Raw genomic sequence first — 54,264 nt, forward strand, 5'->3', positions numbered from 1 at the left:
ATCATGTTCTTGACGTAGTCGGCGTGGCCGGGGCAGTCGACATGCGCATAGTGGCGCGCGTCGGTCTCGTATTCCACATGCGCGGTCGAGATGGTGATGCCGCGGGCTTTCTCTTCCGGCGCGCCGTCAATCTGGTCATACGCCTTGAAGTCACCAAAATACTTGGTGATCGCTGCGGTCAGCGTCGTCTTGCCGTGGTCAACATGCCCAATCGTGCCGATGTTGACGTGCGGTTTTGTACGCTCAAACTTTTCCTTTGCCATTCCTCAGGCGCCCTTTTGCGATTTGGGGGACCCTTGGTCCCGGGTTACTATCTGCGCGCGCGAGATATTTGGTTCAAAGGGGAAAATCAAGCACATCCTGAGGGAAATGCGGTTATCCCGCCGGATTTTGCGTAACCTCGGTGGAATCGAGGGGCTGGATCAGGTCTGGCCGTTTTTCGAACCAGCCATTCTCTTCATGTTCTTCAGCCAGCCACTCTTCGACCCGGTCGGCTACTTTCAGTGACAGACCGGCCATCTGTTCGTTTTTGGTACGCTCGTGCCCCGACCCTTTCAGCGCACTGCCTCCGGTCGTGTCTTCCAGCACCTGGAACTGCTTTCCCTTTGCCAGAAACTTTTCTTTCTTCACGTCATAAACGTTGACCAGCACAATCGCAGTGCTTTTGGGATTGTAGATGATCGGGATTCCCGGGGGCGCCAGCATGTAGCCTTCCAGGCTGATTCCGATGTCATATTCCTGCGTACCTTCATAACGGCCCAGACGAATATCGACTGCATTCTGGATGGCCTTCGTCCATTCGTCGGGTGTTGCATCGCGGGATACTGGCCCTTGCACGGCCTTGTCAGCGAACGCGTAGTTGACCCGCAGCTTGAATTCACCCAGCGATTCAGGCGGTTCATAAACCTGCGTCTGCGTGCATGCGGCCATCAGGGCCAATCCGGTGATTAGGGTCAGAATGCGCAACATGTCTCTCTGTCTCGATAGGCCTGTTTTTATTGGGTGTAGCGCACCGATACGGGTTGTGCCAAGCCGTATCGGTGGATTTCTACCGCAACCGGGGTCGGATCACGAAAACTTATAGTCCCGCGGGAAGCCGTAAGGCGCTTTTTTCCCTACGCTGGCGCGCTTGGACAGCCATTGGGACATATCTGCCTCATGCCGGGTCTTGTCGCCTCCCATGGACCATTTCAGGCCCTCCTCCCAGTTGAAGGTGGTGATGTCAGACAGACCGCCGTCCAGCTCAAGCGTTCCCTGCCGCCCGCGTGCCATATTGTATTTTTGCAGGCGCACGCCCTTGCCGCGAGTCATTTCGGGCAATTCTTCTGTCGGGAAGACAAGGAACTTGCCGTTCTGGGACACGATTGCAACGTGGTCGCCCTCGACCGGTTTGCAGATCACTGCTGTTTCGTCGACCTTGACGTTCAGCACCTGCTTGCCGTTTCGCGTCTGGGCCAGCACGTCATCTTCGGGCACCATGAACCCGTTGCCCGCATCCGAGGCCACCAGCAGCTTGCGCCCCGGTTTGTGGATCAGGATATCGATGATCCGTGCCTCGTTCGGCAAATCGACCATGAGGCGCAGGGGTTCGCCCATGCCCCGCCCGCCGGGCAGGTTGGCCGCGCTGACTGTATAGAACCGCCCGTTCGAAGCGAAGACCAGCAACCGATCGGTCGTTTCCGCATGGAAGATAAAGCGCGGCCCATCGCCATCCTTGAACTTCAATTCACGGGTCAGGTCGATATGACCGGTCATGGCGCGAATCCAACCCATCTGAGAGCAGACGACCGTGATCGGTTCGCGGTCGATCATCGCCTCAAGCGGCACCTCTTCGACCTCACCCGCTTCGGCGAACCGCGTGCGGCGCGCGCCGCCTTCGTAATCTTTGCCGAAGGTCTTTTTCGTCTCTTTCAACTGCTCGGAAATCTTGGCCCATTGCAGGCCTTCGTCGGCCAACAGGTCTTCGAGGTTGGCACGTTCCAGCATCAACTCATCGCGTTCTCGAACCAGCTCCATCTCTTCCAGACGGCGCAGGCTGCGCAGGCGCATGTTGAGGATCGCGTCAACCTGAACCTCGGACAACTCGCCCTCGCCCGGTTTGGGTGAGACATAGTCGGCCTCGCTGGTGGCGCGGATGTGGTCGATCCCCCAATCCTCGCGCATCAGCGCGGCTTTGGGGTCTTCGTCGTAGCGGATGATGTCTATCACACGGTCGAGGTTCAGGAAGGCAACGATAAAGCCCTCCAACACTTCCAGCCGGTGGTCGATCTTGGCCATGCGGTGGCGCGAGCGGCGGATCAGCACCTCTTGCCGGTGATCAAGGAAAGCGCGCAGCACTTCCTTCATCGAGCAGACTTTGGGCGTCACCCCGTCGATCAGCACGTTCATGTTCAGGCTGAACCGCACCTCGAGGTCCGAGTTGCGATAAAGCATGCCCATCAGCACCTCAGGGTCCACATTCTTGGAGCGCGGCTCGAGGATCAGGCGGATGTCATCGGCGGATTCGTCCCGCACATCGGCAAGGATCGGGATTTTCTTGGTCTGGATCAGTTCCGCGATCTTTTCGATCAGCTTGGACTTTTGAACCTGATAAGGAATCTCGGTGACGATGATCTGCCACTGTCCGCGCCCCAAGTCCTCGACCTCGTACTTGCAGCGCAAACGGAACGAACCGCGCCCGGTGCGATAGGCTTGCGCGATATTCTCGGGTGGCTCGACAATCACGCCACCGGTCGGGAAGTCAGGGCCGGGCACGTAGTTCAGCAACGTGTCGTCGCGCGCGTCCGGTGTCTTGATCAGATGCAGACAGGCGTCGCAGAGTTCCGAGATGTTGTGCGGCGGGATATTCGTCGCCATCCCCACCGCGATACCACTTGCGCCATTGGCCAGCAGGTTCGGGAACTGTGCGGGCAGGACGACCGGTTCGGTCAGGGTGCCGTCGTAATTGTCGCGGAAATCAACGGCGTCTTCGTTCAACCCTTCCAGCAGCGCCTCGGCCACGATGGTCATCCGCGCTTCGGTATAGCGCGAGGCCGCCGGGTTATCGCCGTCGATATTGCCGAAATTGCCCTGCCCGTCGACCAGCGGATAGCGGACGTTGAAATCCTGTGCCAGACGCGCCATCGCGTCATAGATCGCGGCGTCGCCATGCGGGTGATAGTTGCCCATCACGTCGCCGGAAATCTTGGCAGACTTCCGGAAACCTCCGGTTGCACTGAGTCGCAACTCTCTCATCGCATAGAGGATTCGGCGGTGAACCGGCTTCAACCCGTCCCGCGCATCGGGCAGCGCCCGGTGCATGATAGTGGACAGTGCATAGGTCAGATACCGCTCACCAATCGCGCGGCGCAGCGGTTCAGCTACCTCGCCCCCACCTGCAGGGGCCTCCATGTTGGGGTCATCGATCGTATCGTTCATATATGATGTGATACGACGCAAGTGCGCCCTGGTAAAGCGAGCAGCACATAAATTGCTGGGGAAAAGTCGTGCTTTTTGCAACAGGGGGAGACACCGTGTTGTTTTCCCCCATTTTTCGACTCGTCACCCAAAATATGCTAAGATCTCATCAATTGATTTGCTGCCATTTGTTGATGTTACGATTGCTTTGGGGGATGCGCCATGACGCGCCTGATACTTGTTACCTTTGCCGCGCTCGGCTGGACCTTTTACGTGATGAGCGGCGGCCCCGATTTTGAACCGCGCGGCGTACGCCCTGCCAAACCGGAACGCGTGGTTGTCGTGGCCGAACCGGCTGCCCCGGTCGTTGAACCTGCACCTGTCGAAGATTTGGTCACCCGGGCCGCCGTCAAACCCGCTCTGGCGGATCCACCTGTTGCCGAGGCGGTAACCCAGTTGGGCGAGACCGAAACAAAGGCCCTCCTCTCGCAGGTCGCGGCTGGCTTGAAGGCCAATCCTTCGTTGTTCCAGGACGAAAGCGTGACACTGACCCTGGCGTCACTGGAACAGGGTGTGACCGCACTGGAGCAGGTGATCACCGACGCTGAGTTGCCCGTCGTCGAACTGCCCACGCCTGCCGAGGCCCAGACCGACATCCGCGAAATTTCGGGCACCCGGGTTAATCTGCGCGATGGCCCCGGCACGATCTATCCCATCATCGGCAAGGCCGCGCTTGGCCAACGGGTCGAGGTCCTGAGTGACTCCGGCACCGGCTGGCTGCGCCTGCGCGTGTTGCCCGCGCAACAGGTTGGGTGGATTTCAGCATCACTTGTCCGGAAAACATCAAACTGACGCCCGGACGTCATTGCCCTGCCGCAAACCCCACCCTAGCTTTTGGCGGGGTTCAACTTCGGAAGGCACATGCAGAAATCGATTCTTATTACGGGATGCTCGTCGGGCATTGGGCTGGACGCAGCACACGGAATGCGTGCACGAGGCTGGCGTGTGTTTGCATCCTGCCGACAGCAGCGCGACTGTGATCGCCTGCGCGCGCAAGGGTTTGAAAGCCCAAGAATCGACTATACTGACCAAGACACCATTTCCTCGGGATTGTCATACGTACTTGAAGCAACGGGCGGTACGCTGGACGCGCTGTTCAACAACGGCGCGCATGGACTGCCTGGTGCGGTTGAAGACGTCCCGACAGACGCTCTGCGCCATATCTTTGAAACAAATGTCTTTGGATGGCACGAGCTGACCCGACAGGTTATTCCCGTCATGCGCGAGCAGGGCCACGGCCGGATCGTGCAATGTTCCTCGGTACTGGGCCTTGTCGCCTTCCCCTGGCGCGGCGCATATGTCGCCACCAAATACGCCATCGAAGGACTGACCGACACCTTGCGGCTGGAGCTGCGGGATACCGGCATTCAGGTCGTTTTGATCGAGCCCGGCCCGATCACCTCGAAGCTCAGGGAAAAGGCAATCCCGGTGTTCGAAAAGTACATCGACTGGGAGAACTCGGCCCTGCGGGAAAAATACGAAGGTTCGCTGCTGAAGCGGTTATACGAAAACAGTGCACCGGACCGGTTCGAACTGCCCGCCTCCGCCGTCACCGACAAGCTGGCCCATGCGGTCGAGGCGCGCCGCCCCAAACCACGCTACTATGTAACCACCCCGACATATGTCGCAGGGGTTCTGCGCCGGATTCTGCCAACAAAAGCCACGGACCGCATCCTTTCGGATATCTGAGACGTTATTTCCCGTTCGCTTTTCGGTGCCTTGACGCTAGATGGGTGATAATCGAAAAAACCGGACGGTGACTTTAAATGGACCCTTTAATGGTCATTCTGCTTCTGGCCATGGCGGCGGTTGTCGTTGTGTTAGCCCTGGGCATCGCGAATTTCGGCAAAGGCGGCATGGAAGCAGCTAAGAAAAGCAACAAGATGATGCGCCTGCGCATCCTCTTTCAGTTCATCGCCGTTATTTTAATCGTGATTTACGTCTATCTACGCGGGCAAGGAGTACAGTAATGGTTGTACTGAACAAAATCTACACACGCACCGGCGACGATGGCAAAACCGCACTGGGAAATGGCGAGCGTGTGGCAAAGTATTCGGGACGCGTTGCCGCCTACGGAACAGTGGACGAGTTGAATTCTTTTGTTGGCGTGGCCCGCACCGAGGCTGAAGGCGAAGTCGATGCCGCCCTGTCGCGGATTCAGAACGACCTGTTTGATCTTGGTGCAGATTTTTGCCGCCCTGAAATGGAGAAGGATGCCGAAGCGGACTATCCACCGCTGCGAATCGTATCCGCTCAGATCGACCGGCTGGAAGCCGAAATTGACATCATGAACGAAACATTGGAACCGCTGCGCAGCTTTATCCTGCCGGGGGGGGCGCGGCTGGCCGCGCATTTGCACGTGTGCCGCACCGTATCGCGTCGCGCCGAGCGATTGGCAGTCGAGTTGACAAATATGGAACCGGTTAACGATGTGGCCGTCAAATACCTCAACCGGCTAAGTGACTGGTTTTTCGTCGCGGCCCGTTGCGCAAACAACGATGGCAAGGACGACGTGCTGTGGGTTCCTGGCGCGAACCGCTGAATATTTCCCAGAAAATAGGCACAATGCGGGCAACAATCTTGCGTGCCTCAAGGTAAAAAACTGCAAAACGCGACGTCCCGACGCGACGACGTGACGATTTTGCTCTGTTTTGCGGGTGCAGCAGACGTTATCAAGTCCGACGAGAGCATTGGTGGAGTCGCCTTCGCGGCTTGCCGTTTTTTTGAGGAGAAAGCGCTACAATGAAGGTACTGGTACCTGTCAAACGCGTGATTGACTACAATGTGAAGGTCCGCGTGAAAGCGGACGGTAGCGGTGTTGATCTCGCCAATGTCAAAATGTCGATGAACCCGTTCGACGAGATTGCGGTTGAAGAGGCCATTCGCCTGAAAGAGGCTGGCAAGGCAGACGAAGTTGTTGCCGTTTCGATTGGTGTGAAGCAGGCGCAGGAGACGCTGCGGACCGCGCTGGCCATGGGGGCTGATCGCGCGATTCTGGTTGTTGCGACGGATGATGTGCACACCGATATCGAGCCGCTGGCGGTTGCCAAGATCCTGGCCAAAGTGGTCGAGGAAGAGCAGCCCGGCATCGTTCTGGCGGGCAAGCAGGCGATCGACAACGACATGAACGCCACCGGCCAGATGCTGTCGGCCCTGTTGGGCTGGTCGCAGGGCACCTTTGCCTCGGAACTGGATATCGAAGGCGACAGCGCCAAGATCACCCGCGAGGTGGATGGCGGGTTGCAGACCATCAGCGTTAAGATGCCGACCATCGTGACCGTTGACCTGCGCCTGAACGAGCCGCGTTATGCGTCGCTGCCCAACATCATGAAGGCGAAGAAAAAGCCGCTGGACGAGAAAACTGCCGCCGATTACGGCGTCGACGTCACGCCGCGCCTGGAAATCGTCAAGACCGAAGAACCGCCGGCACGGGCCGCAGGTATCATCGTTGGCTCGGTGGATGAGCTGGTTTCGAAACTCAAAGAAGCGGGGGCTGTGTAATGGCTGTACTTCTGCTTGCCGAAGTCAACAATGGCGAACTGGCGCTGGACGCCACCGCCAAGGCCGTCAACGCCGCCAGGGCGCTGGGTGACGTGACCGTTCTGGCCGCAGGTGGCTCGGCCGCCGCTGCCGGCGAGGCTGCCGCCAAGATCGACGGCGTGTCCAAGGTGCTGGTGGCCGAAGACGCGTCGCTGGGTCATCGCCTGGCGGAATCGACCGCCGCGCTGATCGTGGGTCTGGCCGATGGGTACGAGCATATCGTGGCCCCCGCGACCACCGACGCCAAGAACGTGATGCCGCGCGTCGCAGCCCTGCTGGACGTGATGGTGATCTCGGATGCCTCGGGCGTGGTTGACGGCTCGACGTTTGAGCGCCCGATCTATGCGGGCAATGCGATCCAGACCGTGAAGTCGAACGACGCCAAGAAGGTCGTCACCATCCGCACCGCGTCCTTCGATGCGGCGGGGACCGGCGGCTCGGCTGCGGTCGAGACCATCTCGGTCGGCGACAATCCCGGCCTGTCGTCGTGGGTCGAAGACAAGGTGGCTGCAAGCGACCGGCCAGAACTGACCTCGGCAGGCGTTGTTGTCTCGGGCGGCCGTGGTGTCGGCTCGCAAGACGACTTCAAGCTGATCGAAGCTCTGGCTGACAAGCTGGGTGCAGCGGTTGGCGCATCGCGCGCCGCTGTGGACTCGGGCTATGCCCCGAACGACTGGCAGGTGGGTCAGACCGGCAAGGTTGTTGCGCCTGATCTGTATGTCGCGGTCGGAATCTCGGGCGCAATCCAGCACCTTGCGGGCATGAAGGATTCAAAGGTCATCGTTGCGATCAACAAGGACGAAGAAGCACCGATCTTCCAGGTCGCCGACTTCGGACTGGTCGCCGACCTGTTCCAGGCGGTCCCGGAACTGACCGAAAAACTCGGCTGAACACAGCCCGGGATCTTAGCCCCACAATCACCAAAGGCCCGCCACCAAGCGGGCCTTTTTCAATTCAATCCCCTCAAAGCCGCCTCAAGCTTCAAGGCAATCACTCTATGCGCAGAGGGGCCGAGCATATGCTCGGCCACAGGCTGTTGCAGCGTCCCGAACAACACGTCCTCGATCTCGTCTGACAAGGAGGACACACTGACCGAGCATTCCACGACATCGGCACATAGCGGTCGAACCTGTTCGATCATGTCAGCGTCGGGCAGGACAAGGTCGCGATGCCGGTCTTCCTGTCGCTGTATATGCAGCCAGAGAAGAACAACCCCCGGCTTGATCCGGCGTATCAGCTCGGATGTGTTGCGCAACCAAGTCTCTCGCAACTCCTGTGCCACAACCTCAAAGCGCGCGTCCTTTATGACACGCAACCGTTCCAGCAAATGCCTGACAAAGTGGATTTCCGTGAAATCGACCTCGGGATAAAAGTCCAGCAGGTCGCACGAGGGTTCAAGAAACCGATCATTCCGACGCGGATGCACGCGATAAAACCTGTTCGACTGGTAAGGCACGTCCAGCACTTGCAGCACACAAAGGTCCGATCCGTTGACAAGATTTAAGACCCCCGGATCAGCAAGCAGTGCCTCAGCCCCGCAAAAAAGACTGCCAAAATTGATACAAGGCTGCGGCAATCTTTTTGCAAGCAATGCCGGGTATGGATATTCCACGAACCGGCCAAACGTCTCTTCTCCCCCCAGACAGGCCACATAGGGCGTCTCAAGATTTCCGGGCGGTGCCCGAAACCAAAGGTTTGATCCTGCATATTGGCACGCGGCCTCTGTGCTGTCGCTGACCCGATGAAAGCTCATACCAAGCCCCCCACATTTTCACCCAAATGCCAATTTGCGGCCTTAGGTATTGAGAATCTCCTAATGCGCGCATTTGAAGCAAAATTGACCGGTTCGATCCCCTTGCCGCCTGCCCCGGTCTGCCGATACTGTCCCGGTATCCTCCAGGGCAAAGGCAGCTGAACATGGAAGTTAAATCGGTCGGGGTGATTGGCGCGGGTCAGATGGGCAACGGCATTGCTCATGTTCTGGCTTTGGCGGAATACGATGTCTTGCTGAATGATGTCAGTCAGGATGCGTTAAACAGCGCAATGGCCACGATCGAAGGCAACATGGCGCGTCAGGCATCACGCGGCAAGATCACTGACGATGCGATGCAGGCGGCCCTGAAGCGTATTACAACCACCCTTGAATTGCCGCAGCTGGGACAGACCGATCTGGTGATCGAAGCTGCGACCGAGCGGGAAACGGTCAAACAGGCCATTTTCGAAGATCTGCAGCCACACCTCCTGCCGCATACGATCCTGACGTCGAATACGTCGTCCATTTCCATCACGCGTCTGGCCAGCCGTACCGACCGACCCGAACGTTTCATGGGTTTTCACTTCATGAACCCGGTTCCGATCATGCAATTGGTGGAACTGATCCGCGGTATCGCAACGGATGAGGAAACCTTCAAAGCCTGCAAAGCGGTGGTGGACCGGTTGGGCAAAACGGCTGCCAGCGCCGAAGATTTCCCGGCTTTCATTGTCAACCGCATTCTGATGCCGATGATCAACGAAGCCGTTTATACGCTGTATGAAGGTGTCGGAAGCGTCCAGTCCATCGACCAATCGATGAAGCTGGGCGCGAATCACCCTATGGGGCCTTTGGAATTGGCGGATTTCATCGGGCTGGACACCTGTCTGGCCATCATGAACGTCTTGCATGATGGTCTGGCTGATACCAAGTATCGCCCCTGCCCACTTTTAACGAAATACGTCGAGGCCGGATGGCTGGGGCGCAAGACGCAGCGCGGTTTCTATGATTATCGCGGCGAGGTGCCGGTTCCGACACGTTAACAAAACCGCCCTTGCCAAGCACGGTGTCGGTCAGATGAAGACACGGATCAGGATTGGCCTGACTTGCCCAGCGACATTGTATGGTTTCTGAGCCAGGTCATGAAACCACGCGGGTCACGCTCCAACTGTTCCATGTCCTGATCCGAGATCGGATCGCCGATGACTGGCGATTGCGGTTTTTTGCACGAGCGGACGATTTCATGCAGCAGCAAGCCTTGCCGCAGGATCGGCGACAGTTTGTTGGCGATCTGGTACCATCGCGAGTTGCTGCCGGGAAAGAAAATAGGCACCACGCGCGCGCCTGAACGGCGGATCATTTTTGCGGTGAACACATTCCACTCGCGCTCGACTGCGGGGCCAAACCAGTCATCCGATGACATGACGACACCGGACGGGAACAGCGCCACGACGCCGCCGTCCTTCAGATGGTCCATCGCCTTGCCACGCATTTCCAGCATCTTGGCCTGCGCCTCGGGGTCATGCGGAAATGGAACCGGGATCATGAAAGATGTCGCGGCCTCATCCAGACCCGTCAGGACCGAGCGGGTCAGAATGCGATAATCACTGCGGACCCGCCCGATCAACTCGGCCAGAATCATACCATCCACCATTCCGTGGGGGTGGTTGGCAACGACAACCACAGGGCCGGTTTTTGGAATACGGGCGATCTGCTCTAGCGGCGTGGTCAGGTCGATCCCCATCACCTCAAGCGCGCCACCCCAGAACCGCTGCCCACGATAAAATTCGTTCTTTTTCTCGAATTTGTTGACCATCCGCAGAATGGTCAGCTTGCCCGTGCACCATTCGATGGCGCGAATGGCCGTTGAAGTCCAGGCGTCATCGAACGAGTTTGCATAGGTCAGAGTTCTACGGTCGTAGATCTCGCCCTGATCTGCGGTCCCATCCACCACCGGGCTTGTCTTGGTCTCGTGCGTCGTTTCCGCCAATTCCTGGTCTTCCCGTTCTTCCTGTCCCGGCAAGGGCAGCTTAGAACCCCTCTCCGAACTTGTCGTTCACAAGCGCTTCCAGAGCTTCTGCCAATGCTTCAGCATCCGGCCCGGAGGTCTCGACGTCAATAGTTGTTCCGCGAGAGGCTGCCAACATCAAAAGGCCCATAATACTGTCACCTGACGCAGAAATTCCGTCCTTCGACACCTCGGCATGCGCGTCGAAACCTTCCACAACCTCGACCAGTTTTGCCGAGGCGCGGGCATGCAGACCTTTTTCATTGATAATTTTCAGGCTTCGGGTGGTCATATTCATCAATCCGGTTTTAGTCCAAAGTCACATTTTGCGCATTGATGTATTTCCGTCCAGCTTCCATTGCCTGGCGGACAGCATCACCAACGGGTAAGTGGCGGCTTTTGGCCAATTTAATGAGCATTGGCAGGTTTGCCCCATACAATATCCGCCGATCCTGAGGCGCACAGGCCCGCAGGCTGAGATTTGAAGGGCTGCCACCGAACAGGTCGGTTACAACGACAACACCGTCGCCCATATCCACTTCGTCAGCCGCACGACAGATTTCCGCCTGTTTTTCATCCCTATCGTGGTCGGGTTCGATCGCAATGGCCACAAGGCCGGGCTGCGGTCCGACCACATGCTGTGTGGCGGCCAGGTATTCCTGGGCCAAACCGCCATGCGCAACGATCACTATTCCGATCAATCCGACCTCACACTCAACGACCGACGTTCCATCTCGCGATGTCTAATTGCCACCTGCTGCCCGTCCTCTGCAAGGGCCTTTGCAACAGCTTCTGCCATTGCGACGGATCTGTGTTGCCCACCCGTGCATCCAAAAGCCACCGACAGATGTGCTTTTCCTTCGGCCCGAAAGGCCGGCAGCAACAAAGTAAGCAAATCCATAACACGTTCAAGAAAGGGTGCGTAATTCATATCCGATTGAACAAAGCGCGCAACGTCCGAGTGCCGCCCGTCCGCCGCCCGCAACTCGGGGCGCCAATACGGGTTTGCCAGAAACCGGCAATCAAAGACCATGTCCAGCCCGCGCGGAAGGCCCCGCTTGTACGAAAACGACTCGATTGAAACTGCCAGATGTCGCCCCCCTTGGGGCGCAAACCAGTTTTCAACTTCTTCCCGCAGCTGATGCACGTTCAGATGGCTTGTATCGATCAGGGTATCTGCAATCTCGCGTATGGGGGCCAGCAGCTCTTTTTCACGCTGAACGCCGGTCTCAGGGCTGGCATTCTTGGCAACGGGGTGCCGCCTGCGGGTTTCCGAAAACCGGCGCACCAACACGTCGTCGCTGCAATCCAGATACAGAACGGTCAAATCCACCCGCGCCATGCGACCCAGGCTTTCGGCCAGTTCGATAAACCCGATTGTCGAGAAATCGCGATTGCGGGCGTCAATGCCCAGCGCCATTGGGCGGTCGCTGTCCGCACTGTCCAGCAGGCGCAGCAACAGGCCCATCGGCAAGTTGTCGATAGCCTCAAAGCCCAGGTCTTCCAGGACATGAATGGCTGTGGATCTTCCGGCCCCTGATGGGCCTGTAACCAACACGATCCGCCGTTGCTCTGTCATTTGTTCGGCCATTCCGGGTGTACACGCCCATATTTCAGAAGCTGCATCAACGCTGCGGCCAAGTTGGGCACGCCTGCCCCGCGAAGCAAGGGAACAGTTTGCCCCAGCAGCACGATTGTCGCCTCGGCAGGCAACCTCTGCGGCTCGTTTTGATCCAGGTCCATAACATAGTCCAAGGGGACCGGTCCGAATGCATCCGCTTTGATCAAACCAATGTGACGGGCCTCGATCAAACCCTGTATCTGCGGCACGGCGGCGGCAATGACCTGATGGCCCCGCCTTGACAGTTCGACCCGATCATCCGCAACCAGCCCTGCCCCATAGGTCATCATCTGCAATGCCAATGCCGATTTTCCCGCGCCCGAGGCACCGACAATCAACAGCCCGCGCCCGGCCACTGTTATACATGAGGCATGAACACAAGCGCTGTCCCGGTCTTTGGCGTCTGACAGAGAACTTGCTTGCATGGTTTATACGGGCAACCCCACCACAAAACGCGCGCCCAGCGGGTCTGACGTGATATCAGCCTCTGTCGGGCGGATATTCTCAGCCCAGATTACGCCGCCATGGGCTTCGACAATCTGTTTCGAGATGGCCAAACCGAGCCCCGAATTGTTGCCGAAATGCTCGGGTGGGCGTTGCGAATAGAATCGCTTGAACACTTTGGTCAAGGCCTGTTCCGGAATACCCGGCCCGGTGTCTTCGACCACGACAAGAACACGGTTGTCGCGCTGACGCACCCAGACCCTGATCGCGTCATTTTCTTCACAGAAGGAAATGGCATTGGTGATCAGATTGACGAAAACCTGCGCCAGCCGGGCCTCAAGCCCGTTGATGACAATCGGATCGGATGGCAGATCGGTGATATAGTCGATCCCCTTCGATCGCGCATCCTCACCCAGATATTGACCTAAATTGCCAATCAGTTTGAGCAGATCAAAGGGTTGCTCTTCTTCCTTGACCAGTTCCGCGTCAAGACGCGATGCATTCGAGATGTCGCTGACCAGCCGGTCCAGACGCCGAACGTCATGCTCGATCACAGCCAGCAGCTTGTCGCGCTGATCTTCGCGCTTGACCATGCGAAATGTACCGACAGCGGATTGCAAGCTGGCCAGGGGGTTCTTGATTTCATGGGCGACATCAGCTGCGAACTGTTCGTTTGCGTCAATCCGATTATACAGAGCATTTACCATGCCCCGCAAAGCGCGGCTAAGGCGGCCGATTTCATCCGGACGGGCGCTAAGATCAGGGATGCGAATGCGCCCCGGATTTACCCCTGTGCCCCGGTCCTTACCCATTTCCGCCGCTGCGGCCAGATCTGCCAGCGGGTTGGCGATGGTCGAAGCCAGCACAAGGCTCAGACCCACCGAAACCAGCAAAGCCACCACGAACATTTGCAGGATGCGTTCCTGCTCGCGACGGGCCAATGCGTCAATCTCGCCTGCTGGGCCGGTGATGGCGACCGCTCCGGCCGGGGTATCTTCGTAGAGGATCGGCGCAGCGGCCACGATCACGGTCTCACCTGCGGCGTCCTGAACAGCCTGCACCTGACTTTGGCCTGCCAGCGCCTGCGGGATTATTCCCTGCACCCGTTGTGCCAGCGTCGGTGCCTCGACCTCGGTCGACCAGTTGAGAAGGTTCGACACACCGATCCACACCGCGTTCAGCGTGTCGCTGATTACTGTGCTGCCGGTTTGCAGCTCGGAATTGGTTTGCAGAAGAACCGGCATGGTCGACGCTTGCGGGGCGCCGCGTGTCCAGCCAATCAGGGTGCCACTGGCGTCATAGACAAAGACTTCGCCGCCTTCGGGAAGTGTCAATCCAGACAGCGTATCTCTTACGTCGAGTTTCCCAGCATCCTGTGCGGTGCGTTGCGCACCCTGTCGCAGCTGGGTTTCAAAGACGTTGCTGACCAGCTGCGCATCGCCAAGCAGATTGCGCGCTGTTTGCTGAACCGTCTCTTTCCGCGAATCGTCCAGATACAGCAGCCCCGTAACCAGGATCACCAGCGCGATCAGGTTAAAGGTGATGATCTTGCGCGCCAAAGGCGAGCCTCGCAGAGAAAACAGGTTTCTCTGAGAACGTTTTTCCCTCAGTTCCGCTGACTCGGAATCGTCGGGAATGACCCAGTCATCCCCGAGTACGACGTCACCGTCACGTAGTTCGCTTGCTGCTTCGGTGTCGCGCACGAGAGCCCATTACCCCTTGCTGGCGTGGCGCCTATTCTTCGTTGTACCGGTAACCGATACCATAAAGGGTTTCGATCGCCGAAAACTCGGGATCAGCCGCGCGCATCTTCTTGCGCAGACGCTTGATGTGGCTGTCGATCGTCCGGTCATCCACATAAACCTGATCATCATAGGCCACATCCATCAGCTGGTCGCGGCTTTTGACGAAACCCGGACGCTGGGCAAGTGCCTGAAGAAGCAGGAATTCGGTCACGGTCAGGGATACATCATTCCCTTTCCAGCTGACTGCATGGCGCAGCGGGTCCATCCGCAAGTCGCCGCGTTCCATAACCTTTGTGTCATTGCTATTGGCAGCGATCGCGTCGCCGCTTGTTGCTTCTTGCCGGCGCAGCAGCGCGCGGATGCGCTCAACCAGCAACCGTTGCGAGAAGGGCTTTTTTACATAGTCATCCGCGCCCATGCGCAGACCCAGAACCTCGTCGATTTCATCATCTTTCGAGGTCAGAAAGATCACCGGCATCTGCGTTTTCTGACGCAGCCGCTGTAGCAGATCCATGCCATCCATACGCGGCATCTTTATATCGAGCACGGCCATGTCCGGCAACTTCTTGTTGAACGCATCCAACGCGGCCTGGCCATCATTATAAGTTTCAACCTCGAAACCTTCGGCTTCGAGTGTCATGGATACAGACGTCAGAATGTTTCTATCGTCATCCACAAGTGCAATCTTTGACATCGGGCTCACCCCTATTCCTGCTCACTCGCGCAATAATTCGCTTATTTGTAAGGCATTGTTGGCGGTTTTAAGACGCCGAATCAATCCGTAACTGCGAATCGTGCCTTTGTTGCGGCAGGTCTGCGGCAAATTTGCCTTTATGCCCGCAAAAATATGCCAGGTTCTCGGTCATCGAATTTTTGATGGCGCTAAACCCGAGCTTGGTTGCGCTAACTGCGTCAAACCCGCCTGTTCATGTCCTGAACGACCATGATAAGACGCGCTCAGCCGCCGGTTTTCCCGGTACACTGCCCCAAAGGCGCCTCAGGGCCCAAAGCCCCGGCGCCGCCACAGGAGAAGACACACATGACATCTGGACGGGTTAACCCGCAATTCCGCCTCGAGGATCAGGGCATCGAGGGTCTGGGCAATGTCTATTATAACTTCATGGAACCGGCGCTGATCGAAGAAGCGTTGAAGCGCGGCGAAGGTACACTTGGAAATGGCGGTGCCTTTCTGGTCACCACTGGCAAGTTCACCGGTCGCTCGCCCAAGGACAAGCATGTCGTCAAAACCAGCAGCGTGGCCGACACCATCTGGTGGGAAAACAATGCCGAGATGACGCCGGAGGGATTTGACGCCCTCTACCAAGACATGCTGGCGCATATGAAAGGCCGTGACTATTTCGTGCAGGACCTCGTCGGGGGCGCCGATCCAACCTACGCAATCAACGTGCGCATGGTGACCGAGCTTGCCTGGCACAACCTGTTCATCCGCCACCTGTTGCGCCGTCCCGACCGCGAGGATCTGGACGAGTTCACCGCAGACTTCACCATCATCAACTGCCCTAGCTTCAAGGCTGACCCGGCCAAGCATAACTGCAGCAGCGAAACGGTGATCGCGCTGAACTTCGACCGCAAGCTGATCCTGATCGGCGGCACCGAATATGCAGGTGAAAACAAGAAATCCGTATTCACCCTGCTGAACTACATGCTGCCAGAAAAAGGCGTGATGCCGATGCACTGCTCGGCCAACCATGCTGTCGGCAACGCGGTCGACACCGCCGTGTTCTTTGGCCTGTCCGGCACTGGCAAGACAACCCTGTCCGCCGATCCGTCGCGCACGCTGATCGGGGATGACGAGCACGGCTGGTCGGATCGGGGCACCTTCAACTTCGAGGGCGGCTGCTATGCCAAGACCATCAACCTGAACGCCGAAGCCGAGCCGGAGATTTACGCGACCACCTCGAAATTCGGCACCGTGATCGAAAACATGGTCTTTGACCCTGAGACCAAGGAACTGGATTTCGACGACGACTCCCTGACCGCGAACATGCGTTGCGCCTATCCGCTTGAGTATATTTCGAACGCATCCAAAAGCGCGCTGGGTGGGCATCCGAAAAACATCATTATGCTGACCTGCGATGCCTTTGGTGTACTGCCTCCGATCGCGCGGCTGACGCCTGCGCAGGCAATGTATCACTTCCTGTCGGGTTTCACGTCAAAGGTGGCCGGGACCGAGCGAGGCGTTACCGAACCGCAACCCACTTTCTCGACCTGCTTTGGTGCTCCGTTCATGCCGCGCCGCCCGGAAGTCTACGGAAACCTGCTGCGCGACAAGATCGCCCAACACGGCGCGACCTGTTGGCTGGTCAACACAGGCTGGACCGGTGGCGCCTATGGTATCGGCAGCCGGATGCCGATCAAGGCCACCCGTGCCCTGCTGACCGCAGCGCTGGATGGTTCGCTGCGCGACGCCGAGTTCCGCAAGGACGCCAATTTCGGCTTTGACGTTCCCGTCTCTGTCCCGGGTGTCCCCGAAGTTCTGCTTGACCCACGTCGGACCTGGGATGATCAGGCCGCATTCGACAAACAGGCCGAGAAACTGGTGCAGATGTTTGCCGAGAACTTCGAGCAGTATCTGCCTTTCATTGATGACGACATCAAAGCCGTCGCAATCGGATAAACGAAAAAAAGGGGCCGCTGGGCCCCTTTCTTTTTACCGATCCGCAGCTTCTTTAGCCGTCCGCTAAATACTCATCTTATAGTTGTATGTCATTAAATGCACATACAAGTGCGTTGTTTCAAAGTGCGATCTGCGCTAGGCCTATTTACTGTTGAAACGAAAAAGCCCGGCACATTCGCGCCGGGCACTGACTGAAAGGACTTTGTGGAAGCTCATATGCGCGCACTCACAACGCTGGATTGAGCAACCTAATCAGGCTTCTAGTCTAAGTAAACGGGGATGAGTGTCAACATGGGACTGGCTGGTTGGTATTGCGATCAGTGTGGTTCAAATGGTCGCGGACAGGCGGCGGTTGGCACAGAAAACTACAGGTAACACCATGACGGAAATCTCGAAACTCACCGAACTACGCAAATTGATGCAAAGCATGGAGCGGACGCTTGGGCTGGAAAAACTATCTCCGGTTGAGCGCGACATCTATTACGCCGCGGAAGAGCTTTCAAAATCCACTCAAGAAGTGCGTACGTTCGGGTTGATCGAGCATACGCTGGTCCAAAGCATTTCGCGCCCAACGTTTTTTCGCGCGCTGAAATCGCTGGTCGAAAAAGGCTATCTTTCACAAAGTGGCAGCGCCAATCGCGGGCGGTACATCGTTCATGCCCCCAGATGACGCGCCCCGTGCGTGCACGGTGATGTGATCGCGATGCGCGGCTGGGCGACTGACACCCTTGCGGCTTCACTGGCTTATGTTCTGGCGTCGATACTGACCTTCGCTGTGCTGATGCCAATGCAGAACGTGTTTTTTCCGGAATACCCAAGCCGGGCGAGCCTGCTGTTTTTGCCGCATGGCGTACGGGTTCTGTCGGCCTGGCTGTTGGGGTGGCGCGCAATATTTGCATTGCTGCCGGGTGTGTTCATCGTCTTTGCCTATCTGGCGGGAACGGATGTTTTCCTGCCCACCCGCCTGCTGGCAATTGCTGTCGCCGTCCTGACGGTTCCTGCGGTTTTCTATCTGCTGAAGGCTGTCGGATGGGACCTGTTCCCCAACCCGAACCGCAAACCCTGCTGGGTTTGCGTTATGGGCGTGGGCATAGCCACATCTTTTCTGGTCTCTGGCCTGACCAATCTGGTCTTTGGCAGTGCAACGGTTGAGTACATCGCGTTCCTGATCGGCGACATTTCGGGCCTGTTCTTTCTGATGCTTGGTCTGTATTTCGCGTTCCGGTTTGCAGACAGGCGACCGGACTAGAGCTTCAGCCCATCAGGCCACGCCGCAGTAGGTTCAAGCCCGCCAACAGCAAAACGAACAGCGTGGCCTTGCGAAAGCTGGCCTGATCGATACGATCCTGCAGTTTCAATCCGACCCACATCCCTAGCATGGCAGGAACGATCAGGATTACTGAAAACGGAACCGTTTGCACGCGCAGAAAACCGGACCAGACATGCGCGGCCAGCAGCATGACCGCCCCCAATCCATAGATGACACCCTGAATTCGGATCTGCTCTTTCTTCGGGGTATTCAAGGCCGTCAGATATGCAACTGTGGGGGGACCCCAAATGCCCGACATGCCACCCACGAACCCGGCGACACCGCCAACAACGGCCTCAACACCGGTTGATGGATGATTTAGCACCAGCCTGACGCCCAGAACCTGCACAAGGGCGAAGAAGGACACAAACGCGCCGATCAGCAGCAGGAAGACCGAGCCGGGCACCAGCGTGACCAGCTGTGCGCTCAGCACCAGAAAAATACCGCCAACCACCAGGAACACCCGAAACCGGCGAATAGAGCTGAGTGCGGCGCTGGCGCCCCCGCGAAAAGCCTGAACGCCATTGGTGACAAGGGTCGGCAGGATCAGCCCCGCCAAGGTCAGATCCGGCGGCAGAAACGAATTCAGGCCAGATACAAACACCATGGGCATGGCAAATCCAACCATGCCCTTGACCCACCCGGCGGCAAAGGCAACGGCGATGGCAAGTAACAGCTCTCGCGGCGACAGAAGGGAAAACAGGTCCATGCCCTCTAGATATCATCTGGATTTTCTTCTGCATTGCAAAAATGTTCAGGTAATTTTTGAACTTTTTAACGGCATAATTAGTATTTTTGTTGCGCTGCACGTGCAGCATGATATGACCAGACGACCGAGGAAAGGACGCGATTCATGGCCCATGACGGACAGGATATGACCCAAATGACAACTGATGCAGTATTGCCCGATCTTCTGGATTTGACGCGAGCCGCCGTGCCTGCTGTGGACGCCGTTTTTGAAAAAGCCCGCGCATCCGTGCGTGGCATGGTGACCGCTGAAGGCCGGGTCTCTGGCGCATTGATCGAAGCAAATCAGACCGCTGCGCATGGTCTGGCCTGGCTGGCGACATATTCGCAGTCGCTGCAACAGATGCAGCGCTGGGCAGAAGCGCTGCAAGCCGATGGCAAATTTGGTGAGATCGAGCAGTTGCTGCACCAGATCGCGTTTGGCGAATATCTGCACCAGGTGGCGGGCGGTATTCCGATGAACCAGGGCGAGGTGGTGCGTCTTCAGGATATGGGCCTTGGCTGGGACGCGCTGTCGGGCTTTCAGTCAACCGAAGTGCAGACCCTGATGGCAAGGGCCAATTCTCAGGCCGCACGTAGCCGTCTGGTTGCGCTGATGCAGGATCAGGCCGGAGCTACGATGTTCGGCGCGTCTGGTCTGGATGAAGAGCTTGAGATGATCCGGGACCAGTTCCGCCGCTACGCGCAGGAAAAGGTCGAACCAAACGCGCATGACTGGCACCTGAAGGATGAACTGATTCCGCTGGAAATCATTGAAGAACTGGCGGAAATGGGTGTTTTCGGCCTGACCATCCCCGAGGAATTCGGTGGGTTCGGTCTGTCCAAAGCATCAATGTGCGTGGTGTCCGAGGAACTGTCGCGCGGCTATATCGGCGTTGGTTCGCTGGGTACCCGATCCGAGATTGCGGCCGAGTTGATCATCGCAGGCGGCACCGACGCGCAAAAGGCACAGTGGCTGCCAAAGATTGCCAGCGCCGAGATCCTGCCGACTGCCGTTTTCACGGAACCCAACACCGGTTCAGACCTTGGCAGCCTGCGTACGCGCGCGGTCAAGGACGCGAATGGCGATTACAAGATAACCGGCAACAAGACCTGGATCACCCACGCCGCGCGGACCCATGTGATGACCCTGCTGGCTCGGACCAACCCCGACAGCACCGACCACCGCGGCCTGTCCATGTTCCTGGCGGAAAAGACACCGGGCACTGACGAGAATCCCTTTCCCACCCCCGGCATGACCGGTGGCGAGATCGAGGTTCTGGGCTATCGCGGCATGAAGGAATACGAGCTGGGTTTTGACGGCTTCCATGTCAAGGGTGAGAACCTGCTGGGCGGAGAAGAAGGTAAAGGTTTCAAGCAGTTGATGGAAACCTTCGAAAGTGCGCGCATCCAGACCGCCGCCCGCGCCATCGGCGTGGCACAGTGTGCGCTGGACATCGCCATGCAATATGCGATCGACCGCAAGCAGTTCGGAAAATCCCTGATCAATTTCCCGCGCGTGGCCGGCAAGCTGGCGATGATGGCGGTCGAGATCATGATCGCGCGTCAGCTGACCTATTTCAGCGCATGGGAAAAAGATCACGGCCAGCGCTGTGACCTTGAGGCCGGTATGGCCAAGCTGCTTGGTGCGCGTGTGGCCTGGGCTGCGGCGGACAACGGGTTGCAGATTCATGGCGGCAACGGCTTTGCGCTGGAATACAAGATCAGCCGCGTTCTGTGTGACGCGCGTATCCTTAACATTTTCGAAGGGGCTGCTGAAATTCAGGCACAGGTCATCGCACGACGTCTGCTCGGGTGACCCATTCCGGCAGTCCTGTTTCCCCGACTGGCCCGGCGCTTGCGCCGGGTCTTTTTCCTGTTTTGTACAATCTGTACGCGGTCCGAACCATGCAGAGTACGTTTTGTACAAAGCAAACCATCGCCCCTCGTGGCCCGCGTGACGGTCACAAATGACCCACGTGTTTCAAAACTTCCCCCTTTGATCCCGCCCCTTTCACCGGTAGAGCATCAACCGGACACGAGACGTCGCAATTAACTATTGGGAAACCGCATGACCCGACCTTTCCTTGCCATGTGTGCTGTTCTTGCGGCTCTTGCTCTGGCGGCTTGCACCACCTCGCAGCCGACGGTGAGCCGGAGTGATGTGGACGCGCTGGCGCAATCGATCCGGGGGCTTGGGGCGGAGGTCGATCCGGCCGAGGCACAGCAAGCGGCCACGATTGCCTATGCCTATTCGCAGCAGCTGAAGCAGGACTGGAATGTCACCGACCCGGCGATCATCCACAACGCCAAGATCATCAACGGGTTCCGCGAAAAGGGCCTGTGCAATGACTGGGCCGAAGCGATGACCAAACGCCTGCGGCAGGAGAATTTCCGGACGCTGGATCTGCACTGGGCCACGTCACCGCCGACCCCGTTTCGCATCATCCACCATTCGGCATCGATCAGCGCCAAGGGGGACACGATGTATGATGGCATTATCCTGGACCCCTGGCGCAACAGCGGTGCCTTGTTCTGGGCGCCGGTGCGCGAGGATACGCGATACAACTGGGCACCCCGGCTGGAAGTGCGCGAGCGGCTTCTGAACGGGTCTTTGCCCTACTGACCCGGTTCCGCAGATACGGCTGATACGCTAGAACCCTGCCATGACACGCCTGATCCTGACCCTGCCTTTGATGGCCCTGTTTCAATGCGACAGGGATGAATCCGTTGCCGCCTATGGCGCAGCAGACCGGACATGGGCGCTGCAGGAAATCGACGGACAGCCCTTTGCCGCCAGCGCCCTGCTGCGGTTCCCAGAAGAGGGCAGGATAACCGGAAATGCCCCCTGCAACAGCTATGACGGCACGCTGAACGCGCCCTACCCGTGGTTCGAAATTCAGGACCTGAGAGCAACGCGGGCCGCCTGCGCCGGGCTTGAGGCCGAAGGGGTCTATTTCGCCGCCCTTTTGGCCATGACCCAATCCGAAGTGTCGGGTGATGTGCTGATCTTGCGCAATGAGGACGGGCACGAGATGGTGTTCACAGCCGCCGAGTGACCTGATCCACGAACCGCGCGCGCGCCTCGGGCAGTGGGTTATGCCCCAGCGCGGGGGCGACGCGGTGGTTCAGGAAATATCCGGTTGTGCGCAAAGCTTCGGCAATCTCGGCATCCGGCGCGGTGCCTTCACCCCGCAGACAGGGCGGCAGCGGCAACATCTTGTCTGCCCATTCCCCGACCCCTTTGGCACTGACGGCGCGCCCGGTCTTGGGCGACACATAGACCAGCCCCTCGGTCGTGCCGGTCGCGGCGCAGGCGGTCAGGTCAAGGCCAAAGCCAAGTTCGTCCAGCAACGCCAGTTCCCATCGCAGGTAGGCCAGCGGCCAGATCTCATCCTGTCCCAACAGGTCCATCAACCGCTCGGTTCGGGTATAGAGCGCCGGGTGCGCTTCCCGCTCGGGCAGGCAGAAGGACAAAAGCGACACGACGGCGTTCAGCCCGGACAGGGCCAGCCGCCCGGAAAACGCCGCCGCCGCGCGCGAGCGCAGGGGTTCGACCTGAAAGGTGCCGATATGTTCCTCCAGCCGCGCACGCCACAGCACATCCAGTTGCGCGCCGGGTTGCAGGATGGGTGCGATCTTGCGGCTGGTCCCGCCCCGCACCACACCAGCATGACGCCCGTGGGATTCGGTAAAGACCTCGATAATCGCCGAGGTTTCGCCGTGGCGGCGAGAGGTCAGTAGGATGCCGTGATCGCGCCAGTCCAATTCGGGGTCCTGTCCGTGATAAGTTGTGGTGTTCCCAGAAAATCGTGAAGGGTTCCGTTCTGCAATGGTTTTGCGCATCAAACGCGGAAAGATAGGTGAAACGCTTGGTCCGACGGCAGGGGGCTGGGCATCTATGCGGACGAAGCGGTCCTTTGGAGTTATTCGCGTCACTAACCGGTCTTATTGCCTCAGGCGGCTCAGGTGGGCAATGATCGCGATTCTCGAAGCCCGGTCTGATAAAGCGCCGCGGCTCATTGTCGTACCGGGGATGACATTGTACGGGTCGGCAAGAAAAATGTTGAGTTCCTCAACTGTCCAACGCCCGCTTTGAGATAGCATCGCTTTGGAATAGGGGAAGCCCTCTAGCGAAGCTTTAGGCCGATCAACAACACCAAATAAGTTGGGTGCGGGAAATTGGTGCCAATCAGTAGCGCCGGCGGCCATGTTGTGACAACCACCGCACTCAATTGCAATCAGGCGTCCCTTCTCAATGTCGGCCTCTTCGAGCTCGCCCGGGCTGAGCGCATCGACAGGCGCTGGCGCGGCACCAGCGTTCTCCAAAAATGCGACCATGTCGGTTCGCTCCTTCGACGCCGCAAAATGCACGGCAGAAAAGCCCGAGTCTGGCGAAACTGCGTTCACATCCGCTCCATTATCTACCAGCACCTGTGCGGTACCGAGCGCACCGCGCTCCGCTGCGTGATGTAGTGGCATCTTGCCATCTTCGCCGCCGGGTAAGTTCGGGTCGGCCCCTGCAGCAAGAAGGGACTCAACAATCTCTGTCGAGTTGTTCCGGGCGGCAATGCCCAACGCCGTGCCGAAATCAGTGGCTGAATCGGCATTTGCACCCAGCGACAACAAATAAGTCACTATGTCTTTATGTCCACGCTGAGATGCTAAATAGAGCGGCAGAACCAACTGGTCGGGGTCTGGCTCTGATCCTTCGGGCAATGCGGCTTGAAGAGCTGTCAAATCGCCCGAGCGGGCAAATTGCACCAGTTCTTGAGCGACCGCCACGCCCGGCAACAGAACCAGCAAGCAAACAAATCGGGCGATCGAGAAGCGACCTAACGGCATCTACGTGCTTCCTCCGATTTCTATTTTGTCCATTGTAACACTAGAGTCGCTTTTTCCAAACAATTGTGGATTAACAATGCATGGCTTCCGCTCTGGCCTCAAAGCCGACATGCGTCTGGCCCGCTACTCCAGCCCCTCTTCGCCCAGCAGGTGTCGGCCTTGCCGGTCTTCAACCTCGATCACCCAGAGGTCGGGGTCAAAGCTGCGCTGGCGCTGGATGGCATGATCCACGTCGCCCTCGGGGCCAGAGGAAAGTTCGACCCATGTGCGTTCACCGCTCATCAGATCAAAGCTGCGTTGAAAGGCGGTGGCCTGCCCGTCGAGCGTGTTGAGCTTGACCAGAACCGCGCCCGCGGTGTCGTCGCCATGGGCCACAACAAAGGCGGGGATTTCCTGAAACCGGAGCCGCGCCAGATAGGCGTGAACCCAGAAATCGGCGGTCAGGCGGGTCATGCGTTGCCGTCTTTGAAATCCAGACCCATTTCCGAATAGCGCTCGGATTCCTCAAGCCAGTTGGGCCGGACTTTCACTTGCAGGAACAGGTGGATCTTGCGGTCGAGGAACTCTTCCAGTTCCGCCCGTGCCGCCTGACTGACGGCCTTGATCGTCTCGCCCTTCTTGCCGAGAACGATGCCCTTGTGACCGTCGCGCATGACATAGATGATCTGATCGATTCTGGCCGAGCCGTCCTTGCGTTCTTCCCAGGTCTCGGTCTCGACCGTCAGCTGATAGGGCAGTTCCTGATGCAGGCGCAGGGTCAGCTTCTCGCGCGTCATCTCAGCGGCGATCATGCGCAGGGGCAGATCGGCGATCTGATCTTCGGGATAAAGCCACGGCCCCTCGGGCAATTCTCCCGCCAGCCATTTGCGCAGGTCGTCGACGCCGTGGCCTTTCTCGGCCGAGATCATGAAGGTTTCGGCAAAGGGGTAGCGCGCGTTCAGGTCGCTGGTCAGGGCCAGCAGTTTCTCGGACGGCACCTTGTCGATCTTGTTGATGGCCAGCGCGATGGTGCGGCCCTGCCCGATCTCGGCCAGCCCTTCGAGGATGCGTTCGACCCCTTCGGTGATGCCGCGATGCGCCTCGACCATCAGCACGACGATATCGGCATCGGCGGCCCCGCCCCAGGCGGCGGCGACCATGGCACGGTCCAGACGGCGGCGCGGTTTGAACAGGCCGGGCGTGTCCACAAAGACCAGTTGCGCATCGCCTTCCATCGCAACGCCCCGGATACGGGCGCGTGTGGTCTGCACCTTATGGGTCACGATCGAGACCTTTGCCCCGACCATGCGGTTCAGGAGGGTGGATTTGCCTGCGTTGGGCTCTCCGATCAGGGCGATAAATCCGGCGCGTGTGGTCATGTGTCTGGCAATCCTGTCTGCAACTGCGCCCCCCTATAGCAGAAAGGGGCGGCGGGCCAGAGGGATTTGTCGCATTGCGGCCCTGCGTTTGCGGTGGCAGGACAGGCGCAGGTGCCCAGCCAGTTCCAGCCCGGCCGCAAATCCTTTCAATGAGGTTGTCATGAAACGTCGCGAGTTTCTTCTTGGAAGCGGCGCCGCCGCAGGTGCGTTTGGGTTGGGCGGATGGTCGCTGGCGGCAGGTGATGCAGCACAGGAACTGGTGCTGCAACCCGCCAGTTACCGGCTGCGAGAACAGCTTACCGCGGGGATGGTCAGCCTCTCGCCCGATGCGCCGCCGCCGGTTCTGTTTGGGCGACAGGGCGAGCCTATGCGGCTGAGTGTGCGCAATACGCTGCCGGATTACACTTCGATGCACTGGCACGGGCTGCGCATTCGCAACGAGATGGACGGGGTGCCTTACCTGACCCAGATGCCCATCGGCGAGGGTGAGCGCTTTACCTATGAGTTCACGCCACCGGATGCGGGGACCTACTGGTACCACCCCCATTGCATGACGATGGAGCAGATGGCGCGCGGGCTGACCGGCGTGATGGTGATTGCCGAGCCGGACGAGCCGGGGTTCGACAGCGAACAGGTGATCAATCTGCGGGATTTCCGTCTGGACGAGGATGACGCGTTCCTGCCTGCCTATACGGCGCGGGGTGCGGCGCGGGCGGGCACGTTTGGTACAGTGCAGACCGCCAACTGGCAGAGCGAGGCGGTCTATGAGCATGCGGCGGGCAGTCTGGTGCGGCTGCGGGTGGTCAACACGGACACGACCCGCATCTACAAGCTGCATCCCGAGGGGGCCGAGACCCGGATCATCGCGTGGGACGGGCATCCGGTCGAGATCGACCTACCGGTGCCAACGGCGGATGAACCGCTGTTGCTGGGCCCCGGTCAGCGGGTGGATTTTGCCGTCCGGATGCCCGAGGGCGAAGGGCAGACGGCGGACCTGATGGCCAAGTTTCCCGGCCAGCCGCACCGCGCCATGGCGCGCTTGCAGGCGACTGGCACATCAGCGGCGCGCGATCTGAGAGAGCTGCGCCCGCTGCGGGCAAATCCCGTTGCGCGCCCCGATCCGGATCGTGCGGAATTGCATGAGTTCGTCTTTGGCTGGACGCCGGAGGGCGGTGCCCCGAATGACGGGTTCTGCGGCACGCTGGGGTATAGTTTCTGGTCGATCAACCGCAAACCCTGGCCGGGTGATGCGGCGCAAGGCACCGGGCCGCTGGCAGTATTGGAACAGGGAAAAAGTTATGTCCTGCGGTTGCGCAACGAGTCGCCGAACCTGCATCCGATCCACCTGCACGGGCTGGCCTTCGTGCCGCTGCGATCCAACCTGCGCACCCTGCCTCCGCTGATGACGGACACGATGCTGCTGTTGAAGGATGAGGTGGCGGATATAGCGCTGGTGGCGGACAACCCCGGCGACTGGGCGTTTCATTGCCATGTGATCGAACATCAGAAAACCGGGCTGACCGGGTTCATCCGGGTGGTTTGAACGATGAAACCCGTCGGCCCGACACCGGACCGGCGGGTTGAACGGATCAGATCACGGGTGACGTCGCAGGATGGGGTTCAGCACGGCCACAAACACGATGCCGTACAAAACGTGTCCGATCAGCGCGACCCATGTGATGCCGACAAAGTTCAGGAACGGCGGCAGACCTGCAAAGGTCGTGACACCTCCGATAGCAAATACCCACAGACCGAAACCATAGATTGCCGAGGCAACAAACATGTGGACCGGGCCCAGAACCTTGACCCAGATTGGCTGGAAAACAAGGAACCAGCCCAAAGGATAGGCAATCAGGCCGACAATGTAGAAATGTACGAAGAAACCCAGAAAAGCGTTGCTGGGAAGGCCCAGACTGGACAGCAAACTCTGCGCCAGACCTTCGGGTGACAGGTTGGCCCAGCCGATGCCTGGGCTGACGACCTGCCCCCAGAAATCGAAGGCCATGGTTGCCACAAACCCGGCAATGAACAGAAAGCCGATATTGACGAGCGAGAGTTTTGCACGTTGCATTGGATTGCCTTTATCCGTTGTTTCTCAAGTGCTTTGACCTGTCGCAGTCAGACTGATGCCAAAGCAGCTAACACCCAGATACATGTCTCGGGTCGTGGCGGCTATAGTCTTCAAGTTTGATTGAAACTTGTGACAAGCCGGGCGGCAGCACCGATCAGCTGACCCGATCCAGCAACGCCTTGGCGGCCGCCTGTTCGGCCTGGCGCTTGGAGCCTGCGGTGGCTTGTGCCTCGGTTCCGTCCTGAAGGCGGGCGGCGATTGTGAAGACGGGGGCGTGGTCGGGGCCGCTGCGTTTGACCTCGACATAGCTGGGTGGTTTCTGGCCGCGCGCCTGCGCCCATTCCTGAAGCGCGGTTTTGGCGTCGCGGGCGTCGGCCTCGACCTTGTGGATGCGGTCGCCCCAGAGGGCGAGGATGACATCGCGGGCGGCTTCGAACCCGGCGTCGCGGTAGATGGCGGCAATCACCGCCTCCATCGCGTCGCCCAGCAGCGCCTGTTTGCGGCGCCCACCCGAGAGCATCTCGGACCGGCCCAGTTTCAGCACCGCGCCCAGATCGATCTGGCGGGCGACATCTGCGCAGGCCTCTTTCCGGACCAGAGCGTTGAACCGGGGCGCAAGCTGGCCTTCGGAGGCTTTCTTGTCGGCCTCAAGCAGCGCGGTGGCCATGACAAGACCCAGCACCCGGTCGCCCAGAAATTCAAGCCGCTGATTGTCGGGCCGGGTCGACGATGAGACCGAGCCGTGGGTCAGCGCACGCACCAGCAGCTCGGGGTTGGCAAATTCATACCCCAAACGCTGCTGAAACGCCTTTATCTCGGCTGAGAGCTTCAATTGACCGCCTTGAAGAAGCGATCCCCGCGCCAGGTCCAGAAGAACAGCATCGACCGGCCGGCGGACGAGAACATGATCCGGTCGGCACGGCCGATCAGGTTTTCGTAGGGCACATAGCCAACCCCGCCAGCGGATTGCGGCAGGCGGCTGTCAGCCGAGTTGTCGCGGTTGTCGCCCATGAAGAAATAATGGCCCTCGGGCACGGTATAGATGCCGGTATTGTCCGAGCCCTGATTGCCGATATTCAGCACGTCATAGGTGACGCCGTTGGGCAGGGTTTCGATCAGGCGCGACTTTTCACAGGCGCCGCCAACACCGACGGGGCCGTTTTCACAGCGTGGGCGCAGTCGTTGCGGGCCCTGTGGTTCGGCGATTTCGGTGAATATGCCGTCAGGCTGCTGCGGAACCGGTGTGCCGTTGAGGATGATCTGCCCTTCGCGGACCTGAATGCGGTCGCCCGGCAGGCCGATCAGGCGCTTGATATAGTCACGTCCGCTGACCGGGTGGCGGAAGACAATGACGTCACCGCGCACGGGATCGCCGCCCCAGATGCGGCTTCCGTCGTCGCCCTGCATCCAGCCACAGAGATCTTCGGCGTCGATATTCAGGCCGACACTGGGGATGATCAGGCTGGGACATGAGGCGTAGGAATAGCCGTAGGCCATCTTGTTGACGAAGAGGAAATCGCCGATCAGCAGCGTCTGCTTCATCGAACCGGACGGAATCCAGAACGGTTGAAAGAAGAGGGTCCGGAACACGCCCGCGATCAGCAGGGCATAGACGATGGTCTTGATCGTTTCCCAGACGCCGCTTCCGGTTTTGGCTTCCTCGGCCATACTGCTCTCTCCAGTTCTCTGTGCTTGGCTTCGCTGCTACATGCGGGGGGGATGGGGTCAAGTCAAGGCTGTGTGACGTGATCTTGCAGGGGACGCGCCTCGATCACGACAAAGGCCTGTGCCCAGGGGTGGTCATCGGTCAGGGTGACGTGGATGATCGCCTCGTGACCTGCGGGGGTCAGTTCGTTCAGGCGTTCGGCGGCCCAGCCGGTGACATGCATCACCGGCTGCCCGGTGCGCAGGTTGGTGACGGCCATGTCTTTCCACGAAATGCCCATGCGCAGGCCGGTGCCGAGCGCCTTGGAACATGCCTCTTTCGCGGCCCAGCGTTTGGCATAAGTGCCTGCGGTATCCGCGCGGCGTTCGGCCTTGCGCTGTTCGGTGTCAGTAAAGACACGGTTGCGGAACCGGTCGCCGAACCGGTCGAGCGTACCCTGAATGCGGTCGATGTTTGCAAGGTCTGTGCCGATGCCGAGGATCATATGGCTCTCATTTCTCTGGTCGGGCCAATCAACGGCAATTGATGACCACACGCAAGCGGTTGGTTGCCGCATTCCGTGATATACTTTACCGGAATGTTCAATTTTTTCGTTGGTGCGGGGGACGCAATGTCGAAAATTCCGTTCATGGCAATCGCGGTGGCTGGCATTGTCGTAAGCACCGTTTTACGCGCTTCTGCACAGGATTGCGGAACCGGGGAAACCCCCTGTCAGGTTGGAGAGTTGTCCTATCGGGTGGTTCTGCCGGATGCCGCGCCCAAGCCGCCAGCTGTTATCTATCTGCATGGCTATGGGGCAACGGCGAATTCAGCCGTAAATCTTTCCGGCCTCGCGGCGGCCTTTACCGACCGCGGCATCGCCTTTATCGCGCCGAACGGTCAGGTCGACATTGGCAATCCCAAGGCGCTGGATTGGGGGGTGCATGATGGCTATCGCTGGCCGCGGGATGATCTGGCCGCGCTGGAGCAGATCAAGGAAGACGCCATTGCCCGTTTCGACCTGAACGCAGATCGCATTATGCTGGCGGGGTATTCACGCGGCGGATCACTGGTTTGGGACAAGGCCTGCACGGATCATTCCTTTGCCTTTGCCTATGCCTCGGCATCAGGGGCCTTTTGGGAGCCGATGTGGCGGCGGTGCAGCGGCCCAGTTCACATGCATCATTCCCACGGATTTGCAGACCGGACCGTCCCGCTGGAAGGGCGTTTTGTGACCTTTGGGGACTATGATTTCGAACAGGGTAGCGTTTTGAAATCCATTGAAATTCTGACCAGAACCAATGGATGCGGGCAGATGGCGAACAGTGTTTCAACAGAAGGTGCAACCTGGCGAAAGAAGTGGACCGAGTGTCAGAACGGCTCTGTCACCCTGTCGCTGGGGCCACATGGTCACGGCAGGCAACCCGGTTGGGCAAATGCTGTTGCGGAATGGTTTCTGGAAATCTCGAGCGCGCCCTAGCGCCTCCACAGGCATTTGCCGAAATCAATTTGCCTGCTTTACGACAACCGCACCGTCAAAATCTTGTAACTCGCCAGGCCAAAAAACCCGGCAAAGGCGAAATCGAACCAGCGGCGGGCGCGGCGGTAGGTGCGGACCATGCGGGCGGATGAGAACAGGAACGCATAGCCGATGAAGATCAGCAGCGATCCTGCGTACAGCATGGCGAAATAGCCCAGCAGCATCGGCAGGTTGGCATCGCTCGGCGCGACGATGGCATAGATCGACCCCCAGCTGAGGATTGCCTTGGGGTTGGTCAGGTGGATCGCCGCACCTTTGGCAAAAACCGTGGGCAGCGTGCCGGTGACCGGTTTGCCCAATGCGACCTCATCATCCGAGGTCACCGCGCGTTTCAGGGCCTTCAGCGCCAGCCAGCCCAGATAGGCCACGCCGACATAGCGGATTACCTCGAACAGCCAGACATTGGCCAGCATGACCGCCGACAGGCCCAGCGCCGCGGCAATGCCCCAGGCGGCCGATCCGGCGCAGATGCCAAGGGCAAAGGCCAGCCCGGCGGTACGGCCTTCGGTCATGGCGGTTCCGGCAATGCCCATCGTGGCCGGGCCCGGAGAGCCCCCTGCCATCAGCCAGGCGAACCAGATGGCGATAAAGCCGGAGGTGATCACGCGCGCGCCTCGTCCATCAGGCGGCGCATCTCCCGAATGGCGGGGGTGAGACCCAGAAAGATCGCCTCACCAATCAGGAAATGCCCGATGTTCAGTTCCATGACCTCGGGGAAAGCGGCAACCGGCTTTACGGAGTCGTATGTCAGGCCATGGCCTGCATGGACCTCGAGCCCCAGCGAATGGGCAAAGGTGGACATCTGGCGCAGCGATTCAAGCTCGCGCGCGGCGGCGTCCATACGTCCTTCGGCATGGGCGTCGCAATAGGCACCGGTGTGCAGTTCGATCACCTCGGCACCGATGCGGTGCGCGGCCTCGATCTGACGCTGATCCGCGGCGATGAAGATCGACACGCGGCACCCGGCCTCGCGCAGGGGGGCGATGAAATGGGCCAGCTTGTTTTCCTCGCGCGCGACTTCGAGCCCGCCTTCGGTGGTGCGTTCCTCGCGCTTTTCGGGAACGATACAGACGGCGTGCGGTTTGTGGCGCAGGGCGATTTTCTGCATCTCTTCGGTGGCGGCCATTTCAAAGTTCAGAGGCACCGACAGAACCTCCATCAGCCCGTCGATATCGGCGTCCGAGATATGGCGGCGGTCTTCGCGCAGATGCGCGGTGATGCCGTCGGCGCCGGCCTCCTCTGCCAGCTTGGCGGCGCGCAGCGGGTCAGGATAGGCCCCGCCGCGCGCGTTGCGCACGGTGGCGACATGATCGATATTCACACCCAGACGCAGACGGCTTTCGGACATCATTTGGTTCCTTTTGCAGATTTTCGCCCCGACCTTAGCGATCTTGGCGCGGGACCGGCAGGTGTTTCTTCGGCCCGGCGTTTGATTTCTTCGAACTTTGCCTTGATCTTGGCGCGGCGGCGCAGCTGGTAGGTCAGGATCAGCGGCAGGCTGAGGTAGTAGCAGATGATGCCCGCCACGATACCGGGAATGATGCCGCCAATCATGTAGGGATAGAAAACGTCGTGATAGAACTGCCCCAGCCCGTGCCAGTCGGCCACGCGGTCCGTGAACAGGGCAAGAAGATTGTCCTTGAGGTCACCGATGGCGTCGGCAAATTTGCCCATCAGCCCCTGCGTGTCGCCTTCTTCATATTCGGTGCCCAGCAGGAAATGCCCGGTTTGTAGGCAGATCACCCCAATCGGGACATAGGTCAGGGGATTGCCGAAGAACGTACCGCTGAGCGCGGCCAGAATATTTCCCTTGATCAGCCGCGCACCAATTGCCGCAACCAGAAAGTGCAGCCCGTAAAACGGCGTGAAGGATGCGAAAACGCCCGCCCCGATGCCGCGGGCAATCCGGTCAGGGGAATCCGGCAGGCGGCGGACACGGTGTTTGACATAGTGGAAGGCGCGGGTCCATCCGCCACGCGGATAGACGAGTTCCGAAGCGACCTGAACAGGAGAGCGTCGGTCTCGGCGCTTGAATACCACCCGTGATCACCCCTTCTCAGCCAGCCGCGGTCGCGGTTTTGGTCCGGTCCCGATAACGCTCGACCGCTGCAACGTCGCTTTCAGCCTCAAGCATCAGCATCAGCGAATGCAACTGTTCAAGGTCGCGCAGTTCGACATTGATCAGCAGGCGGTAAAAATCCGGTTTGCGGTCCACAAATTCCAAGTTTGAGATATTGGCCTTTTTCTCGCCGATCAATGTGCAAATGCGCCCCAGAACCCCGGCATCGTTGCCGATGGTCAGATCCAGTGTCGCCCCATAGACGGCCGGGTGCGTGCCAGAATGCCAATGCAGATCGACCCAGCGTTCCGGTTCGCTTTCATATTGGCTGAGCTTGTCGCAGTCGATCGCGTGCACCACAACACCCTTGCCCCGGTAGGTGATGCCGACGATCCGTTCGCCCGGCAGCGGCTGGCAGCAGGGCGCGCGGTCGAATTTCTGGCCGGGCTCAAGACCGATCACGGCGCGCCGCAGCGGAATGGCGTCGCCGTCATCCTGAGCCAGTTCTGGATAAACGGCCTGAACCACCTCATGAGCGGTCAGTTCGGCACTGCCCAGACGGGCCAGCAATTCATGCCGGTCTTTCAGGCGCAGGTGCTTGGCGGCGGTATCAAGCGCCTTGTCGGTGGCCTTGCGACCCACATGGTCAAAGCCCGAGCGCGCCAGTTCCTTGCCCAGCTTGATGAACCGTTCGCGATCCACCTCGCGCAGGGCGCGGCGGATGGCGGTACGGGCCTTGCCGGTGACGGCGATCTCAAGCCACGTGACCTGCGGTGTCTGCCCGTCGGCGGTGATGATATCCACCGACTGGCCGTTCTTCATCCGCGTCCAGAGCGGCACGCGAATGCCATCGACCTTGGCCCCCACACAGGCATGGCCGATCCGGGTGTGGATGGCATAGGCGAAATCGATCGGGGTCGCGCCCCGCGGCAGTTTCACCACGTCGCCCTTGGGGGTGAAGCAGAAGACCTGGTCCGAATACATCTCGAGCTTGACGGCTTCGAGGAAATCTTCGTGATCATCCTCGTTGTCGAATTGCTCGGTCAGGTTGGATATCCACTTCGCCGGGTCGACGGCAAAGGGGTTTTCCGTGCGCACCCCGTCCCGGTAGGACCAGTGCGCCGCAACGCCGGTTTCGGCCACATCGTGCATCTGGCGGGTGCGGATCTGAACCTCGACCCGTTTGCCGTCGCGCCCTGAAACCGTGGTATGGATTGAACGGTAGCCGTTCGATTTCGGCTGGCTGATATAGTCCTTGAACCGCCCCGGCACCGCGCGCCAGCGCTGATGGATGGCCCCAAGCGTGCGATAGCAGTCTTCTTCCGTCTGCGTGATGATGCGGAACCCGTAGATGTCCGAGAGGCGCGAGAAGCCCTGATCCTTTTCCTGCATCTTGCGCCAGATCGAATAGGGTTTCTTGGCGCGGCCAAAGACTTCGGCCTCAATGCCTGCCTTTTCCAGCTCGTGGCGCATGTCGCCGGTGATGCGGTGGATCACATCGCCGGTTTCGCGTTGCAGCGTGATAAAGCGACGGATGATCGACTGGCGGCCTTCGGGATTCAGGACGCGGAACGCGAGGTCTTCGAGCTCCTCGCGCATCCATTGCATCCCCATGCGGCCCGCAAGCGGCGCGTAGATATCCATCGTCTCGCGCGCTTTCTGAACCTGCTTTTCGGGCCGCATCGCCTTGATGGTGCGCATGTTGTGCAGACGGTCGGCCAGCTTGACCAGAATGACCCGCAGGTCCTTGGACATGGCCATGAACAGCTTGCGGAAATTCTCGGCCTGTTTGGTTTCGCGGCTGGACAGTTGCAGGTTGGTCAGCTTGGTGACGCCATCGACCAGTTTGGCGACCTCATCCCCGAACAGGTCGGACACCTTGCCGTAATTGGCCTTGGTGTCTTCGATCGTGTCATGCAGCAAAGCCGTAATGATCGTCGCATCATCCAGACGCTGTTCGGTCAGGATGGCGGCAACGGCAACAGGGTGGGTAAAGTAGGGTTCGCCAGAGTGGCGGAATTGCCCTGCGTGCATCTGCTGGCCAAACTCATAGGCCAGCGCGAGACGTTCAGCATTCGTCTTGGGATTGTAGTTGCGGACCAGCGCAATCAGATCGTCAGCAGAAATCATCCGGCCCGCACCTTCGTCTTTGGAGCTTACCCCTGCCCTTGAGCCTCCATCAGAGCGCGCAGGAGCTTTTCTTCGGACATGTCGTCCATCGCAGGCTTGTCCGACTCGGCACCCATCAGCAGCGCCATCTGATCTTCTTCCGGCTCATCAACCTCGATCTGGGTCTGGTTGGCCTCGATCAGGCGTTCGCGCAGGGCGTCCGCGCCTTGGGTCTCGTCGGCGATTTCGCGCAGGGACACGACAGGGTTCTTGTCGTTGTCGCGGTCAACGGTAATCGCGGCACCGGCAGAAATCTCGCGCGCCCGATGGGCGGCCAGCATCACCAGTTCGAACCGGTTTGGAACCTTGTCTACGCAATCTTCAACCGTCACGCGGGCCATTGGGCGCTCTCCGTTTCTGAGTCCATGTCAGGAAGAGGTTTATCTAAGCGCGATTCCGCGCCTTGACAAGCAGGAAATGCTGCATTTGCAGGGATCACAGCGGCGTAACCGCTGCAACCTCGGATGGGGGCAGGTCGGCGACCATCTGGGAAACCGTGCGATCAAGCACGGGGTGGCGCCAGTCGGGCACAATATCCGCCATCGGCACAAGCACAAAAGCGCGGTCCTGAAGGCGCGGATGCGGCAGGATCAACTGTTCCGGTGCTTCTTGCCGCTGTGCCTCGGGCGGCAGAGTCAGCCAGCGGTCGAACAGGGCGCGGTCGGGCAGAATCTGATCGCCATAGCACACAAGATCCAGATCCAGCGTCCGCATTCCCCAGCGCTGCACCCGTTCACGACCGAACTGGTGTTCAACCTCGTGCAGTACGCGCAAAAGCTGGGCCGGGGATTTGTCGGTTTCGATCAGCACAGCCGCATTCACGTAGTCCGGACCAGCGCCAGCGGGGAAGCAGGGTGTCGCAAAAAACCGGCTGACAGAGCGAATCACTACGCCCTGTTGCGAAAGTGCGTCAATTGCGCGCTGTAGCGTTACAGCGGGCCCATTTCCTCTCAGATCGAGATTTGCGCCCAATGCCACAACCGCATTTGGCAAAGAATTGTACATATGCTACCCTATATTCGACACATTGCATACTTGCGATAACCGACAAAAGTTCTAATTATAAGCCCACCAGAGTGCGCCATATTATAACTCACACACTCACTCACGTAACGCGGCGCAATCTGGATTATACCGGAAGGACCTATTTATGTTTTATAAGGACGAACGGCTAGCGCTGTTCATCGACGGCTCGAATCTTTATGCCGCGGCAAAAGCACTCGGTTTTGACATAGACTACAAACTTCTGCGGCAGGAATTCATGCGCCGTGGCAAGTTGCTTCGGGCTTTCTACTATACAGCGCTGCTTGAAAACGACGAGTATTCACCGATCCGCCCATTGGTTGACTGGCTTCATTACAACGGCTTCACCATGGTCACAAAACCGGCCAAGGAATACACCGACAGCATGGGGCGTCGGAAAGTCAAAGGAAACATGGATATCGAGCTGACGGTCGATGCCATGGAACTGGCACCGCGTGTGGATCATATCGTGCTGTTCTCGGGTGACGGGGATTTCCGCCCGCTGATCGCCAGCCTGCAACGTCAGGGCGTTCGCGTATCAGTCGTGTCGACCATCCGCAGTCAGCCGCCGATGATTTCGGACGAACTGCGCCGCCAGGCCGACAACTTCATCGAGTTGGAAGACCTGCGCGACGTAATCGGTCGCCCGCCGCGTGAAATGCCGGCAGAGCATCGCAGCGTCGCGGTTGCAGGCGGCAGCTGATCCGGCACCACTGCCTGTTGATGGGAATAATTCGCGCGGTCAGGACCGGGGTCCTGGCCGCGCTTCTTTAACTAAGGATTGGTGCTGAAACATCCTCTGACTAACAACGATTCGTGTCAGATGAATGACAATGTCCTGTCTGGACCAAGGCCGGGAAAAGACTTACCTGTGCCCTAAGGAGACAGCCGAATGACCAAGCCGCCACTGACACTTTACCTGGCCGCCCCGCGCGGGTTCTGCGCCGGTGTGGACCGCGCCATCAAGATCGTTGAAATGGCCCTGCAGAAATGGGGGCCGCCGGTCTATGTGCGCCACGAGATCGTGCATAACAAATTCGTGGTCGACGGGTTGCGGGCCAAAGGGGCTGTGTTTGTCGAAGAACTGCATGAATGCCCCGATGACCGCCCGGTGATCTTTTCCGCCCATGGTGTTCCGAAATCGGTACCCGCCGAAGCCGCGCAACGTGAGATGATCTATGTGGATGCCACCTGTCCCCTGGTGTCGAAGGTTCATGTCGAGGCGCAGCGCCATGCGGATGCGGGATTGCAGATGATCATGATCGGCCACAAGGGCCATCCCGAAACCGTTGGCACGATGGGACAGTTGCCAAAGGGTGATGTGCTGCTGGTCGAAACGGTCGAGGATGTGGCCACCGTGCAGGTGCGCGACCCCGACAAGCTGGCCTTTGTCACCCAGACCACCCTGTCAGTGGATGATACCAAGGACATCATCGCAGCCCTTCAGGACCGGTTCCCGGCCATTGTCGGGCCGCATAAGGAAGACATCTGTTATGCCACCACCAACCGGCAGGAGGCCGTGAAGGCCGTGGCCCCCAAGGCCGATGCGCTTCTGGTTGTGGGAGCTCCGAACTCGTCAAACTCCCGCCGTCTGGTCGAGGTTGCCTCACGCGAGGGGTGCAAATACGCGCAGCTGGTCCAGCGTGCGACCGAGATCGACTGGCGCGCTTTGCAGGGCATCGAAAGCGTTGCGGTGACCGCAGGCGCATCGGCCCCGGAATTGCTGGTGAACGAGGTGATCGACGCCTTCCGCGACCATTACGATGTCACTGTCGAGCCGGTCGAGACCGCAACCGAAAACGTCGAGTTCAAAGTACCGCGCGTGTTGAGGCAACCGGCGTGACCGGCGTGCCGAAGGCGCCGCTTTATCTTGGGTTGGCGGGACTGGTCCCGTTTGTCTGGGGCGCGCTGACATATCTGAACGGCGATCTGAACGACTGGGGCACGCATACATTTGGCCCGCGCTTTGTCGGGCCTTATGTGCAGCTGTTCTATGGCTCGGTCATCCTGAGCTTTATGTCCGGTGTTCTGTGGGGGTTTGCCACCAAGACCTCGAGCAGCAAGGCAGCGCTGTGTTATGGGCTGTCGGTCCTGCCTGCGCTGTGGGCCTTTGCCATGACGGGCGGCGGGCCGGTCACTGCGGGCACCAATCTGATCTACGGGTTCACTGGCTTGCTGCTGCTGGACGCCCTGTTTTCATACTGGCGGCTGACGCCGGTCTGGTGGATGCAGCTGCGTATCCTGCTGACCGCGGTCGTTCTGGCCAGCCTAGCCGTCGGAGTGTACCTGTGAGCGACAAACGCACAATTGATGCCTATACGACCAGAGTAAACGAATATCTGGCCATTCCTTTACCAGCCGAACAGCTCAAGACCCGTCAGGAATTTGCCGATGCGGTCGGTGCGGGCGGTTATGTGCTGGATCTGGGGTCAGGACCCGGATCGGACAGCGGTTTCCTGATGCGTCAGGGGCTGAAGGTGCGGGCGCTGGATGCCACCCCCGCCTTTGTCGAACATGCCCGCCGGAACGGGGTGGACGCGCATCTGGGCACGTTCGACGACGTTACCGAAACCGCCGAATATGATGGCGTCTACGCCAGTTTTTCCCTGCTGCACGCGCCGCGTGCGGATTTTCCGCGTCACCTGAAAGCGATCCACACGGCCCTGAAGCCCGGAGGCCAGCTGTTTCTGGGCATGAAGCTGGGCACGGGCGAGCATCGTGACGATCTGGACCGCTATTACACCTATTACTCGGAAGCCGAAATCCGAGAGGCGCTGACCCAGGCCGGGTTCACGGTTGACCGCACGGTCGAAGGAATGGGCAAGGGTCTGGCCGGGTCGTACGACGGGTTTATTCTGGTGTTCGCCCATGCCTGAGTTGTTTGCCTATACAGATGGCGCCTGTTCCGGCAATCCCGGCCCCGGAGGCTGGGGCGTGCTGCTGCGCGCGAAGAACGGGGACAGGGTTCTGAAAGAGCGGGAACTGAACGGGGGCGAGGCCGAGACGACCAACAACCGGATGGAGTTGCTGGCTGCCATCAGCGCGCTTGAGACGCTGGAGCGCCCGTCGAAGATCACCATTGTCACCGACAGCGCCTATGTGAAGAACGGCGTCACCGGCTGGATATTCGGCTGGAAGCGGAATGGCTGGAAAACCTCGAACAAGAAGCCGGTCAAGAATGTCGATCTGTGGCAGCGTCTGGACGAGGCGCAGGAACGACATGATGTGACATGGGAATGGGTCAAGGGCCATGCGGGCCATCCCGAAAACGAAAAGGCCGATGAACTGGCCCGCGCAGGCATGGCGCCCTTCAAGCCGAAAAAGGCGCAGGCGTGAGCGCGCTGACGCTGCTGGATTATGCCTCGGTTCTGATCTTTGCGCTGACCGGGGCGCTGGTGGCCAGCCGGGCGCAGCTGGATCTGGTGGGTTTTGCTTTCATGGCCTGCCTGACCGCAGTTGGCGGCGGCACGGTACGCGATCTGTTGCTGGACCGGCACCCGATCTTCTGGGTCGGCCAGCCGGATTACATCCTGATCGCCGTCGCGGCGGCGGTGTTTGTATTCTTTACCGCGCATCTGGTGGAAAGCCGCTATAACTGGCTGGTCTGGCTGGACAGTTTCGCGCTGTCAGTCGCCGTTGCGGCCGGAACCGGTGCCGCGTTGTCACTGGATCAGCCCGGTATCATCGTCGTGCTGATGGGAGTGACGACCGGGTGTCTGGGCGGGCTGATGCGCGACGTGGTCTGCAACGAGGTGCCGCTGGTGCTGAAACAGGGCGAACTTTACGTCTCGTGCGCGTTTGTGGGGGCGTTGACGGCGGTACTTGCGGTCAGGCTGGGGCTGGAGCCCGCCTTTGTATTGGGCCTGTGCGCTATTGTGTGCTGGGCCTTGCGGGCCGGGTCGCTGGTGTTTGGCTGGCAGTTGCCCGTCTACAAAAGCCGCCCGCCCCGAAACTGAACCTGTCGGTGGACGCGACCGGGGCGGGCTGATAGCTGTTTGGAACGCGCAGCCCGGAGGCCAAATGCCGTTCAGACTTACATCGATTGCGGTCTCACTGGCTTTGCTGGCCTCATGCGGCGCATATTATGCACCCGTCCGCTTTGTTGCTGAGGGTGACCGGATCATCGCCTCGGGCACGATTGACGAAACAACGCTGTCCGCTTTCGAAGACGTCACCGCCGAAAACCCCAAAGCGCGCACGCTGGTGCTGCAATATATCGAGGGGTCGGTGGATGACGACGCCAATGTCATCTTCAGCCGAGAGGTGCGCAAGGCCGGGTTCGATACCGTTGTGCCCTCGGACGGTCTGGTTGCCAGCGGCGGCACCGATCTGTTTCTGGCCGGACATCGCCGCGTTTTGCAACCGGGGGCCTGTGTCGGTGTTCACAGCTGGGCCGGATCGGGGCTGGTGGCCACGGAGCTGCCCAAGGATGACCCGGAACATGACCGCTATCTGGATTATTTCAGGGACATTGGCGTGGATGAGGCGTTTTACTGGTACACGCTGTATGCGGCCCCGGCCGACAGCATCCACTGGATGACCGCCGCCGAGGCGAACCGGTTCGATATGACGACGAAAGCCGCCCCGGCGCTTGGTTCAGCGCTGGAGTGCGACGAGCGCTGATCTGCTGCACTATCTTGTCGAGTGAAGGTTTCCAGGACGGAATGCGCGGCCAAGGAATATGCTAGCGGCGCAGGTAGGTCTGCCAGATCCAGATCACCAGCAATGCGCCCAGAACCGCGCCCACAAAGCCCGACATCCAGCCCATGACGGTTATCAGAAACCGCAGAACGAACCCTCCGATCAGGGCCCCGAAAACACCGATCAGCATGGTGGTTGGAATGTCCGCCTCGATCCGCATCAGGCGGGTGGCGAGGAACCCCGCGGCAGCGCCGATGATGATCAGGGCGACGACGGGCATGTCATTTTCGCCAATGGGTCGGCACGATGATCAGCGCGCCGATAGACGAGATCACCGCATCCAAACCCGGAGGGCCAAAGCTGATACCGAACATGATGCGGATGAAGTAGAACAGGAACGCCCCGCCCACGCAGATGATGATCGACTGAAGATAGCCGTTATGGGTGAACCCGGTCTGTTCGGACAGATATCCGACGATCCCGGCAATCACGACGGTCCCCATCATCACCATGAACATCGGGCTTCTCCTAGGTCAGGCGGGTGCCGGTGGGAATGGGCCAGCCCCGCAGGAAGGTTTCCCTATCCTGCGCGCCTTTACCCGCCCGTTGCAAGCGCAGCAGTTCGACCGCGCCCCGACCGCAGGCCACGTGCAGGTCGTCGTTCAGAACCTCACCCGCTGCGCCCTGCCCGTCTGCCAGCCGCGATGCCAGCAGCTTGATGCGTTCGCCATTCATTTCGGTCCACGCGCCGGGAAAGGGTGACAGCCCGCGAATTTGCCTGTCGACCTCAACCGCCGGGCGCGTCCAGTCGATGCGGGCCTCGGACTTGTCGATCTTGGCGGCATAGGTCACGCCATCCTCGGGCTGCGGTTCCGGTGTGAGATCCGGCAGCTTGGCCAGAGCCTCGACGATCAGCGCGGCCCCCATGGCCGAGAGCCGGTCATGCAGATGCGCGGTGGTTTCTTCAACCTCAATCGCGGTTGCCTGTCGCAGCAGGACCGGGCCGGTGTCCAGACCGGCCTCCATCTGCATGATGCAGATCCCGGTTTCGGCATCGCCGGACATGATCGCCCGGTGGATCGGGGCGGCACCGCGCCAGCGCGGCAGCAGGCTGGCGTGGATGTTCAGGCAGCCGTGTCGCGGCGCGTCCAGAATGGGTTGCGGCAGGATCAGGCCATAAGCGACGACGACGGCGATATCGGCGTTCAGCGCGGCAAACGCGGTCTGTTCGTCAGCAGATTTCAGAGAGGTTGGGTGGCGGACGGGCAGGCCCAGCGCCTCGGCCCGGGCGTGAACCGGTGTCGGGCGGTCTTTCTTGCCACGTCCGGCGGGGCGCGGGGGCTGGCAGTAGACGGCGGCGATGTCGTGCCCGGCCCTGACGAGTGCGTCCAGCACCGGGACCGAAAAATCGGGGGTTCCCATGAAGATGATGCGCATCGTTGGCTCCGGCGGTTGGGACAGGTGCCGGGCTGAAACCCGGCCTACGGTTTTCAGGTTTGTTTGCGGGCCTTGCGCAGCAGCATGTCACGTTTGACCTTGCTGAGCCGGTCGAAATACATCCGTCCGTTCAGGTGGTCGATCTGGTGCTGCACGCTGGTCGCATCGATCCCGACGAAATCGCGGCGGTCCAGCATGCCATGTTCGTTCAGGAACTTCACGGTCACCGCGCGCGGGCGTTTGATTGTGGCCGAGACGCCGGGCAGGTTCGGGCTGGCCTCTTCATGTTCGCGCAGCTCGATCGAGCTGTGCAGGATTTCCGGGTTTGCCAGACGCACGGCCCGGCCCCGTTCGGCAGAGCCGTCAACAACGGCAAGCCGCAGCATCACCCCGATCTGTGGCGCGGCAAGACCGACGCCGGGCATCGCCTCCATCGTGTCGATCATGTCGTCCCAGATGGCGCGGACCTCATCGGTGATCTCGGGCACCTCATCCGCCTTGGTGCACAGGCGCTTGTCAGGCCATGGCAGGCAGGTACGAACGGTCATGCACGGGCCCGTTCGCGTTTGAGCTTTTGCATCTTGCGGGTGATCATCTGCCGTTTCAGCGGCTTGAGATAGTCGATGAACAGCTTGCCGTCCAAGTGATCGATCTCGTGCTGAACGCAGGTGGCCCAGAGCCCGTCAAAGGTTTCCTGTTGCAGGTTTCCGTCGCGGTCCATCCAAGTCACATCGACCACTTTGGGGCGCGTCACCTCGGCGTATTGATCAGGGATCGACAGGCAGCCTTCCTCGTAGACATTGGTTTCTTCCGAGGCCGCGATGACCTGCGGGTTGAACATGATCAGCGGGCGCGGCGCCTCGCCTTCTTCCTTAATGCAATCCAGCACGATCAAGCGATCCAGCACGCCGATCTGTGGCGCGGCGAGGCCAACACCCGGGGCGTCATACATCGTTTCCAGCATATCATCGGCCAGTGCGCGCAGGTCGTCCGTGAGATCGGCCACGGGGGCGCAGACCTTCTTGAGACGGGGGTCGGGATAGATCAGGATGTTACGTTTCATGAGGCTGATTTAGGGCATCGTGCCCCGCGCCGCAACGCCCCCCTTGCACCTGCCTGAATTGCGGTTAGCTTTCGACCATCAGAATGGAGCTGACATGACTTTCAACGACCAGATCGACCGCCGGGGCACCAACAGTACCAAATGGGACAAGATGGAGATGCTGTACGGCGTCTCGCCCGAGGACGGGCTGGCCATGTGGACGGCCGATTCCGATTACCCGACGGCCCCTTGCGTGATCGACGCAGTACGCAAGGCCGCAGATCACGGCGTGTTCGGGTATTCCTGGGCGCACCCGGAGTATCTGGCCTCGGTCCAGTGGTGGATGAAAACCCGCCACGACTGGGAAATTGACACGGACTGGGTTCTGACGTCTCAGGGTCTGGGCAATGCTATTGCCCTGTCGCTGGATGTCTGGACCGAGCCTGGCGATCGCATCGTGACCTTCACCCCTGTCTACCATGAGTTTGCCCATAAGGTGAACAAGGCGGGCCGCCGGGTTGTGGAATGCCCGCTGGTGCGCGACGGCGACAGCTATGGGCTTGATCTGGAGGATGCGCAGTCGCGGCTGGACGGGTCCGAGAAGATGTTGCTGTGGTGTTCGCCGCAGAACCCGTCGGGCCGGGTCTGGACGCCAGAGGAACTGCGCGCCGTGGCCGCATTTGCCGAGCGCAACGGGCTGATCCTTGTGTCAGACGAGATTCACCACGATCTGGTCTATCCCGGTGCCAAGTTTGTGCCGATGGATGTGGCGGCCCCGGATGCGCGGCCTTGGACGGTGACGCTGACAGCGGCATCGAAGACCTTTAACATCGCCGGGCAGCGCACCGGCAACATGATCATTCCCGACCCCAAACTGCGCGAGGCGATGAAGCATCGGTTGACAACGCTGGATTATGGCCCCAGCGCGTTGGGTGTGGCGATGATCACCGCCGCCTACAGCCCGGCCGGCGCGGAATGGGCAGATGCCCAGATCGCGCATCTGGAGGAAAACCGGCGTCTGTTCGACCAGACCATCGCCGCGATTCCGGGCCTTTGGTCGATGCCCTTGCAGGCGACCTATCTGGCCTGGGTCGACTTTTCCGGCACCGGCATGGATCACACCGAGTTTGTCCGCCGCCTGCGCGAGGATGCGCGGATTGCAACCTCGTCCGGGCCCGGCTTTGGCACTGGCGGAGAAACGTTTGAACGGTTCAACCTGGCCACACAACGGGCGCGGGTCGAGGACGCCTGCGCGCGGCTGAAGCGGGCCTTTGGCGACCTGCAATAAGCCAAGCGGTGGCTGGTTTGACTGGCCTCACGATGAACCGCGCCTGCTGTCCGGGCGCGGACCCGAATTGTGAATTCCAAATCGATAGCCAGCCCTACGGCATGGTGGGCGTCACCCTGACCGAACCCGGGACGATGAAAATCCGAGCCTAGTCTTCGTAGCCCAGCAGTGCGATGGGCGCATCCGGGGCGCGGTAGAAATCCAGCGGTGCCTTGTCATGGGCGGCGGTGCTGCGCTTGAATTCGTATCGCATCTCTCCGCCTTCATCCTGATCGGCAATGATCAGGCATTGATACATAAGATTGGCCCCGTCATAGATATCGACCAACCCGCGCAGGCGCGGTGTTGTTTCCGCCTCAACCGTGAAACCATCTTTCCACAATTTGAGAATTTTATAGGTATTGTCGCCCATTTGGACACGAAGGCGACTGGCCTTTTTCAATGTGGCGATTCGGGCCGCATCCAACTCGGCGCGTATTTCCTTTGAAACATAAGTACTCATTAAATCATTCCCCCGCTAATGACCTCTATTGTGCGGGAACTGTTGTAAAAATCCAGTGAACGCGTTCACGGAACTGGCTATGCCTGCGGTTTGTTGCACAGAAATCCCAGCATTGGCTGTGCGCGCATGCAGGTCTTGTGCGCGGGCAAATGCATAGGAACGGGCGGGGCTTGGACCTATCTTTGACCAAACGCCTGTGCGGAGGATGAGATATGGGCCTGCTGGTCGACGGAAAATGGCAAGACACCTGGTATGACACCAAATCCACCGGTGGCGCATTCAAACGCAGCGCGGCGCAGTTTCGCAACTGGCTGACCGCCGATGGCCGCGCGGGACCGTCGGGCAAAGGCGGGTTCCGGGCCGAAGCCGGGCGGTATCACCTGTATGTCAGCCACGCCTGCCCCTGGGCGCATCGCACCCTGATCTTTCGCGCGTTGAAAGGGCTGAGCGATCTGATCCCGGTTTCGGTCGTGCATCCCGACATGCTGGACCAGGGCTGGACCTTTGAGGTGGATGATCACGGTGCCACGGGTGACGGTCTTTACGGGCTAAGCCACGCACATCAGATCTATACCAAGGCGGATCCGTCCTATTCCGGTCGCGTCACGGTTCCGATCCTGTGGGACAAGGTGCAGGAGACCATCGTTTCGAACGAAAGTTCGGAAATCATCCGCATGTTCAATTCGGCCTTCAACGATATCACTGGCAATACGGACGATTACTGGCCCGAGGCGATGCGGGACGAGATCGAAGAGGTCAACACGCGCATCTATTCAGACGTCAACAACGGCGTCTACAAGTCGGGCTTTGCCACCACGCAGGACGCCTATGACGCTGCCGTACACCCATTGTTCGACACGCTGGACTGGCTGGAGGAGCGTCTGGCCCGGAACCGTTACCTGATGGGGGATCGGATCACCGAAGCCGATTGGCGGTTGTTCACAACCCTGATCCGCTTCGACCCGGTCTATCACCTGCATTTCAAGTGCAACCGGCGGCGCCTGGTCGATTACCCGAACCTATGGGCCTATACGCGTGAGCTGTATCAATGGCCCGGTGTCGCCGAGACCGTGAACATGGCCCACATTGTGCGCCACTATCACTACAGCCATGACAGCATCAATCCGCACCGGATCATTCCGGTGAACCCGGTACTGGATTACATGGAGCCGCATGGACGCGGTCAGCGCCCCGCAGCGTAATGTTCGACCATCGCCGCCAGATCCTCTGGCGGCGTTTCGCTTTGAACATAGGCACAGGCATTGGGACTGTGCGCAAAAATCGACCCGTCGGAAAAGAAGGTGGTGTTGGTGACAAAAATCACCCGCGCCTCGGGGCGGCGATAGCTGGCAAAATCGGCCACAGCCAATGCGCTTCCGGTTTCCAGAACCAGATCCAACACGATGATATCAAAATCCGTGCCATAGAGCGCCAGAATGGCGGCCTCCTGAGCGTCAACCAGCGTGACTTCGGCGTCTTGCCGCTCCAGATGTCTTTTCCAGACCCGACCAAGGTCGGGGTTACTCTCAACAATCAGAACTTTCATTTGCAACAACCTCGGCACTTGGTATGGTGAGTGGTGCCGACCCCCGTGGTCCGTGATCTCGTTATTTCCTTAACAAAGTGTTAACAGCAGCCGCACGCTAGCGTGTTCGGGCGGATTTGCTTGTGTAAATGGCAAAAATCCGCTTGAAGCACCCGAAACCGGTCAATCCCCGCAGAGAGAGCAAATGAGTACACTTGATCACGGCTTGGACCCCCGCGCAGTTCGCGACCACGGCGGGGGGCTGGACAGGGCGATTGTCAGGTATGGTGGAACGCGCGCAGATTGGATCGATCTGTCGACCGGAATCAATCCGCATCCTTACGCAGTCGCGGGCCTGACCGCCGGAGATTGGGCCGAATTGCCGGATCACGGTGCCTTTGAACGGCTGAGTGATGCGGCCCGCAGGTTCTGGAACGTGCCGCAGGGGGCTGAGATCCTGCCGGCACCCGGTGCATCGGCTGTCATCTCTCGCATTCCGGCGCTGGCCGCGCCAGGGCGTGTCCAGATCACACCGCCCACCTATAACGAACACGCCGCCGCCTTTTCGGCGCAGGGGTGGCGTGTTCAGCCTGAGGGCGTGGCTGACGCCCGCGTGATCGTGCATCCAAATAACCCGGACGGACGTATCTGGCAGGAAAGCGACGTCTCGGCCCCGCTGACCGTGATCGACGAGAGCTTTTGCGATGTCACGCCAGAGGTATCGTTGATCCATCTGGCGGAACGTCCCGGCGTGATCGTGCTGAAGAGCTTTGGCAAGTTCTGGGGGCTGGCCGGGATGCGGCTTGGGTTTGCCATCGGGCGGCCTGAACTGATCAACCGCCTGAACGACCTGACCGGACCCTGGTCAGTGTCCGGCCCGGCCCTGCGGGTTGGGACACAGGCCCTGTCGGACGATGACTGGGCCGATGCCACACGCGCGCGACTGGCGGCTGAGGCGGCCCGGCTGGATGCGCTGATGCTGACCAGCGGCGCGGATATCGTCGGTGGTACCAGCCTGTTTCGTCTGTATCGGGTCGATGACGCCTTGGGGTGGCAGGACAGGCTGGCCCGCGCCCATATCTGGAGCCGTATCTTTCCCTATTCAGCAACCTTTCTGCGTCTGGGTCTGCCGCCAGAAAAGGGATGGGACAGGCTGGAGGCCGCACTGTGAGCCCTGCCCTGATGCTGGTCTGCGCCCTGTGTCTGGACGCGGCACTGGGAGAGCCCGATTGGCTCTGGTCCCGCGTCAAACACCCGGCGGTGATGATCGGCAACCTGATCGGCTGGCTGGACAAGTGCCTGAACCACGGAAGCAGACGGAGGCTGAAAGGGGTGGCCGTGCTTGCCCTTCTGATCTGCGGCGCATGGGGCCTTGGGTGGGGTCTGTCCCAGCTGGGGCCGGTCGTTGAAATTCTTGGCTGCGCAATCCTGTTGGCGCAAAAGTCGCTGGTTGCCCATGTCCGCGCGGTTGGTGACGGGTTGCAAACCTCGCTGGAAGACGGACGGGCGCAGGTGGCTATGATCGTCTCGCGCGACACGCAGGATATGACCGAAGCACAGGTGGCGCGTTCCGCCATCGAAAGCGCGGCAGAGAACCTGAGCGACGGGGTCATCGCGCCTGCCATCTGGTTTCTGGTCGCGGGGCTTCCGGGGTTGCTGGTGTACAAGGCGGTGAACACCGCCGACAGTATGATCGGTTATCGCACCGAAACGTACCGCGATTTTGGCTGGGCCGCGGCCCGGTTCGACGACCTGCTGAACCTGATCCCTGCCCGACTGACCTGTGTGATGATCGTGGCGCTGTCCGGCCAATGGTCTCGCTGGTCTGAGATGGTGCGGGATGCGCAACGCCATATCTCACCCAACGCTGGCTGGCCCGAGGCCGCCATGGCCCGCGCCCTGAATGTCGCGCTGGCTGGCCCGCGCAGCTATGACGGGAAGGTGCGCGACCTAGCCTGGGTCAATGGCGACGCCCCGCGCGAGATCGGCGCATCAGAAGTTTTTCGCGCATGTGACATGCTCTGGCGGGTTTGGGGGCTTGCGCTTGGGCTCGTGTCAGTGTGGGTTGGGGCCAAACTGATATTCTGACGGACCTTTTCATGCGTATACTCTCTGGCCTGATCGCCGCTGCCCTGTTCACCTCACCTGCGCTGGCGCAATGTGGCGGTGGTTTTAATTCCTTTGTCAAAGGGCTGAAGGCCGAGGCCGTGCAGCAGGGTTTGGACAAATCAGCGGTGAACGGGTTCTTTGACGGGGTGCAGCAGGACAGCGCCGTGCTGAAGGCCGACCGGGCGCAGGGCGTTTTTCAGAAGCCCTTTGTTGAATTTTCCCGTCGTCTGATTTCGCAAAACCGGATCGAGCGCGGGCAAGCGATGTCGCGCAAATACGATGCGGTCTTTGATCGGATCGAGCGGGAATATGGCGTTTCCCGCGGGGTGCTGCTGGCCTTCTGGGCATTTGAAACCGATTACGGATCGTTTCAAGGCGACTTCAACACCCGCAACGCACTGGTAACTTTGGCGCATGACTGCCGCCGCCCGGAGCTGTTCCGGCCACAGATCTTCGCCGCCATCGAGCTGTATCAGAACGGTGATTTCGACCCGGCCCGCACCACCGGCGCATGGGCCGGAGAGATCGGCATGGTGCAGATGCTGCCGCGTGACATACTGGAAAACGGCGTCGATGGTGACGGTGACGGGCATGTCCGCCTGAAAAGCTCGGCACCTGATGCGCTGATGTCGGGGGCCAGAATGCTGTCCCATCTGGGATGGCGCGCGGGTGAGCCTTGGTTGCAGGAGGTCACCGTGCCCGCGCAGATGGATTGGTCCCTGTCCGGCCCCGGCAAACCGCGTTCGGTGGAGGAATGGCAGGCGATGGGCGTACAGGCGCGCGGCGGGTCCTTGGCCAACCTACCCGCCTCGCTGATCCTGCCACAGGGGCGCAACGGGCCTGCCTTTCTGGCCTATCCGAATTTCGATGTCTATTTCGAATGGAACCAGAGCTTTGTTTATGTTCTGACTGCCGCCTATTTCGGAACACGGCTTGAGGGCGGCCAGATCTATGATGCGGGCAATCCCGCGCAGGGCCTGAATGGCGCACAGATGAAACAGTTGCAGACCAAGCTTCAGGCCAAAGGATATGATGTCGGCAAGATCGACGGGATTCTGGGGTCAGGGACGCGAGCTGCGACGCAGGCGGAACAGAAACGTCTGGGCCTGCCTGCGGACGCATGGCCAACGATGGAATTGCTGGAAAAACTCTGATCCAGCGGCCCGCACCGCTGCGGTATGGCGCAAAACCCCAAGATTATTCGACGATATCGGCACCGACGCCGCTGATTATGTGACCGGATATTTCTCGGGGTCAATTCCATGTCTTTGACAGACAATATCAATGTAACTTCCCTTTGGAGGAATACCACCGAATTTGCTGCGAATACCACTGCGGGTTTCGCCCTGGAAGTGGTGAAACCGGGCCCAATCGGGTTCGTAGTCTTCAATGTTCTCGACCGGGTCCAGAAACCCGCGACGCGGCCAATACAAATGCCAATGCTGGCCTCGGTCGATTTCACCGGTGACCCCCAGCGCCCAGCGGGTCACACTAGGGCCGGTTGTCGTCCACGGAAGATCGTAGAGCGTGATTGTCTCGCCCGCCTCATAGCGTTTGACCAGTTTTTCGATGCGGTCACTGCCCAACCAAAACGGGATCGGGACTTCTGACTCAAGGAAATTCAGGATCAGCTTCAAGGCCAGAGATGTCTTGGGAAGGCGCAACACGCAATTGTTCATCGCCTTGTTGCGCCAGACGACACCAAACAGATAGTCCGGTGGAACATCCAGCGGCCGGACGCAGTAGATATCCAGATCAACCCACACATAGTCGGTTTTTTGCAACATGTGGATCCGGAAGATGTCTGAATAGACCGCCATCCGTCTCCGGCCACCGGTCAGGTTTTCCGTGGTTTCATCCGCATAGATTTCGCGGGCATCATGAACGACGACGCCGTCGGGAACATCTATGTTCATATCCAGCACGTACAGGTGGAAGACATAGCCATGATCCAGAAAAGACTGAATACATACTCTTTCAACGCAAGATAACGGCGCACCAAACCAGAAACTTGCAACTTGAAAATCCAAAACAGCACCTCTTGCCCAAAGCCGAAACGGGATCGCTGCTGCACTAGCGAAGCGGTGTGTGGCTCGTCAACCGCGGCTGCTGTTTTGGCGCGACTTACCCTGCCTTGCGTCAGCGCGTTGTGTCGAGGTGCCCACAGTTTGGTTCTGGCCCCTCATTGGGCGCGCATTTTTGGGCTGGTGTCCCCAACAAAGCCGTTGACGTCTGCCGCGGGTTCAGATTGCTGCGCGGGTTGGTCCGTTGCCAACATGGCCGGCCCAAATTGTGACTTCTTTATTTGGGCCGCACCGGGTACCTATCCCCTTTCTGATCGATCAGGATCAGCCGCTCGCCACTGTGGACATACAGGTCGCAGCGGCTGAACCCGTTGCGGTACGCAATGCAGACGGAACCGTCATCGGCGATGGCGTAGGTTCCAAAGGCGGAATCTCCTCCCGCGTAGGTATAGGAATAGGCCCCACCGGCCGAAAACTTGGCCTGACCATCATCGTAAAAGGTCAGCGTCTGGCCTGCGAGGGCGTCAAGCTCGGCCACTGTCAGCGGGACATCGCCGGGTTTGACAGGCCAGTCGGCGGCGACAACCGGGGTGGCGGCGATGAGGGCGGAGATCAGGAAACGCGTCATGAGGCCAAGGTAGCGCGTTATGCCTGCAATCATCATAACGTTGCGGTGAGCGGTCAGGCCACCATCTGCTCGGCCTTCTTCAGATCGACCGAAACCAGCTGGCTGACGCCCTGTTCCTGCATGGTGACGCCGAACAGACGATCCATGCGCGCCATGGTCACCGCGTGGTGGGTGATGATCAGGAAACGGGTGTCAGTCTGGCGGCACATCTCGTCCAGCAGATCACAAAAACGGGTGACGTTGGCATCGTCCAGCGGCGCGTCGACTTCGTCCAGCACACAGATCGGGGCCGGGTTGGCCAGGAAAACGCCAAAGATCAGCGCGGTCGCGGTCAGGGTCTGTTCGCCGCCCGACAGCAGGCTGAGGGTCGAGAGTTTCTTGCCCGGCGGCTGACACATGATTTCCAGCCCCGCATCCAGCGGGTCATCGCTTTCAACCATGACCAGATTGGCTTCGCCCCCACCAAAGAGATGCTTGAACAGCATCGCGAAGTTCGAGTTCACCTGTTCAAACGCGGTCAACAGACGCTCGCGCCCTTCGCGGTTGAGGCTGGAGATGCCACTGCGCAGAGCTTTGATCGCCTCTTCCAGATCGGCCTTTTCACTGCTGAGCGTGTCAAATTCTTCCTGAACGTCCTTGCTGTCTTCCTCGGCCCGCAGGTTCACCGCGCCCATGGCGTCACGCTGGCGTTTGTGGCGGTTCACTTCGGCTTCCAGCGCATCCGCGGCGGGCATCTGGTCGGGGTTGACGTCCAGCTGGTTCAGCAACTGGTTCGGGGTCAGTTGCTGGTCTTCGGCAATCCGTTCTGCCGCCGCAAGCACGCTTTCCTTTGCCGCTTCACTGCGCGCCTCGGCTGCGGCGCGGTTTTCGCGGGCTTCTGAGGCCAGGCGTTCGGCCTCACGCTCGGCCGTCACCACTTCGCGCAACTGTGTTTCTGCTTCGGCCAGCTTGTCAGCGGCATCGGCCCGCCGGGCTTCGGCGGCTTCGATCAACTCGTTCAGCTCTTCCCGCGCCTCGGCGATTTCGCCGGGGACGGCCATAGCCTCGGTCAGTTCCTCTTCCGAACTTTCCTTGCGCTCGGCCAGTTCCGAAATCCGTTTCTCGGCCGTTTCCAGACGGTGCCGCCAGCCGCTCAGGTCCTTGGTGACCTCCTGCGTGCGTCGGGTGCGGGCGTCGCCTTCACGGCGCAGCTCATCATGGGTCGAGCGGTGGGTCAGCATGGTGATCCGCGCTGCCTCGACCGTCTGCTTGATGTCTTCAACCTCGGCGCGGGCGCTGGCAAGATCACCCAGGTCGTTCAGCGCCGCCTCGGCCTCGCGCAGTTGCACGCGGGCGGACATGGCGTCTTCCTTGTGACGGTCTACGGCGAGGGCCAGGGTTTCCAGCTTGCCCTGCGCGAGGTTGCGATCGGCCTCGGCGCGGCTGAGCAGGCGTGCGGTTTCGGCCATGCGCTGATCGGCGGCACGGCGGGCTTCGCGCGCGCGTCGGTCGGCCTCGGTCACGTCCGCCAGTTGCCGCGACAGGGTTTCATGCGCGGCGCGGGCGCCGCCGGCCTGCGCCTCGGTGCGGGCCAGTTCCTGTTTCAGCGCCTCAAGCTTGTTGAGCTGCTCCAGTCGCAGCGCCGCCGCACTTGGCGCATCCTCGGCCCAGGCGCGGAACCCGTCCCAGCGCCACAGATCGCCCGAGCGGGACACAAGACGCTGGCCCGGCTTCAACGACGCCTGCAACCGCGCGCCCTTATCCGCATCGACCAGCCCGATCTGCGCGATGCGACGGCTGAGCCTGTCCGGCCCTGACACGTGCAGCGCCAGCGGGTCGACCCCATCGGGCAAGGGCTGATCGCTGTCATACCCTGCCACCTGAACCCAGCCGGACGGGCCGTCACCTTCGACCAGCGGCGCACGGAGGTCATCGGCCAAGGCTGCTCCCAGCGCCTTCTCAAAACCCGGTTCCACGCGCAGCAGGTCCATCACCTGCCCGCCCTCGGCCGTGTCGCGGTCCACCAGCTTGGCAAGCGCAGTGGTTTCGGCGCGGATTGCACCCAATTCGCCTTCGGCCTCGGACCGTTGCGCGCGCGCCTCGGCTTCGCGGGCCTGCGTTTCATTGCGCAGCTCATCCGCGGCGGCCAGCGCCTCTTCGGCGGCCTCGGCGGCTTCGCGGGCTTCTTCCTCGCTTTCCTGCGAAGTTTCAAACGCCACGCTGGCACGGGTCAGGGCTGTTTTGGCCTCATCCACGGCCAGGCGGGCTTTTTCTTCTTCGCCCTCAGAGCGTGCCAGCGTCTTGCGGCTGTCTTCGACCAGACGCTGCGCCGACTGGTGACGGGCGACCAGACGCGCCATATCTTCGGTCTGCTGCGACAGGTGGTCTTCGCGGTCCTGAAGGATCGACGCGGCTTCGCGGGCAATTTCTGCGGCTTCCGCCACCTTCGCGTCATGCCCTTCGGCAGCCTTGGCCAGTTCACGGGCTTCCCATTCCAGCCGTTCGATCATCTGGCCCGCATCGCGGTTCAGGCCGGTTTCCCGGTCGATATCCTTGCCGAGTTGATGAATGCGGCTGGTCAGTGTTTCAATGGTCTGGCGCGCGCGGGTTTCCTGATCGGTCAGTTGATCGCGCTGCACCTGCTGGCGTTGCAGGACAGCGGCGGCGATGGCCTCTTCCTCGCGCAGAGGGGGCAGGGTTTCTTCGATCCCGGCCCTTTTTGCTGCTGCGGCGCGGGCTTCGGCCTCGGCGCGGGAGGCCTCGGAAATCCGGGCCCGCAGCTTGTCTTCAGCCTGCTGGCGGGCCATGTCGGCCTCTTTCCAGCGGCGATAGAGCAGCATCCCCTCGGCCTGACGCAGCTGTTCGCCGATTTCGCGATAGCGTGCGGCCTGACGGGCCTGACGGGCCAGTTGCGCAAGCTGCCCGCCCAACTGCTCGAGCACGTCATCGACGCGGGTCAGGTTGGCCTCGGTCGCTTTCAGCTTCAACTCGGCCTCATGCCGGCGTTGATACAGCCCCGAGATCCCGGCGGCCTCTTCCAGAATGCGACGGCGGGCGCGGGGTTTGGCGCTGATCAGCTCGGCGATGCGGTTCTGCCCCACAAGCGCGGGGGAATGGGCACCGGTCGAGGCATCCGCAAACA

The 54,264-nt window shown here is 60.0% G+C and carries 64 protein-coding genes (1 of these 64 only partly in view); 27 read left to right on the forward strand and 37 right to left on the reverse strand.

What is annotated here, in order from left to right:
• The 3 genes from AC2FLU_RS11555 to AC2FLU_RS11565 form a co-directional block, all read right to left on the reverse strand.
• The coding region (locus AC2FLU_RS11555; protein ID WP_496808223.1) for a GTP-binding protein at positions 1-263 on the reverse strand (263 nt) is incomplete at its 3' end.
• 112 nt (positions 264-375) lie between these two features.
• A complete protein-coding gene (locus AC2FLU_RS11560; RefSeq protein ID WP_480473846.1) occupies positions 376-969 on the reverse strand; it encodes a hypothetical protein in 594 nt (197 codons plus the stop codon).
• A gap of 99 nt (positions 970-1,068) precedes the next feature.
• Positions 1,069-3,417 carry a DNA topoisomerase IV subunit A gene (locus AC2FLU_RS11565; protein WP_496808222.1) on the reverse strand — a complete coding sequence of 783 codons (2,349 nt, stop codon included), beginning with the start codon at positions 3,415-3,417 and terminating at the stop codon, positions 1,069-1,071.
• Positions 3,418-3,618: 201 nt separating this feature from the next.
• On the opposite strand from AC2FLU_RS11565, the gene AC2FLU_RS11570 reads away from it, so the two are divergent.
• The 6 genes from AC2FLU_RS11570 to AC2FLU_RS11595 all read left to right on the forward strand — a co-directional run bounded on the left by AC2FLU_RS11570 (position 3,619) and on the right by AC2FLU_RS11595 (position 7,886).
• Positions 3,619-4,248, forward strand: coding sequence for an SH3 domain-containing protein (locus tag AC2FLU_RS11570; RefSeq protein ID WP_480623486.1), 630 nt, complete (start codon positions 3,619-3,621; stop codon positions 4,246-4,248).
• A 69-nt stretch (positions 4,249-4,317) separates the two neighbouring features.
• The gene (locus AC2FLU_RS11575; protein WP_480519504.1) at positions 4,318-5,145 is read left to right on the forward strand and encodes an SDR family NAD(P)-dependent oxidoreductase; all 828 of its coding nucleotides are present in this window, start codon (positions 4,318-4,320) and stop codon (positions 5,143-5,145) included.
• A 77-nt stretch (positions 5,146-5,222) separates the two neighbouring features.
• Positions 5,223-5,426, forward strand: coding sequence for a twin transmembrane helix small protein (locus tag AC2FLU_RS11580; RefSeq protein WP_480494604.1), 204 nt, complete (start codon positions 5,223-5,225; stop codon positions 5,424-5,426).
• Positions 5,426-5,998, forward strand: a complete 573-nt coding sequence (locus AC2FLU_RS11585) for a cob(I)yrinic acid a,c-diamide adenosyltransferase (RefSeq protein WP_480473851.1) — start codon at positions 5,426-5,428, stop codon at positions 5,996-5,998. The genes AC2FLU_RS11580 and AC2FLU_RS11585 overlap by 1 nt, the downstream gene beginning before the upstream one ends.
• A 200-nt stretch (positions 5,999-6,198) precedes the next feature.
• Entirely contained in the window at positions 6,199-6,957 is a 759-nt protein-coding gene (locus AC2FLU_RS11590; RefSeq protein ID WP_267364208.1) for an electron transfer flavoprotein subunit beta/FixA family protein, read from the forward strand.
• Positions 6,957-7,886 carry an electron transfer flavoprotein subunit alpha/FixB family protein gene (locus tag AC2FLU_RS11595; protein ID WP_480556008.1) on the forward strand — a complete coding sequence of 310 codons (930 nt, stop codon included), beginning with the start codon at positions 6,957-6,959 and terminating at the stop codon, positions 7,884-7,886. Before AC2FLU_RS11590 ends, AC2FLU_RS11595 begins: the two co-directional genes overlap by 1 nt.
• Before the next feature lie 59 nt (positions 7,887-7,945).
• Here AC2FLU_RS11595 and AC2FLU_RS11600 read toward each other — a convergent pair whose 3' ends face one another.
• Complete coding sequence (locus AC2FLU_RS11600; protein WP_496808221.1) at positions 7,946-8,749, reverse strand: DUF6473 family protein; 804 nt, start codon at positions 8,747-8,749, stop codon at positions 7,946-7,948.
• 164 nt (positions 8,750-8,913) lie between these two features.
• Here AC2FLU_RS11600 and AC2FLU_RS11605 point away from each other — a divergent pair, with 164 nt between their 5' ends.
• A complete protein-coding gene (locus AC2FLU_RS11605) occupies positions 8,914-9,789 on the forward strand; it encodes a 3-hydroxybutyryl-CoA dehydrogenase (RefSeq protein WP_209506328.1) in 876 nt (291 codons plus the stop codon).
• Between the two features lie 47 nt (positions 9,790-9,836).
• On the opposite strand, the gene AC2FLU_RS11610 is transcribed toward AC2FLU_RS11605, so the two are convergent.
• The 7 genes from AC2FLU_RS11610 to AC2FLU_RS11640 are packed head-to-tail and all read right to left on the reverse strand — an operon-like array spanning position 9,837 to position 15,258.
• Entirely contained in the window at positions 9,837-10,736 is a 900-nt protein-coding gene (locus AC2FLU_RS11610; protein ID WP_480473853.1) for a lysophospholipid acyltransferase family protein, read from the reverse strand.
• A gap of 40 nt (positions 10,737-10,776) precedes the next feature.
• Entirely contained in the window at positions 10,777-11,046 is a 270-nt protein-coding gene (locus tag AC2FLU_RS11615; protein ID WP_209506323.1) for an HPr family phosphocarrier protein, read from the reverse strand.
• A gap of 16 nt (positions 11,047-11,062) precedes the next feature.
• A complete protein-coding gene (locus AC2FLU_RS11620) occupies positions 11,063-11,455 on the reverse strand; it encodes a PTS sugar transporter subunit IIA (protein ID WP_209506320.1) in 393 nt (130 codons plus the stop codon).
• Positions 11,452-12,333: an RNase adapter RapZ gene (rapZ, locus tag AC2FLU_RS11625; protein WP_480473854.1), complete on the reverse strand. Its 882-nt coding sequence runs from the start codon at positions 12,331-12,333 to the stop codon at positions 11,452-11,454. Before rapZ ends, AC2FLU_RS11620 begins: the two co-directional genes overlap by 4 nt.
• Complete coding sequence (locus AC2FLU_RS11630; RefSeq protein ID WP_480607892.1) at positions 12,330-12,800, reverse strand: HPr kinase/phosphorylase; 471 nt, start codon at positions 12,798-12,800, stop codon at positions 12,330-12,332. The genes rapZ and AC2FLU_RS11630 overlap by 4 nt, the downstream gene beginning before the upstream one ends.
• Before the next feature lie 3 nt (positions 12,801-12,803).
• Entirely contained in the window at positions 12,804-14,522 is a 1,719-nt protein-coding gene (locus AC2FLU_RS11635) for an ATP-binding protein (RefSeq protein WP_496808220.1), read from the reverse strand.
• 31 nt (positions 14,523-14,553) lie between these two features.
• Complete coding sequence (locus AC2FLU_RS11640) at positions 14,554-15,258, reverse strand: response regulator transcription factor (protein ID WP_267364197.1); 705 nt, start codon at positions 15,256-15,258, stop codon at positions 14,554-14,556.
• Positions 15,259-15,603: 345 nt separating this feature from the next.
• Between AC2FLU_RS11640 and AC2FLU_RS11645 the strand changes: the two genes are divergently transcribed.
• The 3 genes from AC2FLU_RS11645 to AC2FLU_RS11655 all read left to right on the forward strand — a co-directional run bounded on the left by AC2FLU_RS11645 (position 15,604) and on the right by AC2FLU_RS11655 (position 18,451).
• Positions 15,604-17,202 carry a phosphoenolpyruvate carboxykinase gene (locus tag AC2FLU_RS11645; RefSeq protein ID WP_496811987.1) on the forward strand — a complete coding sequence of 533 codons (1,599 nt, stop codon included), beginning with the start codon at positions 15,604-15,606 and terminating at the stop codon, positions 17,200-17,202.
• Between the two features lie 283 nt (positions 17,203-17,485).
• Positions 17,486-17,872 (forward strand): hypothetical protein, encoded by a 387-nt coding sequence (locus AC2FLU_RS11650; RefSeq protein WP_480473858.1) that lies wholly within the window; start codon positions 17,486-17,488, stop codon positions 17,870-17,872.
• A 33-nt stretch (positions 17,873-17,905) separates the two neighbouring features.
• Entirely contained in the window at positions 17,906-18,451 is a 546-nt protein-coding gene (locus AC2FLU_RS11655) for a hypothetical protein (RefSeq protein ID WP_480473859.1), read from the forward strand.
• A gap of 4 nt (positions 18,452-18,455) precedes the next feature.
• Here AC2FLU_RS11655 and AC2FLU_RS11660 read toward each other — a convergent pair whose 3' ends face one another.
• Positions 18,456-19,220 carry a sulfite exporter TauE/SafE family protein gene (locus tag AC2FLU_RS11660; RefSeq protein ID WP_480519491.1) on the reverse strand — a complete coding sequence of 255 codons (765 nt, stop codon included), beginning with the start codon at positions 19,218-19,220 and terminating at the stop codon, positions 18,456-18,458.
• Between the two features lie 144 nt (positions 19,221-19,364).
• On the opposite strand from AC2FLU_RS11660, the gene AC2FLU_RS11665 reads away from it, so the two are divergent.
• The 3 genes from AC2FLU_RS11665 (at position 19,365) to AC2FLU_RS11675 (ending at position 22,296) form a co-directional block, all read left to right on the forward strand.
• Positions 19,365-21,056, forward strand: a complete 1,692-nt coding sequence (locus AC2FLU_RS11665; RefSeq protein ID WP_480519489.1) for an acyl-CoA dehydrogenase family protein — start codon at positions 19,365-19,367, stop codon at positions 21,054-21,056.
• 252 nt (positions 21,057-21,308) lie between these two features.
• Positions 21,309-21,863 carry a hypothetical protein gene (locus AC2FLU_RS11670; protein WP_480624137.1) on the forward strand — a complete coding sequence of 185 codons (555 nt, stop codon included), beginning with the start codon at positions 21,309-21,311 and terminating at the stop codon, positions 21,861-21,863.
• 40 nt (positions 21,864-21,903) lie between these two features.
• Positions 21,904-22,296: an META domain-containing protein gene (locus AC2FLU_RS11675; RefSeq protein ID WP_480507408.1), complete on the forward strand. Its 393-nt coding sequence runs from the start codon at positions 21,904-21,906 to the stop codon at positions 22,294-22,296.
• Here AC2FLU_RS11675 and recO read toward each other — a convergent pair.
• The 5 genes from recO to AC2FLU_RS11700 all read right to left on the reverse strand — a co-directional run bounded on the left by recO (position 22,280) and on the right by AC2FLU_RS11700 (position 25,602).
• Positions 22,280-23,005 carry a DNA repair protein RecO gene (gene recO / locus AC2FLU_RS11680; RefSeq protein ID WP_480473864.1) on the reverse strand — a complete coding sequence of 242 codons (726 nt, stop codon included), beginning with the start codon at positions 23,003-23,005 and terminating at the stop codon, positions 22,280-22,282. The genes AC2FLU_RS11675 and recO overlap by 17 nt on opposite strands.
• Positions 23,006-23,185: 180 nt before the next feature.
• Entirely contained in the window at positions 23,186-24,082 is an 897-nt protein-coding gene (locus AC2FLU_RS11685) for an ankyrin repeat domain-containing protein (protein ID WP_496808219.1), read from the reverse strand.
• Between the two features lie 123 nt (positions 24,083-24,205).
• Positions 24,206-24,535 carry a DUF1491 family protein gene (locus tag AC2FLU_RS11690; protein WP_209598772.1) on the reverse strand — a complete coding sequence of 110 codons (330 nt, stop codon included), beginning with the start codon at positions 24,533-24,535 and terminating at the stop codon, positions 24,206-24,208.
• Entirely contained in the window at positions 24,532-25,440 is a 909-nt protein-coding gene (era, locus tag AC2FLU_RS11695) for a GTPase Era (RefSeq protein WP_480519479.1), read from the reverse strand. The genes AC2FLU_RS11690 and era overlap by 4 nt, the downstream gene beginning before the upstream one ends.
• A gap of 33 nt (positions 25,441-25,473) precedes the next feature.
• Entirely contained in the window at positions 25,474-25,602 is a 129-nt protein-coding gene (locus AC2FLU_RS11700) for a hypothetical protein (RefSeq protein ID WP_480494628.1), read from the reverse strand.
• Here AC2FLU_RS11700 and AC2FLU_RS11705 point away from each other — a divergent pair.
• Positions 25,601-26,983, forward strand: coding sequence for a multicopper oxidase family protein (locus AC2FLU_RS11705; RefSeq protein WP_496808218.1), 1,383 nt, complete (start codon positions 25,601-25,603; stop codon positions 26,981-26,983). The genes AC2FLU_RS11700 and AC2FLU_RS11705 overlap by 2 nt on opposite strands.
• A gap of 51 nt (positions 26,984-27,034) precedes the next feature.
• Here the strand turns inward: AC2FLU_RS11705 and AC2FLU_RS11710 are convergent, their stop codons facing one another.
• From AC2FLU_RS11710 to acpS, 4 genes are all read right to left on the reverse strand, one after another.
• Positions 27,035-27,511 carry a hypothetical protein gene (locus AC2FLU_RS11710; protein WP_480473869.1) on the reverse strand — a complete coding sequence of 159 codons (477 nt, stop codon included), beginning with the start codon at positions 27,509-27,511 and terminating at the stop codon, positions 27,035-27,037.
• A gap of 154 nt (positions 27,512-27,665) precedes the next feature.
• Complete coding sequence (rnc, locus tag AC2FLU_RS11715) at positions 27,666-28,343, reverse strand: ribonuclease III (protein ID WP_480473871.1); 678 nt, start codon at positions 28,341-28,343, stop codon at positions 27,666-27,668.
• Positions 28,340-29,179 carry a signal peptidase I gene (gene lepB, locus AC2FLU_RS11720; protein ID WP_480473873.1) on the reverse strand — a complete coding sequence of 280 codons (840 nt, stop codon included), beginning with the start codon at positions 29,177-29,179 and terminating at the stop codon, positions 28,340-28,342. The genes rnc and lepB overlap by 4 nt, the downstream gene beginning before the upstream one ends.
• A gap of 62 nt (positions 29,180-29,241) precedes the next feature.
• Positions 29,242-29,661, reverse strand: a complete 420-nt coding sequence (gene acpS / locus AC2FLU_RS11725) for a holo-ACP synthase (protein ID WP_209506227.1) — start codon at positions 29,659-29,661, stop codon at positions 29,242-29,244.
• A 126-nt stretch (positions 29,662-29,787) separates the two neighbouring features.
• Between acpS and AC2FLU_RS11730 the strand changes: the two genes are divergently transcribed.
• The gene (locus AC2FLU_RS11730; protein ID WP_496808217.1) at positions 29,788-30,636 is read left to right on the forward strand and encodes a CE1 family esterase; all 849 of its coding nucleotides are present in this window, start codon (positions 29,788-29,790) and stop codon (positions 30,634-30,636) included.
• A gap of 38 nt (positions 30,637-30,674) precedes the next feature.
• On the opposite strand, the gene AC2FLU_RS11735 is transcribed toward AC2FLU_RS11730, so the two are convergent.
• The 6 genes from AC2FLU_RS11735 to folK all read right to left on the reverse strand — a co-directional run bounded on the left by AC2FLU_RS11735 (position 30,675) and on the right by folK (position 35,929).
• The gene (locus tag AC2FLU_RS11735; RefSeq protein WP_480473875.1) at positions 30,675-31,301 is read right to left on the reverse strand and encodes a LysE family translocator; all 627 of its coding nucleotides are present in this window, start codon (positions 31,299-31,301) and stop codon (positions 30,675-30,677) included.
• Complete coding sequence (locus tag AC2FLU_RS11740; protein WP_480483761.1) at positions 31,298-32,044, reverse strand: pyridoxine 5'-phosphate synthase; 747 nt, start codon at positions 32,042-32,044, stop codon at positions 31,298-31,300. The genes AC2FLU_RS11735 and AC2FLU_RS11740 overlap by 4 nt, the downstream gene beginning before the upstream one ends.
• Complete coding sequence (locus AC2FLU_RS11745) at positions 32,044-32,736, reverse strand: DUF2062 domain-containing protein (RefSeq protein WP_480494639.1); 693 nt, start codon at positions 32,734-32,736, stop codon at positions 32,044-32,046. The genes AC2FLU_RS11740 and AC2FLU_RS11745 overlap by 1 nt, the downstream gene beginning before the upstream one ends.
• A 16-nt stretch (positions 32,737-32,752) precedes the next feature.
• On the reverse strand, positions 32,753-34,885 hold the full coding sequence (locus AC2FLU_RS11750; RefSeq protein WP_480473878.1) for a RelA/SpoT family protein: 2,133 nt from the start codon (positions 34,883-34,885) through the stop codon (positions 32,753-32,755).
• 26 nt (positions 34,886-34,911) lie between these two features.
• A complete protein-coding gene (gene rpoZ / locus AC2FLU_RS11755) occupies positions 34,912-35,265 on the reverse strand; it encodes a DNA-directed RNA polymerase subunit omega (protein ID WP_209506215.1) in 354 nt (117 codons plus the stop codon).
• Positions 35,266-35,359: 94 nt separating this feature from the next.
• Positions 35,360-35,929 (reverse strand): 2-amino-4-hydroxy-6-hydroxymethyldihydropteridine diphosphokinase, encoded by a 570-nt coding sequence (folK, locus tag AC2FLU_RS11760; RefSeq protein ID WP_480519471.1) that lies wholly within the window; start codon positions 35,927-35,929, stop codon positions 35,360-35,362.
• A gap of 145 nt (positions 35,930-36,074) precedes the next feature.
• Between folK and AC2FLU_RS11765 the strand changes: the two genes are divergently transcribed.
• From AC2FLU_RS11765 to AC2FLU_RS11795, 7 genes are all read left to right on the forward strand, one after another.
• Positions 36,075-36,650, forward strand: coding sequence for a LabA-like NYN domain-containing protein (locus AC2FLU_RS11765; protein ID WP_209506211.1), 576 nt, complete (start codon positions 36,075-36,077; stop codon positions 36,648-36,650).
• A 189-nt stretch (positions 36,651-36,839) separates the two neighbouring features.
• The gene (gene ispH, locus AC2FLU_RS11770) at positions 36,840-37,790 is read left to right on the forward strand and encodes a 4-hydroxy-3-methylbut-2-enyl diphosphate reductase (RefSeq protein ID WP_480494643.1); all 951 of its coding nucleotides are present in this window, start codon (positions 36,840-36,842) and stop codon (positions 37,788-37,790) included.
• On the forward strand, positions 37,787-38,239 hold the full coding sequence (locus tag AC2FLU_RS11775; protein ID WP_480519469.1) for a DUF3429 domain-containing protein: 453 nt from the start codon (positions 37,787-37,789) through the stop codon (positions 38,237-38,239). The genes ispH and AC2FLU_RS11775 overlap by 4 nt, the downstream gene beginning before the upstream one ends.
• Positions 38,236-38,823, forward strand: a complete 588-nt coding sequence (locus AC2FLU_RS11780; RefSeq protein WP_480554730.1) for a class I SAM-dependent methyltransferase — start codon at positions 38,236-38,238, stop codon at positions 38,821-38,823. The genes AC2FLU_RS11775 and AC2FLU_RS11780 overlap by 4 nt, the downstream gene beginning before the upstream one ends.
• Positions 38,816-39,283: a ribonuclease HI gene (rnhA, locus tag AC2FLU_RS11785; protein WP_480519465.1), complete on the forward strand. Its 468-nt coding sequence runs from the start codon at positions 38,816-38,818 to the stop codon at positions 39,281-39,283. The genes AC2FLU_RS11780 and rnhA overlap by 8 nt, the downstream gene beginning before the upstream one ends.
• Positions 39,280-39,903, forward strand: coding sequence for a trimeric intracellular cation channel family protein (locus tag AC2FLU_RS11790; RefSeq protein WP_480494648.1), 624 nt, complete (start codon positions 39,280-39,282; stop codon positions 39,901-39,903). The genes rnhA and AC2FLU_RS11790 overlap by 4 nt, the downstream gene beginning before the upstream one ends.
• A 64-nt stretch (positions 39,904-39,967) precedes the next feature.
• Entirely contained in the window at positions 39,968-40,570 is a 603-nt protein-coding gene (locus tag AC2FLU_RS11795; RefSeq protein ID WP_480519463.1) for a COG3904 family protein, read from the forward strand.
• A 61-nt stretch (positions 40,571-40,631) separates the two neighbouring features.
• On the opposite strand, the gene AC2FLU_RS11800 is transcribed toward AC2FLU_RS11795, so the two are convergent.
• From AC2FLU_RS11800 to def (AC2FLU_RS11820), 5 genes are read right to left on the reverse strand one after another with little or no spacing between them, the layout of a single operon-like run.
• Positions 40,632-40,868, reverse strand: a complete 237-nt coding sequence (locus AC2FLU_RS11800; protein WP_480473887.1) for a GlsB/YeaQ/YmgE family stress response membrane protein — start codon at positions 40,866-40,868, stop codon at positions 40,632-40,634.
• A gap of 1 nt (position 40,869) precedes the next feature.
• Positions 40,870-41,106: a hypothetical protein gene (locus AC2FLU_RS11805; protein ID WP_267364066.1), complete on the reverse strand. Its 237-nt coding sequence runs from the start codon at positions 41,104-41,106 to the stop codon at positions 40,870-40,872.
• A 10-nt stretch (positions 41,107-41,116) separates the two neighbouring features.
• Positions 41,117-42,025 (reverse strand): methionyl-tRNA formyltransferase, encoded by a 909-nt coding sequence (gene fmt, locus AC2FLU_RS11810; protein WP_496808216.1) that lies wholly within the window; start codon positions 42,023-42,025, stop codon positions 41,117-41,119.
• A gap of 53 nt (positions 42,026-42,078) precedes the next feature.
• Positions 42,079-42,573 (reverse strand): peptide deformylase, encoded by a 495-nt coding sequence (def, locus tag AC2FLU_RS11815; RefSeq protein ID WP_496808215.1) that lies wholly within the window; start codon positions 42,571-42,573, stop codon positions 42,079-42,081.
• Positions 42,570-43,088 (reverse strand): peptide deformylase, encoded by a 519-nt coding sequence (gene def / locus AC2FLU_RS11820; protein ID WP_480494658.1) that lies wholly within the window; start codon positions 43,086-43,088, stop codon positions 42,570-42,572. Before def (AC2FLU_RS11820) ends, def (AC2FLU_RS11815) begins: the two co-directional genes overlap by 4 nt.
• A 94-nt stretch (positions 43,089-43,182) precedes the next feature.
• On the opposite strand from def (AC2FLU_RS11820), the gene AC2FLU_RS11825 reads away from it, so the two are divergent.
• Positions 43,183-44,355, forward strand: a complete 1,173-nt coding sequence (locus tag AC2FLU_RS11825; protein ID WP_480554733.1) for a MalY/PatB family protein — start codon at positions 43,183-43,185, stop codon at positions 44,353-44,355.
• Positions 44,356-44,503: 148 nt separating this feature from the next.
• On the opposite strand, the gene AC2FLU_RS11830 is transcribed toward AC2FLU_RS11825, so the two are convergent.
• A complete protein-coding gene (locus tag AC2FLU_RS11830; protein ID WP_480494662.1) occupies positions 44,504-44,857 on the reverse strand; it encodes a hypothetical protein in 354 nt (117 codons plus the stop codon).
• A gap of 212 nt (positions 44,858-45,069) precedes the next feature.
• Here AC2FLU_RS11830 and AC2FLU_RS11835 point away from each other — a divergent pair, with 212 nt between their 5' ends.
• Positions 45,070-46,059, forward strand: a complete 990-nt coding sequence (locus AC2FLU_RS11835) for a glutathione S-transferase family protein (protein ID WP_480554735.1) — start codon at positions 45,070-45,072, stop codon at positions 46,057-46,059.
• On the opposite strand, the gene AC2FLU_RS11840 is transcribed toward AC2FLU_RS11835, so the two are convergent.
• The gene (locus AC2FLU_RS11840; protein ID WP_209506176.1) at positions 46,041-46,403 is read right to left on the reverse strand and encodes a response regulator transcription factor; all 363 of its coding nucleotides are present in this window, start codon (positions 46,401-46,403) and stop codon (positions 46,041-46,043) included. The two genes, AC2FLU_RS11835 and AC2FLU_RS11840, sit on opposite strands and share 19 nt — an antisense overlap.
• Before the next feature lie 184 nt (positions 46,404-46,587).
• Between AC2FLU_RS11840 and cobD the strand changes: the two genes are divergently transcribed.
• Genes cobD through AC2FLU_RS11855 form a run of 3 tightly spaced genes read left to right on the forward strand, consistent with a single transcriptional unit; the run spans position 46,588 to position 49,645 of the window.
• Positions 46,588-47,553 carry a threonine-phosphate decarboxylase CobD gene (cobD, locus tag AC2FLU_RS11845; RefSeq protein ID WP_496811988.1) on the forward strand — a complete coding sequence of 322 codons (966 nt, stop codon included), beginning with the start codon at positions 46,588-46,590 and terminating at the stop codon, positions 47,551-47,553.
• Complete coding sequence (gene cbiB / locus AC2FLU_RS11850; RefSeq protein ID WP_496808214.1) at positions 47,550-48,470, forward strand: adenosylcobinamide-phosphate synthase CbiB; 921 nt, start codon at positions 47,550-47,552, stop codon at positions 48,468-48,470. The genes cobD and cbiB overlap by 4 nt, the downstream gene beginning before the upstream one ends.
• Before the next feature lie 11 nt (positions 48,471-48,481).
• On the forward strand, positions 48,482-49,645 hold the full coding sequence (locus AC2FLU_RS11855; protein ID WP_496808213.1) for a lytic murein transglycosylase: 1,164 nt from the start codon (positions 48,482-48,484) through the stop codon (positions 49,643-49,645).
• Positions 49,646-49,720: 75 nt separating this feature from the next.
• Here the strand turns inward: AC2FLU_RS11855 and AC2FLU_RS11860 are convergent, their stop codons facing one another.
• The 3 genes from AC2FLU_RS11860 to AC2FLU_RS11870 all read right to left on the reverse strand — a co-directional run.
• The gene (locus tag AC2FLU_RS11860) at positions 49,721-50,521 is read right to left on the reverse strand and encodes a hypothetical protein (RefSeq protein ID WP_496808212.1); all 801 of its coding nucleotides are present in this window, start codon (positions 50,519-50,521) and stop codon (positions 49,721-49,723) included.
• A 271-nt stretch (positions 50,522-50,792) separates the two neighbouring features.
• The gene (locus AC2FLU_RS11865; protein WP_480832594.1) at positions 50,793-51,143 is read right to left on the reverse strand and encodes a hypothetical protein; all 351 of its coding nucleotides are present in this window, start codon (positions 51,141-51,143) and stop codon (positions 50,793-50,795) included.
• A gap of 53 nt (positions 51,144-51,196) precedes the next feature.
• Positions 51,197-54,264, reverse strand: partial view of a chromosome segregation SMC family protein gene (locus AC2FLU_RS11870; protein ID WP_496811989.1) — the 3' portion only. It continues 388 nt past the right edge of the window; only the last 3,068 of its 3,456 coding nucleotides appear in the window; its start codon lies beyond the right edge, outside the window — the gene reads right to left on this strand; it ends in the stop codon at positions 51,197-51,199.

The organism is Ruegeria sp. SAZD013 (assembly GCF_059612525.1).

Coding starts and splice junctions, on each gene's coding strand:
- AC2FLU_RS11740 (WP_480483761.1), bottom strand. CDS start 32,044: ATGTCCGAAAGCCGTCTGCGTCTGGGTGTGAATATCGATCATGTCGCC.
- AC2FLU_RS11675 (WP_480507408.1), top strand. CDS start 21,904: ATGACACGCCTGATCCTGACCCTGCCTTTGATGGCCCTGTTTCAATGC.
- AC2FLU_RS11835 (WP_480554735.1), top strand. CDS start 45,070: ATGGGCCTGCTGGTCGACGGAAAATGGCAAGACACCTGGTATGACACC.
- AC2FLU_RS11565 (WP_496808222.1), bottom strand. CDS start 3,417: ATGAACGATACGATCGATGACCCCAACATGGAGGCCCCTGCAGGTGGG.
- AC2FLU_RS11575 (WP_480519504.1), top strand. CDS start 4,318: ATGCAGAAATCGATTCTTATTACGGGATGCTCGTCGGGCATTGGGCTG.
- AC2FLU_RS11730 (WP_496808217.1), top strand. CDS start 29,788: ATGTCGAAAATTCCGTTCATGGCAATCGCGGTGGCTGGCATTGTCGTA.
- fmt (WP_496808216.1), bottom strand. CDS start 42,025: ATGCGCATCATCTTCATGGGAACCCCCGATTTTTCGGTCCCGGTGCTG.
- acpS (WP_209506227.1), bottom strand. CDS start 29,661: ATGATCCTCGGCATCGGCACAGACCTTGCAAACATCGACCGCATTCAG.
- lepB (WP_480473873.1), bottom strand. CDS start 29,179: ATGGCCGAGGAAGCCAAAACCGGAAGCGGCGTCTGGGAAACGATCAAG.
- AC2FLU_RS11605 (WP_209506328.1), top strand. CDS start 8,914: ATGGAAGTTAAATCGGTCGGGGTGATTGGCGCGGGTCAGATGGGCAAC.
- AC2FLU_RS11630 (WP_480607892.1), bottom strand. CDS start 12,800: ATGCAAGCAAGTTCTCTGTCAGACGCCAAAGACCGGGACAGCGCTTGT.
- AC2FLU_RS11830 (WP_480494662.1), bottom strand. CDS start 44,857: ATGAGTACTTATGTTTCAAAGGAAATACGCGCCGAGTTGGATGCGGCC.
- AC2FLU_RS11615 (WP_209506323.1), bottom strand. CDS start 11,046: ATGACCACCCGAAGCCTGAAAATTATCAATGAAAAAGGTCTGCATGCC.
- AC2FLU_RS11570 (WP_480623486.1), top strand. CDS start 3,619: ATGACGCGCCTGATACTTGTTACCTTTGCCGCGCTCGGCTGGACCTTT.
- AC2FLU_RS11665 (WP_480519489.1), top strand. CDS start 19,365: ATGGCCCATGACGGACAGGATATGACCCAAATGACAACTGATGCAGTA.
- def (WP_480494658.1), bottom strand. CDS start 43,088: ATGAAACGTAACATCCTGATCTATCCCGACCCCCGTCTCAAGAAGGTC.
- AC2FLU_RS11660 (WP_480519491.1), bottom strand. CDS start 19,220: ATGGACCTGTTTTCCCTTCTGTCGCCGCGAGAGCTGTTACTTGCCATC.
- AC2FLU_RS11865 (WP_480832594.1), bottom strand. CDS start 51,143: ATGACGCGTTTCCTGATCTCCGCCCTCATCGCCGCCACCCCGGTTGTC.
- AC2FLU_RS11840 (WP_209506176.1), bottom strand. CDS start 46,403: ATGAAAGTTCTGATTGTTGAGAGTAACCCCGACCTTGGTCGGGTCTGG.
- rpoZ (WP_209506215.1), bottom strand. CDS start 35,265: ATGGCCCGCGTGACGGTTGAAGATTGCGTAGACAAGGTTCCAAACCGG.
- AC2FLU_RS11600 (WP_496808221.1), bottom strand. CDS start 8,749: ATGAGCTTTCATCGGGTCAGCGACAGCACAGAGGCCGCGTGCCAATAT.
- AC2FLU_RS11855 (WP_496808213.1), top strand. CDS start 48,482: ATGCGTATACTCTCTGGCCTGATCGCCGCTGCCCTGTTCACCTCACCT.
- AC2FLU_RS11590 (WP_267364208.1), top strand. CDS start 6,199: ATGAAGGTACTGGTACCTGTCAAACGCGTGATTGACTACAATGTGAAG.
- rapZ (WP_480473854.1), bottom strand. CDS start 12,333: ATGACAGAGCAACGGCGGATCGTGTTGGTTACAGGCCCATCAGGGGCC.
- AC2FLU_RS11655 (WP_480473859.1), top strand. CDS start 17,906: ATGCGCGGCTGGGCGACTGACACCCTTGCGGCTTCACTGGCTTATGTT.
- AC2FLU_RS11825 (WP_480554733.1), top strand. CDS start 43,183: ATGACTTTCAACGACCAGATCGACCGCCGGGGCACCAACAGTACCAAA.
- folK (WP_480519471.1), bottom strand. CDS start 35,929: ATGTACAATTCTTTGCCAAATGCGGTTGTGGCATTGGGCGCAAATCTC.
- AC2FLU_RS11685 (WP_496808219.1), bottom strand. CDS start 24,082: ATGCCGTTAGGTCGCTTCTCGATCGCCCGATTTGTTTGCTTGCTGGTT.
- ispH (WP_480494643.1), top strand. CDS start 36,840: ATGACCAAGCCGCCACTGACACTTTACCTGGCCGCCCCGCGCGGGTTC.
- AC2FLU_RS11670 (WP_480624137.1), top strand. CDS start 21,309: ATGACCCGACCTTTCCTTGCCATGTGTGCTGTTCTTGCGGCTCTTGCT.
- AC2FLU_RS11765 (WP_209506211.1), top strand. CDS start 36,075: ATGTTTTATAAGGACGAACGGCTAGCGCTGTTCATCGACGGCTCGAAT.
- AC2FLU_RS11805 (WP_267364066.1), bottom strand. CDS start 41,106: ATGTTCATGGTGATGATGGGGACCGTCGTGATTGCCGGGATCGTCGGA.
- AC2FLU_RS11560 (WP_480473846.1), bottom strand. CDS start 969: ATGTTGCGCATTCTGACCCTAATCACCGGATTGGCCCTGATGGCCGCA.
- AC2FLU_RS11640 (WP_267364197.1), bottom strand. CDS start 15,258: ATGTCAAAGATTGCACTTGTGGATGACGATAGAAACATTCTGACGTCT.
- AC2FLU_RS11705 (WP_496808218.1), top strand. CDS start 25,601: ATGAAACGTCGCGAGTTTCTTCTTGGAAGCGGCGCCGCCGCAGGTGCG.
- AC2FLU_RS11595 (WP_480556008.1), top strand. CDS start 6,957: ATGGCTGTACTTCTGCTTGCCGAAGTCAACAATGGCGAACTGGCGCTG.
- AC2FLU_RS11700 (WP_480494628.1), bottom strand. CDS start 25,602: ATGACAACCTCATTGAAAGGATTTGCGGCCGGGCTGGAACTGGCTGGG.
- era (WP_480519479.1), bottom strand. CDS start 25,440: ATGACCACACGCGCCGGATTTATCGCCCTGATCGGAGAGCCCAACGCA.
- AC2FLU_RS11710 (WP_480473869.1), bottom strand. CDS start 27,511: ATGCAACGTGCAAAACTCTCGCTCGTCAATATCGGCTTTCTGTTCATT.
- AC2FLU_RS11585 (WP_480473851.1), top strand. CDS start 5,426: ATGGTTGTACTGAACAAAATCTACACACGCACCGGCGACGATGGCAAA.
- def (WP_496808215.1), bottom strand. CDS start 42,573: ATGACCGTTCGTACCTGCCTGCCATGGCCTGACAAGCGCCTGTGCACC.
- AC2FLU_RS11795 (WP_480519463.1), top strand. CDS start 39,968: ATGCCGTTCAGACTTACATCGATTGCGGTCTCACTGGCTTTGCTGGCC.
- AC2FLU_RS11580 (WP_480494604.1), top strand. CDS start 5,223: ATGGACCCTTTAATGGTCATTCTGCTTCTGGCCATGGCGGCGGTTGTC.
- AC2FLU_RS11645 (WP_496811987.1), top strand. CDS start 15,604: ATGACATCTGGACGGGTTAACCCGCAATTCCGCCTCGAGGATCAGGGC.
- rnhA (WP_480519465.1), top strand. CDS start 38,816: ATGCCTGAGTTGTTTGCCTATACAGATGGCGCCTGTTCCGGCAATCCC.
- AC2FLU_RS11800 (WP_480473887.1), bottom strand. CDS start 40,868: ATGCCCGTCGTCGCCCTGATCATCATCGGCGCTGCCGCGGGGTTCCTC.
- AC2FLU_RS11750 (WP_480473878.1), bottom strand. CDS start 34,885: ATGATTTCTGCTGACGATCTGATTGCGCTGGTCCGCAACTACAATCCC.
- cobD (WP_496811988.1), top strand. CDS start 46,588: ATGAGTACACTTGATCACGGCTTGGACCCCCGCGCAGTTCGCGACCAC.
- AC2FLU_RS11690 (WP_209598772.1), bottom strand. CDS start 24,535: ATGACCCGCCTGACCGCCGATTTCTGGGTTCACGCCTATCTGGCGCGG.